Genomic DNA, 57671 nt, shown 5'->3' with positions numbered 1-57671 from the left:
CGAGCGCGTCTACACCGGCTCGCGGATCACCCGTGCGGGCAACCTGCGCTACGAACACGACGAGCGGGGGCGGGTGGTACTGCGGCAGCGGACCAGGCTCTCTCGCAAGCCGGACACCTGGCGCTACGAGTGGGATGCGGAGGACCGGCTGGCGGCCGTGGTCACCCCGGACGGCACCCGGTGGGCCTACCGCTACGACGCACTGGGCCGACGCGTCGCCAAACAGCGGCTGGTGGCGGGAGCCGGGTCCGAGGTCCTGGAGGAGACCGTCTTCACCTGGGACGGAGTCAGCCTGTGCGAGCAGCGCACGGTCGGCGCCACCGGCACCCCCGCGGCCATGACCCTCACCTGGGACCGGGACGGGCACCGGCCGCTCACTCAGACGGAGAGGCTCGAGAACGCCGCCCAGGAGGTGGTGGACGAGCGGTTCTTCGCCATCGTCACCGACCTGATCGGCACCCCGAGGGAACTGGTCGGCGAGGACGGGAAGATCGCCGGGCGTACGCGGACGACACTCTGGGGCGCGACCACCTGGAGCCGTGACGCGACGGCTCACACCCCGCTGCGTTTCCCGGGCCAGTACTTCGACGCGGAATCCGGCCTGCACTACAACTTCTTCCGGACGTACGATCCCGAAACGGCCCGCTACCTCACGCCGGACCCCCTGGGCCTCGCACCCGCACCCAACCCGGTCGCCTATGTCGGCAATCCGCTGTCCCGGTTCGACCTGCTCGGTCTGGCGCCGGACCCGGACTGCGAGGAAATCGAAGCCCAGATCCAGAAGGCGCGTGACAGCTGGACCAGCCCGGCGGGTCTGCGCCAGCACTTCGACGACCACGGTCGTGACCTCAACCTCTGGGACGAGGACGACTACGCGTTGGAAGCCGAACGGTTCACGAACGAGCCACGAGGCGCGAACGTCCGGGAGAAGGACAGCATCCTGCACAACAAGATCTACCGCTGGGACATGGACACCAACGAGTTCAGTGTCCGGGACCGGAAGACCGGGAAGATCATCTCCTACTTCGACAGCTCCATCCAGATCGACGGGAACGCGACGAAGGCGAACGCGAGGAAGTACTGGGACAAGCAACCGGGAGACGAGGTGTTCTGACGGCGGACCCCGCGCAGGATGCCGCCTGCGCGGGGCCGGGCGGATCAGCCGGATTCCTCTCCCGACGTGCGGGTCACCTGGCCGAGCGGGGTGAACGTGAACGACTCCGGCAGGAGGTCGCCGCCGATGCGGGCGGCCAGCACGGCCGGCTGGGGCCGACCGGACCCGTAGTCGTTCCAGAGGTGCAGGACGAGCATCGGGACCTCGGGGTCGCTGGTCGCATAGGCGAGGGCCTTGCCGGTGCGGGGGTTTGCGCCGCCGAACACGACGGAGGGTTCACCGAAGGCGGTGACGGCATCCGGCAGGTCCCGATCCGCAGCACACCAGTCGTGAAGAGCCCCCCGGACTGCGTCGTACTCGTCCTTGGACAGGATCCGGTCGAGGGTGAGCCAGCCCCGACGGTGAGCGAACTCGGCATACACGGACGCGGCGTGCACGTCGTGGCCGGTCTCCAGGCGCAGCAGCTTCTCGAACGCGCCTTGGATCCCGTCGGCGTACCAGGCGCCGCTCTCCGTGAGACGGGACTGCTCGGCCGTCCAGGCTCCGGGGTCGTCCGTCTCGACAACGAGCAGGTGGTCCATGAGGAACCAGACGGCGGTGTCGAGGTCCCCGTAGGCTCCAGGACGGCGCAGGACACTGTTGAGCTGGTCCACGAAGTGAGCACGCAGCGCGGACGAGTCGGCAAGGGCGTAAGTGTTCGGCATGGTGTGATTCTGCCGGTTGTCCGGAGGAGGGGGCGTTCCGGTAGGAAAACGCGGCGACCGTGCGGTCGCCGCGTCCGCATCGGCCCGGAGGCCAGCGAGATCGTGGACACGATCAGAAGGGCCTGAGACAGGGTTGATGGCCAGCCGGCGCGCAGCGCTTCGGGGCGTCCAGGAGCAGCGCCAGATCGGCGAGCGTCATACGGCCGGGCGCGGGCCGGGCACGCCAGATCCGGGTCCCAGGCTGCGGCGAGGTGGGGGTCGGTGTGCTCGTCGCGCTCGCCGGAACCGAAGAGGTGCTCGAGGAGCTCGACCGTCTCCGACCCGCCCGGCGCCTTCTTCGGCATCACGACCGCGAGCGCCTCTCCCACATCACCGCACACGTTGCATCCGCCCGCACCACCGCCGCCAGCGCTTCCTCCACCACCCGCACGACCGCCTGAGGGAGGCTGGCACCGGGCGAGCCGGCGGCGGCCAGGGCACGGAGCACGGTGAAGGTCTCCCTCAGATGCACCCGGGCCGCGATCAGCTCCCGCAGCACGTCGGCGTCGTCCCGGGAGACCGCCCGTGGACATGAAAGTGCTGGCAGACCTGGGACTTCGCAGGTCTGGGCCGGGAAGCCCACATGAGTCGTTTCACGGAGCGTCGAAGCTGATCGCCGCCGTTCTCACCAAGGGCTCCGCACCCGGACGCCGAGGGCCCGGACGCGGTCCTGGGCCTGCGGGGCGAGCTTCAGCAGCAGGTCCTCGCCGACGACTCCGGCGCGCCGCCAGATGGTACAGAGGGTCTCCAGACCCGCTTCAGCGACCTCCGGCTCTGCGTCGGCCGAGGCCTGCACCAGGGCTTCGACGACCGGCCTTCCCTGCAGTCCCGCGACCGCCCGTGCCCTCCGGGCCCGCTGCTCCGCAGGCACGGCCGGGTCGGCGAGCGAGCGCAGCACGTCCGCCGTGTCGCGGGCGTCCTGGCAGGGCAGGACCCACACCGGATACACGAGCTGCGCGACGAGCACGATCAGGTACTGCAGCGGCACGAGCAGGGCCACGGGCAGCAGCAGGACCAGGGGCAGCACGATCAGCCAGCCGCCCCGGATCCGCGAGGGCCCGCCCGCAGGCGGCTCGAACCGCCGACCGGCCAGCAGAACGAGGATGAACATGGTCACAACCGTCAGGAACGGCACCACGACCAGCCCCACTCCCAGCCCCGCGCCGAACGACGCCCAGAACGGATCGTCGCCCAGAACCGGCAGCACCAGCGCCGCGGCCACCCAGCCGAGAGCTGCGGTCATCACGTAGCGCCGTAGGCAGACCCACAGCCATCTCCCCGTACTCATGGCAGTTCCCCCACCTCACCAGCAGCTTCTCGCCCAGGCAGACATGATCCCCCATCACCCGCATGGCGCACCATCCCGCTGTCCCGCCAACCCGTGATCCAAATTTCAAGGCGTAAACGCAGGAGGCGAACAGCTGAAAGCGCTGGCGGACCTGGGACTGAACTGGGCGCGGTTACGAAAAGATCATCCTGACCTCGAACAAGACCTTCAGTGAATGGGGCCAGGTGTTCGGTGACGAGGTCCTCGCCACCGCCATCCTCGACCGCCTCCTGCACCACTGCGACGTCGTCTCCATCAATGGCCCCAGCTACCGACTCAAGAACCGACTCGCCGCCATCGAGCGCGATGCCAACGTGGCCTGATCAGCCGAAGTAGACGTCTCCCCATCGACATCCCGTCGGCTTCCTAGCCGGGCCGACGGGCGGGCAGCCCCGCCTTGGCACGCCAGTAGTCTGCGTTGCGTGGGTCGGCCAGCCATCCGATCAGGCGTTCAGCGCCTGCACGGAAGGCCTGGGGAAGCAAGGCCAGATCAGCGATGTCATGGCTGAAAACCTCGACGTCGTGGGTGGCGTGATCTGTTTCGCACCAGCAGGCAACGTTCACCGCCGCGTCGACCGCGAGCTGGCCCAGGTCTGTCCACACGGCCTGGAGCAGGAACTCCATCTGGTCGCTCCCGTCGGCATGCTCAATGACGTCCAGGCCGAGGATGATCGGCGTCCCTGGCTGAGGTTCAGGGAAGACCGCGTGTTCCAGAGCCCATTCCCATTCCGCCCCAGCTTCGTTGACCCGAGCCGCATCAACAGCACGGGCCCCGTCCTTCAGGGATTCCACGCCAGCAGGCGACAGGCCGGGAAACAGCGTGGTCAAGGGGATGTCGTCGAAGGCGCCTCGTTTCATGCGTCGATCATCAGGTCTCTCCGGCTCACAGGCCAGGAGTTTCTGCCCCGAGGCTCCCTCCGTCCTCACAAGACGGCGCTTGGATGGCCGCCAAGCTGAGCACGTTCATCCGTACCTTGCTGAGCACCTCAATGGCTCTGGCAAGATTTTCGTAGCTGGAGATCATCTCGGTGACACGGTCGGCCGGTCCGCGTAGCGGCGGCGGAGGTGGGCGATCAGAACGACGCGATGGCGGAGGAGAGGGACGCCGGCGCGACCGGCCATCAGGCGTTTCTGCAGCTTGACGTCGGTGATGCGGCCTTCGTTGACCCCTGAGTTGTAAGGGGTGGTGATCCCCTGGGTGACGGCATGCCGGTCTTCGCGAAGGGCTCCGGCGAGACCGACGAGAGGGGCCAGGCCGCTGTCTGCGAGGTCGTTCAGCCAGTCGGGAAGACACCTCATGCGGCTAACGGGTCAAGTTGACCTTGGTCAGTCAGCTGCGAAGGCGGCCATCAAGGTGTCCGCTCGGACTTCCAGTTCGGGCGTCAGGGGCCCCTTCACGGCCAGCCTGACCTCATCGCCGCCGACCGCGCGGGCAAGGCGAATCTCGACCTGTCGATGCTCGCCGACCAAGGGATACGAGTACCAGCCGTCGGTCCGCTCGTCGTCGGTCGCCTCGAGCGCCAGTGCCACCGTCTCCCAGTCGGTGGCATCGAAGCCGTAGCCCACGTACTGCGACAGCAACTCCAGGAACGACCGCAGGTTGCGTTCCCAGATCCATCCGCCGACTTCTGCCATGGCTCCCCCTCAGTGCTCAGGAGGACAGCCTGTCATGAGCCGAGCCCTCAGTGATCAGCCAGCTGCGGTGGGAGGAGGAAACGCGATGGATGCGTCGAAGGTCACCCGGTTCTGGAGGCAGTGGTGGAGCTGGCCGAGCATGCGGTTGAACAGGTGCCGCAGGGCTTGGGCATGCCAGTCTCCGGCCTCACGTCGGCGCCTGTAGTGGGCGTTGGCGCCGGGTGAGTGGCTGAGGGTGGCGAAGGCCCATAGGTAGCCGGCGTGGTTGAGCCGGTTGTTCTTCACGAACCTGCGGCCGACGTACTTGCGTTTGCCGGAGGCCCGCGTGATGGGGGCCGCGCCCGCGTATGCCTTCAGTCCGCCGGCGGTGGCGAACCGGGTGCGGTCGTCACCGATCTCGGCCAAGAGCCGGGCGCCGACGCCGGGACCGACGCCGGGGAAGCTCAGCATGATCGGCACGTCTGGGTGGGTGCGGAAGGTCCGCTCGACCGCCTTCGCGAGCTCGTCGACGGCCTTGCAGGCGGCATTGAGCTGCGCGAGTAGGGCCTTGGCCTGGATGCCCATGGCTTCCTCGACCGCAGCGGGCTGCCGGGCGGCGGGCTGCCGGAAGAGCGTGTGGAGCCGTTCGGCGTCCTCGGTGATACAGCGCTTGCGGCCAGCGTTGGTCAGCATCAGCCGGAGCTTCCACGCGGGCAGCTCAGCGGCCTGAGTGGGGGTGGGGGCCGCCCCGAGGACCTTCCGGGCATCCGGCCGGGTCAGTGCGCCGGCCTTGTCCCGCCAGGCTTCGATCGCGGCCGGGTAGTACTCGCGCAGCAGCGAGCGGAGCTGGTTGGCGAGCTGCTGCCGGTTCCAGATTGCGTCCTGGTGGGCGCGGGCGAGGACGCCGATGGCCTGGGCCAGGTCACTGTCCGCGGGCAGCGGCCGGTGCATGTGCATGTCGGTGCGGATGATGTTCGCCAGGACCAGGGCGTCGCCGGGGTCGGACTTCTTGCGGCTCACGCCGTGCCGGTCGCGGTAGCGGGAGGCGGCCATGGGGTTGACCGCGAACACCTGCCGAATGCCGGTCCGTAGGGTGGCGACCAGCAGGCCCCGGCTCGTCTCGATCGCAATCGGGATCGGCGTCTCGGCGCTGTCACCGTGCTCGGCCAACAGGTCGAGCAGGAGCTGGTAGCCGTCAAGGTCGTCGTCGATGCGGCACTTGGCCAGCTGCTTGCCGGTGTTGTCGATGATCGCGACGTCGTGGTGTCCCTCCGCCCAGTCGATCCCGCAGAACATGTCCATTCCCCGCCCCTTCGCCGGTGCTCTTCTTGAAGGCGAGCACACGGGCCGCACGGCGCACTAATTCCAGGACTCCAAGGTCCGCCACCTCATCAGCCGTGCGCGGCACCGCCGAACCGCACGGGCGCACGCCGTGTCCAGAGCTCAAGGCTCGTGAGGAGTAACGCGTCACCGTACGGCAGCTCATCCATCAAGGTTCCCGAACCTGACGGGCCTTCGGGGGCAGAACGTGCGAGGACCGGTCGGCACCCAGCGCCACCGGTCTTTCCACAGACCTGATCGGTCGGAGGTGTCGTAGGGGTCACCACGGCACCGACCGGACCACGCACGTCCTGCCCTGGGCTGGCCAACGCCGCCCCGGGCCCCTCAGAGATCCAGAACCTCTAATTACTAACGAATTAGAGGTGTCGCGTCGCTGTGGTCGAGCATGACGGCGAACCGGCGGACCAGATCGTGAGTCCGCCTGAGTTCAGGGCAGTGGTCGAGGAGCCGAGGCAGGCGGTCATTGATGTGGAGGCTGCGTCGGTGCGGGTGGGTGGTGATCCAGCGGGCGGCTTCACGTGGGGAGGGCGGCCGCTCGCGTGGTTCGTCCAGGGGCAGGCCCCGCCTGAGGGGTGCGACGGCCAATCTTCACGCGTTGGTAGTGGCCGAGGTAGCCCTTGGCCTGGAGTTCCTCGTGCAGGATCTTCGCACTGTGCTGTCCCTCGTCCCAGCGTTGTTGCAGGTAGTCGAGGTAGGGATCCAGAGTGGAGGGTTTGCGGGGCGGGCGGCGCATCACCTCCTGCCAGGTCCGGGCCCGGGCGTATTTGCCGACCGTGCGGCGGTCCAGGCCGAGCTCGCGAGCCACGGAGCTATGGCTCCGGCCGGTGCGGGTCAGGGCCTGAACGGCCTCGAACAGCCTGCGGGCATGGCGTGCGGCCCGACTGTCCGCCGCGGTGTTCCCGGCGGTCTCCTCGGCCAGTGCGGGATCGCTCTCGCCAGCCGGGGGCAGGGCCGCGGGCAGGCAGCCGCGGTGGGCGGAGGCGATGTCCTGGACGCGGCGGGAGAGGCCCTGCCAGAGATGGAAACGGTCGCTGACCTGCACCGCATCTGGGGCTCCGCCCGCGATGCCCTGCCGGTAGGTGAGGGATCCGTCACGGCAGGCGACCTCGACACCGGGATGTTCACGGAGCCACCGGCTGAGCTGGTCGGCATCGCGTCCTTCCCAGAGGGTGAGCGGGAGACGGGTGGTGGCGTCGACCAGGAGGGTTCCATAGGTGTCGCCGTAGAGAGCGAAATCGTCCACACCCAGCACCCGGGGCGCCACCAGCAGCGGAAGCGGAACCCGCATCAGCTGGGACAGGACAGTGCACCGCGAGAGCCTGATGTTCAAGATCCTCAGCATCCGAGCACCGCCCCGGCCTGCCAGCACCACGCCGACGTCCTCCACCAGGCGCTGCAGTTGCGGGGTCCGTCGTTGGTAGCGCGTGGTCAGCCCTGTTATCTGTTCGGCGAAGGTCACCTTCGGGCACGTCACGTTTTCGCAGTACAGACGGCGTACGGACAAGTCGATGCGCACAGGTCGGCCTGCGAGAGTTACGTCGGCGAGGCGCCGTGCATAGCGGCTGTGGCACCAATCGCTGAGCTGACCGCATCCCGTGCATTCCGCTGGATCAGCGGACCTCGTGCGGGCTTGGACCACCACGACAGCATCAGAAACACCGACCGAGACCACCAGCACGTTGGCCAACTGTGGTAAAAGACTGACAAGTTCGACAGAGCACAGCCACAGGCTGCCCGTGGGGACGCCCACGTAATTCCTCACGTAGGTCTCGGCCACCACCTCGGCGTGAGGGTAGAACATCGCGCTCGCCCCTGCCTCACGGCACGGATGGGCACACTGATAGAACCCCGTCATGACATACCGATTTACCGCCCGTGCCGCCAAGACCGAGATCGATCCTGACGGGTACTTCACCGAAGCCGCTCTTGCCGAGGGGGAGGATGGAAGCGGTTTCATTATCATGTTCATGGCAGGAGAAGAGGAGCCCGATGACCAGGAGGTCGCTCTCGGGATGGACACACACTGCCTGGTTACAGCCGCACAGGGCACCGCATACGGCTGTGTACGGGAAGCCGTCCTGACGGGCAACGTTCTCCGCATCGCACTCGACCCTGAAGCGCTGGCAGACCTGCGGCTAACCGACCCCGAGATCGAGGCCGTCATCGAAGCACCGGCCGAGGACATCAGGCAGTTCCGCGAAGTCCTCGCTCAGGTGCTCGGATACGGGCGTGCGGACGCATTGCCCACCTGTGTAGGTATCTGACGCACCACCTGTGCGGAATACGTGACCGTCGACAGCCCGCTACGCGGACCGGCCGACCGTGTCACCGAGATGATCTCCAGCTACGAAAATCTTGCCAGAGCCACCTCAATGAGTACGCGGACAGTGGTGCGCGGGCCACCGGTCGATGGTGCCTCGTGAGCGACCGCCCGCCGGGGGAATCACCAGTAGGCGCGGTCGTCCCAGGGCTCGAATCCCGCGAACTCGACAGGGTCGTCGTCCTCGTCCAGGGCGGCGAACCCGCCGGTGACGAGCGTGCCGCGCTGCCAGTCCAGGAGGGTGTCGATCAGGCCGCCGCCGAGCGGCGGTCCCTGGTGCGCGTGGCGGGGCCAGACGATCAGCGGCCACGTGTCGGGATCCTTGCCCTCGGTGAGCCAGCCGAGGTAGTCGCCGTCGATGGAGTTGGCGAAGGGGAGGAAGCCGCCGGGCTCGGGCCACACAGCCAGCGGGTACCAGGCCGCGTCGCCGTCCTTGAGCTGCCGGTAGGCGTCCACGGTGTCCTCGACGTGCGTGAGGAAACGCCGCTCGCCGGTCCGCAGCGGGGTGTGGAAACGCAGCCACCCGCTCCAGATTCCGGCGCCGTACTCGTCCATCAGCCGCACGTACTCCCCAGGCAGCCGGGTACCCAGCTCGGCGAACAGCCCCTCCCACGAGCCGTCACCGAGGTACGGCCGCTCGGGCGGCGGCGACAGCAAACGCAGCCCGTCCAGGCCGATGCCGGTCTCCAGCGCGATACGACGCTCGGCCCCGGTGAGCCGGGGCGAGACCGGCGCGGGCGGCGTCCACGCCCCGGCCTCGGGAAGGAAAGCGGTCCGCGCGAAGGTGCCCGGCAGCGGGCCCATCAGCGGGCCGGGAGGAGAAGGGAGCTCCCAGGTGTCACGGACGGTGTGCCGCAGATAGTCGGTGAGCGTCAGGTCGTAGCGGTGCCACCGCAGCAGGCCACTGCCCGGCACCGCGCCCGAGTGCTGCACCACCACGGTCCACCGGTCGGGGTCGGCGGAGGCCGAGGTGTCCCAGAACAGGACGTCGCTGCCCCGCGTGCAGCCCCAGGCCAACAGTCCGCCGGGCTCAGGGTGGAACACCGGCCGCTCAGCCTCGGGCAGCCCCCGGGCCCCGATCCGCGCCTCCCGGTGCGTCGCTCGCAGCCACTCGCCGTAGTCGAAGCGCTCGCGCTGCACGCACGGCACGTGGATCCATACGTACTCACCGAAGTCCAGCGGCCCGTACCGGTCGGCGAGCCGCTTGTAGTCAGCTGGCAGTCGCACCCCGAGCCAGTCCTCGACAGCCGCCCAGTCGACGGGTACAGAGACAGGCGAGCGCCCGGCAGAAGAAGTGGCAAACGTGCTTATGTCCGATGTCAACTGACGTCCTTCCAGCGTGCGCCATGTACTCGGCCGAGTCTGATGTCTCCGCGAACCAGAAGGAAATCAACGGAGCCCAAGCCCACCGCTGCAGAGGCCTGTGAGGCCGTCATCCACTACGCCGAGCACTACGCCTACCTCGGACGTACACCACTGAACACCGCCCGCACTCCCTGGCAGGTGTCCTCCGCGGTCCTCCGCCCCGCCTCGGAGCCTGGCGGCGAGACCTTCGTCAACGGGGCAGGACGCCTGTGTCGGTCCGCTTGGGCATGATCGGCTCAAACAGGCGCGGCAATGTGGTGGGTGGTGCGAAGTGGACGCGTGGCGGTTGGATCCGACGCTCGCGATGTGCGCGGCGCTGGTGGACGGGGCGGAACTGTCCTCGTTCGTGGGCGGGCCGTTCGACGTGCGAGCGGTCGTGGCGGGCATACGGCCCGAGGCCAAGGACGGATTCCTGCTCAACGAAGTCCCCTGGGAGCACTTCCCGCAGGGGCATCGGGTCAAGGAGGCCGTGCAGCTGCTGCACACCGGCGGCTCGCCCGCCGGCACCGGAGCGGGCGTTGTGGGCGGCATGTGCGCCGACGACATGCGGGCCGCGGCCGTGCTCGCCGTGCCGTTCCTGATCCGCATCGCCGCCGATACCCGCCATCCGCACCGTGCCGACGCGCTCGCCGAGACTTCGGCCCCGGCCCGCGCCCGCTACTTCGGCATCGCCTCCCGCGACGAACTGCTCCTCCACCGGCCCAACACCCCGTACGACGACCACTACGACGACTACGGTGTCGAGGTCACCGGCTACCCCGCAGGCTGGTCGGTCGCCGCCGCCCGGACCGCGATCACCGCAGACACCGCCCTCCTGCAACCCCTTCTCGACGACCCCGAACCCGCGATCCGCATCGACGCCGCCTACGCACTGGCCACCGCCACCGACCACGAGCACACAGTCCGTGCCGGCTTCCGCACCCGGCTCGCCGTCGAACCGGACCCGGTCGTCCGCGCGGCCCTGGTCCTCGCCACCGCCGAAGCCACCCGCGCCCACCCCCACCCGCAGACCAGCACATGGATCCGCGACCAGTGGCAGGATCCGACACAGGCGCCCGAAGTCCGGCTGGCCGCCGCGATCGGCTGGCTCTGCCTCACCGACCACCCCGCCCCCGACGACCTGCACGCCATCATCGACCACCTCGCCACGGACGAACGCGCCCACGCCATGGACGACCTGCCCTGGATAGCCGCCGTCGGCGGCTCCCGCGAGACGGGACTGCGGCGCTGCGTCCGAAAGCTGCTCCACCCCGAACAGCCCGACCCCCCAGATTGCGACGACCCCTGGTGCCCGCGCCACTGACCCCAGGAGCCCGCGGTGCAGCAAGGGGCCGGGCGTGACCGGCGTCGGCATACGGAGCGGCAGACCCCGAGGGCCAGCATCGTGGATGCTGCCGACCGGGGCGGTACCGGCAACGTGTGACGGCAGCCGGGCCTGCCCGCGGTCGACAGCGCCACGGGGGCCGGGAGCAGCCCGTCCGAAGGGCGGCTCCACAGCAGTCGCCATTGCACCCCTCGCCGGCGTGCGGCCGGGCGTTGCCACGCTGGGGCGAGGGGTGAGTCCCACCCGGACAGAGTGCTCTCCCCCGGGCCGATCGGGGCGATGGTCCGCAGAGGAGCAGGCTCACCGCACCTGTCCGTGCCCCGTGCCTCGGGTCTGTGGGCGCGGGGCTGACTATGCTGCCGGTCACCGGATGAGGAAGGCGGGCAGGCGCTGGTGCACCACTGCGTCACGGGGAAGACTCAGCCCGAACCGGGCTTCGATAAGCGCCAGCGTATGCCGGTCCCGGACGCGGTAGTCCTCGCCCTCTGATCGCGCGTACTGGCCGTCCGAATGCAGTACACCAGCAGCTACCAGCTCCGGCAGCAGAAGGTCCGAGTCGTCGCCCCATCGCCAGACTTCTTCGCCGATCCCGAAGCTACAGACCTCCACACCGTCTCGGGCATAGGAAAACGTCGACGGCGGATGGTCAGGGGAAGGCTCCAGGCCGACGACCTCCACTCCGTTGATGGAGATATCGGACAGCCGGCCGTGGCCGTTGCCCAGCCCGTACTCAATGGCGAACGACCAGCCGGCACACGCACCGACCCGCACGACGTTGTCATCGTCCGTACCGAGGTCCAGGACCCGGTCCCAGGCTTCCGCGGCCGTGATCGGCGACACGCCGGTTCCCGGCGCCCCGCCCATCCGCCAACCCAGTTCCTCCGGGTCAATGCCGCGCGCGAAGACCACTGCGTGCTGCCAGGGATCCTGATCCACCAGCCACTGGATACCATCCACCACGACACCCCCTGTTCCACGGGCACCGGCCGTTCGGCCAGTCGTGCCCACCGAAGCGATCACCCTATGCGGCAGAACCGACAGCGCCCCGAACAGCACGAGTGATGCGCCGGTAGGCGCAGAACACTGCGGCCGGCAGACGGTTCAGCCCGTCGGCGCGTCGATGTCCTCACACGCGCTGATGGCGGCCGTCTCGGGCGGAGTGGCGATCGCCTTCTGCCAGTGCTCCCGCTCCCCCACCAGGCCCCGCTCGGCCGGCTCGGCGTACCAGGCCCACGCCTCGGTGCCCGCGGCGCCGCTGGTCGAGCCGGACTGGACCGCGATCACGTACCGGCGGCCGGGCTCCAGGACCGCGTAGCGGTCCGGGTCCTCCGTGGCGTACCGGCCCGGGCTGCCGCCGTTCTTCACTCCCTGCGTCACGTGGACGGTGTCGGCGAACTCGCCTTTGAGGGCTTCCAGGGTCTTGACCCGGGTCGTGAGGTAGGCGCTGCCGCCGTCCTCCCGGTAGCGGGTGTTCTCGACCGCCTCCACGACGGCCACGGCCTGGGACCGTGCGGCGACGACGTCGTCACGGCCCAGGTCTGGGCCGCACACCGCGTGCGTGGTCCCGGGCTCCTGGGCGATGGTGAACCAGGCCGCGCCCGCCGCGGCGACAGCGGCCGCGAGGCAGCCGCCGACCCACACCTTCACGCTCATGTTCATCCCCACAGCTTCCTGAGGTTGGCCTTGTCGACATCGGTGGGGGCGTCGGGGTACCGGGCGACGTCCGGCCACATCACCGAGGAGACGGCATTCTTGCCGCTGCCCGACTTGTGGCACAGACCGAGCGCGTGCCCGAGCTCGTGCGCCGCGACCATCCGGCGGGTGGCACCGTCGTAGGTGTCCATGCGCGCCTTGTTGAAGCGGATCAGGTCCGTCGCCGCCGGTCCTGGGCGGCGGGACCACACCCCGGCCGCAGGGCTGCGGGGGTCGGAGAAGTCCTCGTAGTTGAGGTCGTTGACGGTCGTCGCCGTATCCGGCGCGATCCTGATTTTCGCGCCCGGGTAGGACCAGGCCCGGTTGGCGTGGGCGTACTCGGCCTTGTACTTCGTGCTGGCCGTCCACCGGATCTCACCGTCATCGACCGAGCTGTCCTCGCGCGTCTCGGTCGCATCGCTACCCGACCTCGCGATGCACGGCGCCGCCACCGCAGCACGTGCCGGGGCCGGCGCGAGGAGCAGCACCGCGGCGAAAACCGCAGGACCCGCCAAGAAGTTGCGCATCCCGTCAACGGTAGGACAGCCCCCGCCAGGGATGATCGTTTCGGCACCGTCACCGGCCACTCGAACATGCCTGCGTGGGGGCTGCGCGGGTGTCGGATCCGCCGGACGGGAATTCGCTACTGCGCCAAAGCACTACGACTTCTCCAGCAAGCGGTGTACGTCGCTACTGTTTCCCTGCCGTCGTGCGGGGTGGCACCGGACTGAATGAGGGGTGGGAACAGTGGAGAAGACCTGGTTCGAAGGGGTGTTCCGCAGGAGACCGCATCCGGTGCTGCGTCTGCTGGGCAACCTGGCGCTCTGTGCGGCCCAGCTGGTCTTCGTAGTCGCCGTGATCACGCAATTCCATAGTGGGTGGCGCTGGCTTCTTATCCCCGTGGGGCTCGGGGCGATGGTGGCCGATGGCCGGGGCGTGGCCTTGGCCGTGCAGGACCTTCGGCGGCGCGACGCCGCCCTGGCGCCGGAGTGACGAAGCCTCGCTGGCTGACCGCGTCGGCCACACCCGTAGCAAACCCGCACCATCGGCTTTGTCGTAAGCTCCTCGAGGGTTTGACCACTCATACGGACGGTGAACCACGACCGGGTTGCCCGTCCATGACCCGCCCAGCCGCGCCGTAGACCTGCCGCGCCTCGGCGCTGGCCCTACTCGGCGGGCTGGAGGAAGGCGGTCTGGACCCGGAGCAGGTGGGTTTCGGGGTGCGTGGCCTCGTACCTGTCGAGGACCTTCTGCCAGTGGCCGCGTCCGAAGTGCCTGCGGGCTTGATCGTCCTCGTCCATGCCGCAGGCCATGGCCAGCTTCGCGCCCTCGCGCAGGGCCTCCGTTTTGGTGGGGTAGACCCACACGTCGAGGCGCCCGTTCCCGCTGTAGCCGCGGTGCGCCAACGTCCACACCGCGGGCTCGCGTGTGGTCTCCACCCGCCCGTCAGGGTGGTGCAGGCGGCTCGCGACCTGCCGCTTGATGTAGCCGGAGTACTCGTCCACCCGGGCACCGTACCGACCGCCCGCCCCCTGACAGGGCGCAACCAGGAAAACCACCCGCCGGAGAAGCAGGGTGCGTAAGGCTCGGGCCGACGGCCGACTGCCCGAGGCCGGTCCGGGCGGCCTGTGGCGTTGGGCGGCAGGTGGGGTTGGGGCGGCCCGGTGGTACTGCTTGCCCCCAGAGCGCTCTGGGCACCGGGCCTCACCCGGCACGCCATATCGGCACGGGCTACCCGGACCCTAGCCTGATCCGCAGCGCCGGGGATGGCAGGATGCCCCGCCCGGTCACATAGACTCCGGGTACCACGGCTGGGGGCTGTAGCGCAGAGGTTGACGCGACCTTCTCGACAAGAGGGGATGACGCCGGTTCGAATCCGGCCTGACCCCCGGCCGTGCGTATGAGCTCACCGCAGCCCCCTTCCTGGCCGGCCCGACTCCCTTGCCGGGGTTGGAGCGGCAGTGCTTGTGCGGGGGATGGGTGGATAAATCGTGAGCGCTTCTTCGATGTCGGCCAGGCCCACGCAGTGGGCCTCAAGGTCCTGGAGGCACAGCCGGAAGGACTACTTGGGGGTGGGGGAGCGCAGCGAACCTACCCCCTCATCAGGTTCGCTTGCGAAGCTCGCCGAGGGGACTGTCGATCTTTTGCCCTGGCCACCCGATACCGCCCAGTGCACAGCCAACAGCTCTCGCTGCCCGCGCCGCTGCCGCCCCCGCCAAGCGCACCCCGGCCACGCCCCTCAGGGACAGGGAGCCCGCCCAAGCTCCACTGCATACGAACGGCCACTCAACATGAACCCTGCGCAGCACAAATGACACGGCCTGATCGCCAACCAACTAACTGACAAAGCTGCAGGCCAGGCCTCTGGTCCAACACACGCGCACCATCACTGCAGCTACTGGCACACTGCAATCCCTTACCCGCCACCACGCCCCAAACTGATCAGCGCAGGCCAGACCACCAGCCACTGATCAGAAAGACCGCCCATGGACATCGCAGCCCTCGCCGAGGCCGGGGTCGACTGGGCACGGCCGTAACCGCCCGCCCTGCTCCCGGGCCGCCGGAGCGGTCGCGCGGGCCGACACCAGAGCGCTTGCCCTACACGGACGCCACGACAACTACCCGCAACACAGACCTGCGCCCGACGGACGACACGTCCTTGCCCGGTTCAGGCCGGCTCATAGCCCCCGCAACGCCTGCCCATGCAGAACCCATGACGCCCAGCAGGTGCCCCGGGGTACCCGGCCCCGGTCGGGCCGGCGGGGGCCTGCTCCGGACGGCCCTACCGGCGCCCGGTACTGAGCGTGGCACCGCAGTGCAGAAACGATCCGGGAACAGCGTCAGACCTTCCGCCCCTGAAGCTTCAACGGAAGGACATCCCATGCGGGCCGCACGCATCCTCACCGCCCTCGCACTCCCCGCCGTCCTGACCGCAGGCCTCCTCCTGAACGCCCTCGCCGCCCACGCAGCAGACGAGCCGGGGATCGACATCGTCAAACCTGGCCGCCCCGCGGGGCCGGTGGGCGAAGTCTGTTGCCGGCGGGCGGGAACGGCGGGCTCGGCCAGGGCTTGTGCGCCGGTGGCCCGGGGGGCGCCGCCGGTCGGGCAGACCCGAAACCGGAAGGCGGCGGTAGTCCCGGCCAGGGAGGCCGGCGACGCCATTGAAGACGACCCGTTCGACACGGCCGCACCCCAGGCCCTCGGACTGGCCCCTCCCCCGCGTCCCACACGACGGGAAAACCCCTACCAGACACCGACCACGAGTCGAAAGTGCCAGAGGTGTGCCACACACCAGACCCCACACACCAGAGACCACCACCACACCGGGTCGACCACCACCCCCCACACCCTCCCCCAGCCAGGCCAGCCATGCCAGCCTCCCGCTCCGGGGGTACAGCACCGGCCCGCCTGCTGGGCAGCCGTCACTCCCTGCAGCCGTACGCCGCGGCCACCTCCGCCAGGCCTTCCAGGCCGCCGTCCGCGCAGCTTCCCTCGCCCACGCGGGCGAGGAGGAGCACCCGGGCGGGCACGCCTGCGGCCGCGTATGCGGCGAGCCGGTGGTGGCCGTCCAGGATCGCGCCGACCAGCCACCGCTCCTGGTGCAGGGCCTCCACGTACCGGTCGTCGATCCAGCCGAGGACCACCGCGGCGGGCCGCTCCCCCGCCGCTACAGCGGCCGCGTGCCGGGCGACGGTCGCCGGGTCGAGCGCTTCCGGCGGCTGCGAGGGCAGGAAGGCGCCGTATGTGAACGGCACCCGGCCTCCCGGTACGGGCGCGGTGAGCTGGAAGTGCGCGACGCCGGGCCAGTAGTCCTCGGGACGGTCGTACTGGGGGCGGTCGCCGTCGTCGCCGTCCTCCTCCGCCCGGGCTGCCGCACGGCGGTACCACCACGACCGGGTCGGCTCGGCCACCTGCTCCAGGGGGAGGTCGAGGAGGAGGGCGCGGTAATGGCCGGTCTCCAACTCGCCGAGCATGGGGCTCCATTCGGCGAGCAGTGTGGTGTCGAGCCGATCCAGGTCGGCCAGTCGCCCGCGCATGCGGGCCGCGATCCGGCCTGCCTCGTCGTCCGGCCAGTCCAGCAACGTCAGGCCCAGCTCGCACGTGTCGCACACCGAGCCGACCCGGTACAGCGGTTTCCGGTCGAACGTCAGGCACCGGTCCCAGCGCGGCCAGGAGGAACCGGGCGACGGCGGGTCGAAGGCGAACCGGATCCGGCTGGCGCCCTCGTCGATGGAGAAGCGGGCCCGCGCGCCGGACTCGACGGCAAGGTCCCGTACCGCTGCTGGCGGGCGCTCGGTGCGGCCGTCGGCCCAGGCGGCGCGCACGGCCGCCGCGTACGCCGCGCCGCTTGCCCGCTCCGGCAGAAGCGGGTCGCGGCCGGTGAGCCGTACGAGTGCGTGGTGGACGTCGTACACGCGTTCCTCTCTGCTTTCGGCGAGCCATCGAAGCAGGTGCGGTACTGCGGCGGGATCGTCCATCAGCTCCAGGGCGACGGCGAACGCGGTGTGGTCGAGTCCGGTCACTTCGGACAGCCGCCCGGCGATCGGCTCCGTCCACGCGCGGGCACCGAGGCGGCCCAGCGCGAGCGCGGCACGACCACGGGGGGCGGCGGGGTCCTCCAGGAGGGCGCCGAGGTGCGGCGCGAAGGAGGGGTCGCCGGAGAGCCCCATGGCGTCGATGAGTTCGGGGGCGGGCGAGCCGCCGGTGCCGGCATGGCCCCCGCTGGATGCGGGGGCGTCCTGTGCGTAGGTGCGCAGGAGCTCGGCGGGCAGTCTCAGCCCGCGCGCCACAGCGGTCCTCAGAAGGTCCTGGCGGTCGTCGGCGGTGAGCCCGGGCGCGGCCAGCAACCTCAGCAGCACCGCGTCGCCCGGCTCGCCGAGGCTCCGCAGGAGCCAGGTGAGGTAGGGGCGAAAGGCCGTCTTGTCCGCGTCCGATCGGTACAGCTCCTCGACCGCCCCGGCGAGAGGGCCGGGCCGGTCGGTGTTCAGCGAATGCAGCGCGTACAGCGCGGTCCACGGGTCGTCGGCGCGCAGAGCGGCACGGAGACGTGCCCGGACGGTGTCGTGATCCCCCATGCGGGAAGTATCGGCCACGAACAGGCAGCAGCGGACGCGGCGTCGGCCTCGCGGCGCCTGGGCGCGGACAGCTCGAACGCCGTGCAGGGGGCGCCCCGTGCGATGGCCGTCCACGGCGCGCTGGTCTCTTCTACGGCGGCTACGGCGAAAAAGGGGACCGGCTCGTCCACGGAGCACCCACCAAGACTCCGTCGAGCCGACAGAGACGGGTCCCCAACGAACGACACCCCTCGCCAGGCATGGCCGGCTCTGTCCCCTTGCCCCTGCCTGAAGGTTCAGCCGAGTCCTTCTCCGAAGCCCCGCCTCAGAAGAAGCTGGTGGAGCCGGACGCGGCCGTCTGGTTCGTCGGTCGGTCCGTCTTTTCGGCTGACCGGCGTGAGGCTCTCGCCGCGGTGCGGCGTTTCGTCGACCACCGGCTCACCGGGTCGCGCCCACGAGGACGTCATCATGGCTGCCGACCAGTGCTGAGCCCCAGCCTCCTGTGCTCCTCCCTCAACCTGGGCCTGTTGGAACCGGCCTGATGCGTGAAGCGCTCCGAGACAGCCTGAGGCTTGTCCCGTAAATGATCTTTGAGTCGCCTTGGGTGGGGTCGGTTGCTGTATGGCGGCTGGCCGTCCTCGCCGAGCTGGGCGTCGACTGGTCATGAGCCGAGCGGTACACCCTATTCCGCACGCGGCCGCCGCGGCGGAGGGTGATGCCGCTCCGTTACGGTTCTGCGGGTTGTTCGGGTTCCGCTGGGTTGTTGAGTGCGTCGGCGAGGGCGTCAGCCTCTTCCTGGGTCATTTCGACGACGAGCCGACCGCCGCCTTCGAGCGGTACGCGCATGACGATGCTCTGCCCTTCCTTGGTCGCCTCGAGCGGGCCATCACCTGTCCGCGGTCGGATCCTGGCGTTAGGAAGTTCACCGTGGTTGAGGGACAGTGCCCACATCTGGCTGCCCTCGGTCTTGACTGCGCCCATCCCCAAAGCGGGTGTTGCTGTGGCGGTGGGTGTCAGGACGAACGTGGCGCCTAGAAGGAAAGATGAGGTGACTAGCGAGACGACGGCATTACCGGAGAACCACACCGGCCGGCTGCCGCGGTCCGCGCGGTCCCCGGGCAGCGCCACCGCGTAGCCGACCAGGGCGCCGTCGTCACCCTGGCGCTCCCGCACCCGCAGGCCCGCGTCGCGGAGCCGGTCGAGGAAGTCGGCGTCGCCCCTGCGCGAGCGCGGCCGCGGTGCGGACGGTGCGCTGCAGGGATTCGCGGGCGGTCTCGGCCAGGCCGCGGCGGACGGCCTACTCGGCCTCGCCGGTGGCGGGGCGGCGGCGCGCGGTCCGGTCGAGCGGGGACATCGGCGTCAGGCCCCAGCGGGCTTCGAAGGCGCGGGCGGTGGTGTGCATGTTGGGGATGTCCCCGCGCACGCGGGGGTGCCGGCCGTCCTGGCGGGCGAGGGTCGCCGCGATGTGGATGTGGTCGCTGGCGTGCCGTACCGCGACCCACCGGCAGGCCTGCTCATCACCGGCCGGGGCGATGCCCGCGGCGTGCACCATCGCGGCGGCGACCTCCGCCCATTCGGCGTCCGACAACGTGCGGTCGCCGGCGTGGTTGCGGACCGAGACGTGCCAGACATGCTCGGCCGGACGCGGGCCCCGCAGCGCTTCGACGGGGGCGTCCAGAAGCAGGTCCAGACCGGGCAGCGACATCCGGTCCGGGTGGCGGGCAGGGCACGGCAGGTCCGGGTCCCAGGCGGCAATCAGATGGGGGTCGGTGTGCTCATCGCGCTCCCCGGGACCGAAGAGATACTCCAGCAGCTCGACCGTCTCCGACCCGCCCGGCGCCTTCTTCGGCATCACGACCGCGAGCGCCTCTCCCGCATCACCGCCACCGTCGCCGCATCCACCCGGACCCCGCCTCCAGGGCCCGCTCCACCACATCGGCAGCCGTGACCGGACCGCCGGCGGCGGGCGGGCCGGCCGCGGCCAGCGCGCGGAGCGCGGTGACGGTCTCCCGCAGATGAACCCGGGCCGCGATCAGCTCCCGCAACACATCACCGGCATCCCGGGAAACCGGCACCAGCACGTGCTGCGCGACCGCCATCACCTGACGACCCGCCCACGACGCGGGCGAGGAAGACCACGACACGGCAACGGTCCTCCCCGGCCGCGACGTCCTTGGCCGCGGGGACAGACGCACCGCTTTGATGGTCCACAGCGGTGTGGGGGGCGGAAACGGTCAGACGTCTTCCGCCCGTGCACGCAGCTCCGCCAGGCCCACGGGCCCCTCGGTGTCGCCCAGCGCTCGTCCCGTCAGCTCCGTGAGGGCCTGGCACGGTGACAGCCCCCGATCGGAGGCGGAGCGCAGGCGGTCCAGCCACGCGAGCGCCGTCCGGTACCTCTCGTCGTCGTCGAGATCGAGGGGCTCGAAGCTCGCCGCGGGCTCGGTCTCAGAGGCCCAGAGATATCCGAGCACCCCGCGGTCGTCGGTCACCGGCACGTACCGGACCTCGCCCGGCACCGAGCGTCGGTATCCGAGGTGCCCGAAGCCGGGCGCATGGGTGAAGACGTCGTACCGCCGGGCAACTTCGTAGCGGGACCAGGAGTCGGACGGAGTTCCGTCCGGGTCGACATGGGGAACGACGCCCGTCTCCGTCGGCGTGCCGAAGTAGGTGGGGTCCTCGGGGTCCATGTCGGATCCCAGCACATCGGTGAGCTCCGCGAGCACGGACGCCAGACGGGGCGCGTTCGCCTCGTGGACGGCGGACTGGGAACGGCCTCGGAGGTCGTACGGCATCCATGCATCGGAGTACGTGACCAGATCCACTGTGGCGAAGCTGGGGTCCACGAAGACGGTCAGATCGAAGATGCCTTCCGTCCGGATCTCCTCCGCACCGGTGGACAGCGAGCCGGCCACGGTGCACCGGGCATCCACCGATCCGATGCGACCGGGGCGCATGGCAGACCTGATCGCGCCGGCCAGTTCCTCGGCGGATCCGGCAGCGGTGAGTTCGCTCTGGAACAGCATGCCGGCCGGTGTGCCGGCCTCGGAGATGGAGAGACGGAAGGTCGGCTCGCCGAGCGCGAGCCGGTACGAGGCCAGCACGGACCGAGCCGCCATCAGGTCTCCGAGGCACCGGACCAGCGGGTCCACATCCTCGATGAAGTCGCCCCACGTCCATCGGGCGACCGGCGTACTGGCGATCACGGTGCCACCTCCGGCATGAACTTACCGTCCCGGGGGACGAATATGACTCCGTCCGGCGTGCGAATGACGAACTGCACACCCTTGGTGTCGTACTTCTCCTGAAGACGGGCGAGTTGCGTCTCCATCTCGCCCCTCGGAATCTTGGAGTCGATCACGAAGGTCTGCACGTCCGCGTTCGAGTCCAGGAGCTGATGGATGCTCTTGAAGATGCGCTGGACCGAGTTCCCCGCGATGGGCGACGACTCCGGTCCTGTCATGTCCTTGAACTGCCAGCCGTGAACCCGGCCGTCCGCGTCCCTGGCCATCACATCGAGATCGGTCTTTTCGCCTGTGAAGACACCGGGCCTGATCTCGTTCCCGCCCTGCTTGACCTCGAAGGAGACATCGGTGACACCACTGTCATGCAGTCGGTTACCCAGACGCATCGCCTCGAGGCTGCCCGGGATCTCGGAAGGCCGGACGAGGTTGGACACCACGGTCTTGAAGCCATCGGCGTCCGTGAAGCGGCCCGAGGCGATGGTGTCGGCCATCTCCTTGCCGAAGGGGGACTCCGACAAGGTCTTCAGGACCGGTTCGATGTCCGGATGCTTGACCTTGACGGCGCGTATCTGGTCCCGAACCTGCTGTTCCAGTTCGCTGCCCCGCTGGAGCGGGCCGGTTCCGTTCTCGGGCCGCTCCCAAGCGGCAGGACCGTTCGGTCCATCAGGACCAGCGAGCCCACCGGTGCCCGGACCGTCGCCGTGGCCGCCGCCCGAAAGGGTGTCACCATGGCCACCGCCTGTGGGCGGGGGCTCGTGGTTGCCGTCGCCGTGGCCGCCGCCCGGGCCGTCCGTGTGGCCCGCCGTGGACGGGGGCTCCGGGTGGCCTCCCGTACCCGGGGAGTGGTTGTCCGCGCTGTTGCGCGGCATGCCGTCCGGGTTGCGGCCGCCCGGGGTGTGGTCGCCCGCGCGGCCCGTGGGGGTGTTGTCGAGGCCGTGGGCGCCGTTGTCCACCGTGCGGACCGGGTCGGAGATGTCGCTGCCGACGCGGACGACGTCGTCGCTGCGGCCGCCGACTCCCGCCAGGACCGGGGTCTCCCGGCGGACCGGGACCTCCGTCCTGGGGGTCTTCGCGCCGGTGTCGATCTTCGGGGACAGCTCGGGCGTGGCTTCGCCGACCTTCTGGTAGAGGCTGCCATCTTCCTTGTAGAGGTTGCCCGCCTCGTCGGCGTACTTCGCGGGGCCGTCGAAGGGCCACTTGACCGTGCCCGGGGGCAGGGAGGCAGTGCCCTCGGGGAGCTTGATGATGTCGTCGGAGACCTTCATGGCCCCCTCGGGTGTCGGGGTGCCCTTGGGAAGCTGAATCGTTCCGTCAGGCAGTTCCACGGCGCCGTCGGGCAGGCTGAACGCCCCTTCGTCGATCTTGGGGACTTCGACCTTCCCCATGTCTTTCAGACCGGCCATCACGTCACCGATCTTCGAGACACCGGCTCCGGCGCCCTTGAACACGTACGTCATCGGATCGATCGCTCGACCTGCCTTGCCCGCCAGCGACAGCGTCTTCGCCGCAAGGCCCGCCTTACCCGCACCCGCTGCTGCGCCACCGGTGCCGCCGGTGAACACCGTCGTCACCACGTTGAACGTGACCGCTCCCGCCGCGCGGGAAGGGTTGGAACCCCACTGGTCCCACGCCAGGAGCGCCTTGCCGGTTTCCTTCATCGCCGTCCGTGAATCACGGATCCACGGCGGCAGGTCCTTGTCGTCTGCGAGCCAGAACACGGCCGCCGCCGGCGTCGCGGTGATAACCACCCCCGTCGCGAGCTTCCCCAGCCCCGTCCACGCCTGGCCCGCCGCATCCCAGCCGTCGAACCCGACCAGCGTCCCCAGGCCCTTGATCGTGCCCCACACGCCGTCCACGAAGACGCCCTTGCCGAAGTCGTAGAGGTGCTCCCACACCTGCCACGCCGGAACGGACTCCTCCACCGCGTCACCCCACGGCAAGGACTTCGACTGTTTGAGAGCCTCGGCGTCGTAGCCGTACATGCCCTCACCGTTGGAGCCGTCGTTCACCTTCAGCGGCGCGCCGCACACCAATGCCACGATCTTGTCGTGCGCATGCCGCTCCGCCGTCTGGAACTGCGCCCACACCTCTGCGATCTCGTTCCGGCGGGCGAGGTTCTCGTCGATGAGATCCTCGTCCTCTATCCAGTCCTCGTCGCGGGAGACCTTCGACTGGAACGACGCCGCCTCCGCCTTCAGTTCCTCCAGCTTCTTCACCAGAGGCCGGATCTCCTGCGCGTAGGCGCCCAGGGCCCCCGCAATGGTGCACATGTCGCTGCTGAACGACAGCGTGATGTCCACGACCGGCTTTGTCACCGCGAACAGCTGCTCGGCCTCGGGAGCCTGGTAGTACGCCGACATCCCGCCGAACGTCGTATGGACCGACGAGCCGGCGTTCGCCAATGCGCCCCCGTCCGCCGACAACGCCTTCACCTTCTCGTCCAACACCGACAGCTGACCCGTAAATACGGGCACATTGGCGGCGTCGACCGGCGCGTTGCTCACTTCGCGCCTCCCGCAGCGTCCTTCAGCTGATCCAGGCGCACGCTCTTCGCAGCGTCCTGGGCCTGCTTGGCGGCCTCCAGGTCACCTTGGATGTACTCGTTCGTCGCCTTGCCCGCGCCCAGGATCGCGGCCTGGATGCGCTCCGCGACGGACTTGAGGTCCGTCTGCCCCGGCAAGTGGTGGAGTCCACGCTCACCATGGACCAATCGATGCGACCCTGGGCATCCGCGTCGGCCAGGACGGCCGCGTAGACCTTGTCCCACGGGCCATCCGCCGACCAGCGCCTGTGCCTCTCATGCACGGTCTTCCACTTGCCGAACCGCGCAGGCAGATCCCGCCACGGCACCCCAGTTCGGTTCCGGTACAGGATCCCGTTAATGATCCTGCGGTGGCTGGCCCAACGCCCACCGCGCTGCCCTGACATAGGCAGATGCGGCTTCAGCCGGGCCCATTCCTCGTTCGTGAGATCTCCCCGCCCCATGAGCATGCCAACGTGCCGGAGCGCTAGAAGTCACTTGATCCGCCGGACAGGCCCTAACCAAGCTCGCGGACGCCCGCCATGCCCTCTCCCTCAGCCCCTGGACCTCAGTCGGCTGCCTCACAACCTTCCGCGACGCTTGGGGCCTCTGACCGCGGTCGCCCCTCCAGCCAGATACCTGTTCGCGGGAGGGTGCGTCCACGGTTCGGTGTCTCGCCTGGCCCCTCCGCAGGTCAGACCCTCACAGCGCGTGAACTACGACGCTGTGCGATTGGATAAACGCCCGGCTGCGCGAGCCTGCCGCACGCGGGGAATGCCTGCCTCGTCTGGTGGGAGTACCACCCCATGTGTGTCCAACACGGCCTCACCGGTCTGCAGCGGGCTGCGGTAGACACGTACGTGGAGATCATGGAGGCCTGGATGAGCGGCTACCACGCCTGGCAGACCCAGACCCACCGCTACACCAGCGCCCCGGTCGTGCTGCCCGCCACAGGCCCGGCTATTTCGACGAGGTCCTGGGGGCGTAGCCCCAGCCGGCCCAGGTCGGCGGCCTAAGGGTTGTCCCATAAATGATCTTCGAGTCGCCTGAGCGAGGTCGGTCGCTGTGCGGAGCGCTCGCCTATCCGGCGAGGGCGAGGTTGTGCAGTCGGGCGATGCCAAGCATGGCGTGGTGGACGCCGTCGCCTTTGAGGCGGCAGTCGCGGAGGATCTTCCAGGTCTTCATGCGGGCGAAGACGTGCTCGACGCGGGCTCGGATCTGCTTGTGGGACTTGTTGTGTTCCTCTTTCCAGTCCGGGAGTTCGGTCTGGCCGCGCTCGCGGCGGTGAGGGATGACGAGTCCGGTGCCCGGGTAGCCGCCGTCGGCGATCGTGAGTGTTTTGCCGACGGCGGCTTTGGCGCCGGACTCCTCCCATGCCTTGCAATCGTTGCGATTCCCGGCGAGCGGCCGGCCGACCACGACGACCAGGCGGGTGTCGGCGTCGATGACGACCTGGTGGTTGGTGGAGTACCGGTAGTTCTTCGACCGCTCGGCGATGGTGTGATCCCGGGTGGGGACCAGGGTGCCGTCCACGATGAGCACGGTGCCCTTGGCGAACCGCTTGCGAGGCTGGAGAGCGAGCATCGGCCCGAGATGGTCGATGATGCGGTCCGCTGCCGACTTGGATACCCCGAACAGCGGGGCGAGCTGGCGCATGGTCAGGTTCGTGCGCCAGTAGGCCGCGACCAGCAGGGCCCGGTCCTCCAGCGGCAGGCTCCACGGCCGGCCTCTGCGGACCGCGTCCGCACCCTCGCGCCGCAGAACCGTCACCAGCTTCCCGAAGGCACGCGGGCTCAGCCCCGTGAACGGGGCTATCCAGGACGGCTCCGACGCCGTGATCACACCAGCCACGGCGAGATCGTCTCACCTTGATCACGCTGCCGGGCCGCCAGCCTCTGGCCCCGGGACATATCCCGGTCGCCCGGACGGATTCGGCATGAGAGCCTCACCCCCGTGGCTACTGAAACCGAGGTAGGAGAGCTGTTGCACCAGCGCGGCTGGCGGATGGCATTCATGGTCGCTGAGAGGGTGAACGCGTGGGCCGCCCTGGTGAGCGCCATCGAGCGCGGCTACGGCGACGACATCTACGAGTACACCAACGACCTCTACTGCCGAAACTGGCTACACGAGGCGTGGCTCCTGCTGGACGAACACATCGTCCAGCTCTGGACCCCGCAGGTTAAGGCTCTGGATGACCGGTACAAGGCCGCGACCATCGACGACGACGGGCAAGCACTCGACCAGTTTCACAGGCTGCCCGGGCCCGACCTGTGGTGGTGGCGGCGACACCCTCGCATCCTCACAGGAGACCTCGGGCGTTCACTTCGCTCGGCCGGTGCCATCGGCACCGCCCCGGACACAGTCTGACCCTCAGCCTCGTGGGATTACGGGACAACTCTTACGACCTTGTGCATGGTTAGCGGTGAGACGTCGAGGGTCTTGGTGGGACCGGTGCTCACCTCTCCCGTTCCGGGTCCAGGCCCACGGTCTGCTGGTGAGAGAGCAGGCCGGCGACGGCTTGGACGGTGTCGCTCATGTGCTCGCGGCGGCCGAGGTGGCGGGCCAGTGCCCGCCAGTTCTTCAGGTGAGCGATGCCGTGCTCGACCCGCATCCGCCGGGATGAATGCGCCTTACGCTGCCGTTCGTGCATTTCCTCGTACCAGTCCGGGGCGTCCTTCTTGAACTTGCGGTGTGGTGGCGTCACCACGCGCCCACCGGTCTGGGCGCCGAGGCCTTGATAGCCGGCGTCCGCGAGGATCTCCACCGCAGGGCCGTCCGCCAGGAGCTTGACCAGCCCTAACTGGCGGGCATGGGTGATGTCCGCGCAACTGCCTGGTCTGACCGGGCTGCAGAACAGCACCCGCCCGTTCTGGTCGGTGAGGACCATGGTCTTGACGGCGTTCTGCTTGTTCTTCCCAGAGATGAACTTGTCCCGGTCCTTGCGTCCGACAGCGGGCCGGCGGACCCGGATCTCGGTGCCGTCGATGATGCCGGTCTGCCCACTGGCGACGAGGTGGTCGATGACTTCCGCCAGTGTCCGCAGCCGGACGCCGGGACTGATCGTGCACCCCCGCTCGGCGAGCAGGGGCCGTACCTCGCCGATGGCCCGGGTGATGGTGGAACGGTCCACGCCGAACCAGCAGGCCAGCACGTCATGGGTGACCCCATGACGGAGATGGACGAGCGTGGCCAGGAGCCGGTCGATGAACACCAGCCGGTGCTTCGCGCCGGCTCCCACCGCCCGCTTCCGCGGCCGGGAGACCAGCTTTGTCTGGTGACGCTCATGCCATAGCGGGCCCAGCTCCGCGACGAGTTCAGCGATTACGTCGGCCGACAGGCCCGTGATCCGACGACTGCTGACGATTGCTGCACGAGTCACGGTCCCCACCACCCAACCATGATCAACCATCCATGGCTCGACGTCTCATCGCTTACCGTGCACGAGGTCGTTAGGCCTTCTCTTTTTCTCCAGACGAATTTGCGTGACGCGCCCCGCCTTCGCACCCCGTGGCAGCCGCCGTCCCGTACGCGAGACCGGAGTGCCGACAGATCAGCGGCGCCTTCTCGGACCGCTGGCCAGCATGGATGATCGCCCCCTTCGCGTGCCTTATCTCAAGGGAACGCCCTGCACAGGAAGCGTCGCGTGCTCTCCAAGTGGGCGGCAGGATGCCGACATGTCCCTTGGGGCCAGAGCAGGCTCTCTGTCACCCCAGCCAGGACCACTAGCCTCCGGCGCAGGTGACACAGCAGGTCCGGCCCTCGTCAGCGCATCGGGAGTGCGCTGACGGGGAACTCTCGCGCCGAGAACCGCGGACCGCAGTCCTGGGTTCCCTCGCCCCTGCAGAGGAAGAGCGTTCCGTTAGGACTCATGCTCGGCACCGAGCGCAGACTGAAAGCCGTCGTGCCCGGACCGCACTGGGTGGCGGCCCTCGCGGCCGGCGCACTGCCGATGTTGAGCTTCGCCCAGAGGGAATAGCACTCGTTACCAGTGTTCTTCAGCTCGCCCTTGATCACGAGCGCGGTAAGCACAGAGAGCGGAAGTTCACGTTCCGCATGACGATTCCCCGTGACCAATGCGCTTCCGTAGGCCTTGGACCAGCTGCCTTCCGTCGCTGATGCCGGGCTCATGGAGAACGAAGAGACAGCTAACGCTATGGCGGCGACGGCCACCCTGGAGACAGATGAGCGCATTGCGCATCCTTTCGATGTCTGAAACTGACACTACTTCTCATGCGGGTCAGAAGGTGAGCGCTGGCAAGCATCAGCCCTCATCCCGCGAGGGTGCGCTGTGGGCACGGCGAACCGCGGGGCCGATCCCGGCGGCACTGCCGATCCCGATACCGAGGCCCAAGCCCATGCCGACGTTGTCGAAGACGAAAAGCCCGAGCAGGAGCCCGACGGCAACGCCGAGCGACATACCCACGGCCAACCCGATGGCTATGGAACGGGTTCCGGATTTACCATCATGTGTCATACACGCATTATGCCATGTGCAACCCCGTCTTCTGATGGCTCGCCATAAGTACTCAAGACAAGCCAGATTGCTCGGCTGCCAGGATTCCGAGTAGCGCCTCTTCCCGCGGGAGCACTCCCAGCCGGTTGCACATCATGTGGGCCTGGTGGAAAACCAGGTGCCCCGCGCTATAGGGAACACGGCTGGCCTCGGCCCTGCCGAGGTATGTGGATAGAACCTCCTCCCAGCCCCGTACCCGGACCCGCACCTCAGGATCGAGTGCCATCTCGGCAGATCTGCCGCGGATTCCCGGCTCGTCGGCCTCTGCGGAGTTCCGCAGACGCGTGCGGAGCTCTTCGGCCTCTCGTCCGCCGTCATGGGTCCACCAGGCGAGGTGGCGCTCCCAGAACCACGCGGTGTCGGTGCCTTTGCCGTGGTCCCGCAGGGCAGCTGCCGAGGCGTGCAGCAACAGTGTTGCGAGGGCTGCGCGGTCGGGGTGGCGCGGCAGGTTTCCGGCCCACAGGGCGAGGTCGCTGGAGTGCTGGAAGACCTCTTCCGCGAGTTCGGTCCCCAGGGGCCCTCCGTACTTCCCCTCCTCGGGTTCGTAGAGAGCCGTTTCGACTCCGGCGTGGCTCCCGCTGAACGGGCGCAACTCGAACGGGACCAGGGCTCCACGGTTCGGGACGGGCTCGCGGCCGAGTGCTTCGAGTTCGCGAGTGATCTGCGGGAGCATGCGATGGAGCCGGTCCACCGTGTCGCGCTCACCGTGGATCCGGAGCCTGAGATGCGGTCCTTTCCAGTCGGTGTACTGGATGAAGAACCATTGGTCCGCTCCGAGTTCCCGCGCGAGATCGACAAGTGGCGGCAGGCACCGGACGACGGCCTGGTCCAAGTGGTCGAGTCCGCCGGGGTAGAGGCGTGCGTACCACCAGTCCGCCTGCAGGAGAGGGTCCTTCACGAGCTCGCCTCCGCGCTGTGGGTCCCGGGCTCATCGTCGGGCTGGGCATGGCGCGAGGGGCGGTGCCAGCGCAACAGGGAAACGTGTTCTGCCGCCCTGTGGCTCCCGCTGTCGTCCCGCAACCAGTACGCGGAGCGGTCCGGGCACGTTTCGGCGAGCCGGACGGCCGTCGCGTCCTTCGCCCTTCCGATGTGGTTTGCCGCCGCCCAGATCGCGTGCGGGCTCAGGAAGGAGAGCCAGAAGGGCTTTCCCCGGGAGGAGGCCACTTCCGCCACCGTGAAGGGGCATTCGACGGACACGAACACCTCGTCCGGGAGACCCAGGCCGATACGCCACCGGTGCACCCGCCGGAAGTAGGCCGACGGCTGCTCACCCTTGGCCGGCTGGGGCAGGGCTTCCGGGGCGATCCGCCAGGTACGGCGTCCGAGGACCAGGCGGTCATGGACCCTGCGCGGGATCACTTCCATGTCCTCGCCGGTGACGGGTGGAGAGCCGTCCACCGGGTTCGGCGTACAGCACAAGCGGGAGCCGTTGATCCACGGGTCGGCGAGGCACAGCAGCAGCCGTGCGACGCCGGGGATGAGGTGCTGCGGCACGACACCAAGGTAGACGGGCGCGAGGGTACGACCGGTGCAGTCGGCGAACTCCAAGGTGTCCGTGACCGGGCAGTGGCTCATGGTCGCGGGTGCCTCCGCATGCACGGCTCCACCGGCGTGGGAGGGTTCCCCCGGCCAGCGGAACGCGGGCAGCACACCGTCGGCCGCACGGTGCATCCCGTTCACGTCACCGGACAGGGTGAGCTGGTGCGGTGCGGCGTGCGGGAACAGGTCGGCGATCCAGCCCTGCAGATGCCGGGTGAGCCCGGCGCGGTCGGCCGCCGGGCTGTCCAGCTGGTGGCGGAAGCGCGCGAGCAGCCCGCCCACTCCCGAGTTGTACTGGTTCACCACGATCCGGTAGTCACCCCGCCGGACGGCGTCGGCGGATCGCGCCGCGACCTGGTACAGCACGGCTGCCGTCGGCGGCGCGCTGGACGCGGACACGGGCAGCCACGCGCGGTCGGTGGGGCGTCCCGACTCGCCGTGGTCCTTCTGCAGCGCTCGGTAGAGGTTCCCCTCGAACCCGGGGGATGCTGCGACGGCCCAGAGGAACTCGAATAGGTCGGGGCAGTGCCCGCCGGCGCCGTACCGGGCCACGAATTCGTCCCGGAGCCAGTCATAGACGTGCGAGCGGAAGACGTAGGGGCGCAGGAGGCGACCCAGGCCGGCGAGGTCCTCCCGGACGGCTTCGGCCGACAGGTCCGCCGGGACGTCGGACAGGGCGTCCTCGTACACGGCGTATGGGACGGTGGGCCGCGGGTCGTCCGCGGCGTCGGAGCCGATGCGCGCGGCGAGCCGGTTGACCGACCGGGCACGTTCGCTCCCGGACAGCAGGTGCAGTCCGGCTGCCTCCTCCCCGAGGTCCTCCAACAGCACACGGGTGCGCCGCGCGACCGGGTCGGAAAGGCACTCCAGGCTCCGTGCGAGGGCACGGACGGGGTGGGGGTCCGTCGCCGTCCAGGGGAGCACGAGCTGCAGCAGCCCGGTGTCGAGCAGTCTGAGGAAGCCTCCGAACGGGTCACTGCCCCCGATGCGTACGAGCGCCTGGGTGATCGTCATGCGGGGCCAGGAGGCCAGTGCTCCGATCAGCTCGACGTAGCGGGAGGCGTCGGCGATCGAATCCGTCCGCCAGGCTGACTCGCCCGAGCCGGGATAGGCGGGGGTCAACAGGTACGCGCGTCCCCCCGGTCGGCGCAACGACCTGTTGGGCTCCACCTGGAAAGCGGCGGCGAAGCGCTCGTCGCGAGCCAGGGTGTCCAGCCAGGCGCGGACATGCTGCTGATCCACGTAGCTGTGGCCGGTTCCGTCCGCTTCCCCGCCCTCCAGGGCCAGTGCCGTCAGCCGGGAGAACGGACTGGTCTTCACGGCAGCCCTGGAGACGTACCCGAGCACCGAACGGGCCGCTTTGCCGTGCGGTTCGAGCGGTTTGGCCGTCACGTGATCGAGCAGGTGGGGGCTTGCCTGGGCGAGTCCCTGGGCGAAGACCGGCTCGGAGAGGACGTCCCGCAGGCGTTCGGTGGCCCGCGTGGTCTCCTCTTCGTACAGGGCGTCGGTCCGGGTGCGAAGTGAGGAGAGGTCCCGCATGACGTCGAGCCACTCAGTCAGCGCGCGGGCCGCCGGGCCGCCCAGCGTTTCGCGCAGCCCTGCCATGACGTCCTCCGGCAGCTGCACCGGACGGCCGTTGTGCACGCAGCGGCGCAGCTTGAGGAGCGCACGGCGGAGGTGCGGGGCGTCGTCGAGTGTCGGGACGGCGGCGTACAGGGCATCGGAGAGGAAGCCAGCCCCATCGGCGAGCTGCTTCTCGTACGCCGCCTCCTGACGCAGGGAGTCCGAGGTGCAGGGCAGGGCGAGATCCAGCGACTCCACGGGCAGCCGGTTGATGCGGTGCACCGCCCACGCGGACACCACGGGGCTCAGCCCGCCAAGAGCGCGGCCCTCGGGCTGCGCAGGCCGCGCGGCCGCCACTGGCGTGGCGTCCGGCAGCGTCGGGGGCTGGGGTGCGGTCGGGAGGACAGTCATCCGAGGAGCCCTTCGATAAGGTGCCACCACCACGTCAGGACGACCCCGACCATGAACACTCCGTAGCAAGCACACAGGACGCCGAAGGCGCAGTAGCCGACACGCTTGAGCTTGCCGCTCACGAGCAGATGACTCGGCAGCGGAGCCCTTGTGACCATGTGGACGAGAAAGGCGAAGGACCGGCCGCGGAGGTTGACGGAGCCCATGGCGGACTCCAGTGCGTGGTATCCGTCCGAAGGAAGCAGCGGATTCAGGTTCACGATCATGAGCAGCACTTGCAGTTGCAGGAGCGCGCCGGCGACATCGTGTACGGCTCCGCTGGTGTGCAGCAGGACCAGAGCGGTGGCTCCCGCCCAGATGGCGTCACTCATGGGTCCGGCGAGCGCGATGAGGGCGCGCGGTGCGCGTCCCCGCACGCGGTAGGCGTCCGTACGGTCCACGTACGCCACGGGCATCACGTAGAGCATGAGGGTGATGCCTGCCTCCCGGACCGGCACCCGCAAGGACTGGCACACGAGGGCGTGCGCCAGCTCGTGTACGGCGATCTGGAGCATCAGCAGGAGCGCCGCGATCCCGGACCAGACCGTGTAGTCCGGCAGGCTCCGGGTCGCAAGGGCGTACCCCGCCGTGGACAGACCCGCGACCGTCAGCACGATCCACATGCCGACCACCGCAGGTACGGGCAGCTTCTGCAGCACCTTGGCCACGGGTTCGAGCAGTATGTGGACGGAGCGGGTCAGCGGCTTGCGCGGCATCCTCTGCCGCAGCGAGTACTTGAGGACCCGTTCCCGGCGCGTCTCGTCCTGTGGTTCGAGGGTGAGGACCCCGGCCTGGCGGAGCTCCGTCAGGAACCGGACGACAGCGGTCTCGGCGCGAGCAGGGTCGGCGGACGGTGAGGCCACCCGGCGCACCACGTCACGGGCGGTGGTCTGGCCGTCGAGGAGCGTCAGGATGACGGTGCCCGCCTTGGACACCGCCACGTACTTGCCTGTGTCGGAGTCGAAGAGGAGGGGACGGCCGTCGAGGCCGTCCGTGAGTTCGATGGTGTCTCTCACGGCCAGCAGCTCGGTCTCGAGCCATGCAGTGTCCGCGCTGCTCGTTTCGGCCTCGGCGCCAATGGCCAGCAAGAGGAATCCCCATGCAGGCGCGCAGGAAGGCCGGATGGTTCAGGGGACGGTGTTGTCACCACCCGTGGATGAAGGCGGCGGCCTCGGCGGCGTTGTCGGCAACTCCGACGGGCAGCCACTCGCCGGACTCCTCCTCGAGCTCGAAGAGGACGCGGGGGGCGTCGGGGGCGAGGTGCGCGGCTCGGCCGCGGGCCGCCGGGTCCAGGGGTTCGGCTCGGCGGCGGCCAGTGATCTGCCGGTCGGACTCGCGTCGGCGGTCGCGGCGCTCCGCCCACGCGGCGAGCGGTTCCCTGTCGGCGTCCACGTCGCCTCTCCTATCGCCAGCGGGCCCCAGGCAGCAGATTCCCGGGGTCGTCCAGCCATGGTGTCTCACCGTCCGGGCCCACGGTAATGCCGAAGCGGTCAAGGGCGGGGCTGCCTTGGGCTACCCACCATCCGCAGGCCGCCTCTACGGCGTCCCACAGGCGCCGCGGGCCGTGCTGGTAGACGATGCCCGGCCCGTACTCGTCCGGCCAGCGCACGGCTGCCCATGAGCGGTCGGTGAGGGAGTACCACCAGGCAGCCGGGGCGCCGTCGGGTTCGGTGTGGGTGGTGTGCGCGACGTGAGGCACAGCGAGGCTGATGGCGTGGTGCGCCTCGGCGAGTTGGTCGGGCTGCAAGGCCGTGCCGGTCGAGCCCGGCCACTCCTTCACGTACTGCTCGGCGTCCGGCCACACCGTGCGGTGTGACCGCGCCTTCATGAACTCCACCGCGGTGACGAACGGGCCGGACGCGGTGCCGTCGGCGTGGACCGTGAGGCGGGCGGCGGCGTCGCGGCTGCTGTAGTGCGTTCCGTACGGGGCGACGATGACGCCGCCAGGCCTGACCTGTTCCACCCAGGCGCGCGGGATGCTGCGCACTCCGAACGTGCACAGCAGCCGGTCGTACGGGCCGCGGTCGGGGTGGCCGGCGAGGGCGTCGCCGGTGACCGCCTCGGCGTACAGGCCGAGGGTGCACAGCCGCTCCCTCGCGGCCGCCGACACGGCCGGGTCCACGTCGATGGTGGTGACGTTGGCGGCGCCGCAGCGGTGGGCCAGGAGTGCGGCGGTCTCGCCTGTGCCGGTGCCCGCGTCCAGGACGCGCATCCCGGCGTCGGCGTCCAGGGCGGCGAGGAGGCGGAACACCACCGAGGGCTGGGAGCTGGACGAGGTCGGGACCGTGCCAGGTTGGTCGCCGCGATGGGCGCCGTCGTCCCACTGGGTGACGACGGACAGGTCACTGTCGGCGTATCCGTACCAGGCGGCCGGATCCGTGCGCCGGTCCACGGTCACCGCGCGGGCGGCAAGACCGTCGCCGGACTGCTGGCGGTCGGCCGGGACGAACGGCCACATCACCGGAGGCAGGAACGCCGCGCGGTCGACGGCGGCGAAAGCGGGCGCCCAGTCGGAGGAGAGCGCGCCGGATTCCATGAGGCAGCGCCCCAGCTCGGTACGGCTGGGGCGCTCCTGGTGTGCGATGACGGTCATGGGTTACCGGTGCTTCCCGCCACCGGAGGGCGTGCTGGTGTCGGGGTTGGACGGCGGCGGCGGGGGCGGGGTGGAGATCGGCGCAGACCCTCCGCCGTGGCTCCCTCCACCACCACCTCCACTGCCACTGCTTCCACCGCTCCCGCTCCCGCTGTTCCCGCTGTTGTTGGCCATGGCGGTACTCCTCTCGGTCGTGCGTACCGGCCGGGCCGGGTGGTCGGCCGGGGTCGTACGCCCCACGGTCGGGGGTGCCGAAGCGTCGGGGGAAGGGCGCGTCGGCAGCAGCCCTGCCGCGGGGCCGTCTCAGGGGTTGGCGATCCGCTCGGCACGGCGGCGGATCACGGTGAGGGTGTCCGGGGCGTCGGTCTCCCACTGGTGGAAGGTGCCGCCGTAGATGGGCCGCAGCACCCACACCGGCATGGGGCCCGGGCCCTTCTCGCGGACGTCTGTGACGATGGCTCCGTGTCCGGCGGCGTCTTTGACCTGGTCGCCGACCCACGCCCGGGGCCCACTCACTGGGCGCCCGCGGCCACGTCCGGGGCGAGCAGGCGCAGGGGTTTCAGCTCGCGGGGGTCGGCCGTCCACTCCCGCCCCGAGCCGTCCATGGGGCGCATGTGCGCGGTCCGGCCGACCGGCTTGCCGGTGACCTTAGAGGTGCGGATGAACACGGTTCCGACGGTGCCGGTGCGCTCCGTTCCGGGGTGGATGACCTCCCGCCCCAACAGGTGGTGGTCGTCGTCCTCCCGGACCCACACGTTCGTGTCGTTCCTGATCACGTCCGTGCCTCCTGCCTGTCGGCGTAGGGGTGGGAGTGCGTCCCGTTGCTAGGCCAGGACGCACCCCCTGGGGGATGTGCTGTGGGTAGTCAACCGGTGACAGGCAAGGCGGGGCGTGGGCTGTGCCGGACTTTCAGGCGGACTTTTCTGCCCCGAGGCGCTGAAAGTCCGGGCCGGGTGGCCCTACGGTGCGAGGAGAGGTCACACCACGGAACGCGAGGGGGCACCATGTCCGAACCGGCGGAGGAGCCAAGGGCGTTCGCGGACCTGGTCGATGGGTTCGGGTGGCGCAGCCCGAAGCAGTTCATCCGCGTGTACGCGGCCGTCGCGGCCCGCATCGGTGAACGCGAGGACGTCACCGACCGGCAGATCCGCCGGTGGCGAGCGCCATCACCGCCGTGCCCGCAGCCGGGCCGTCAACGGGTCTTAGAAGCGATGCTTGGCGTGCCCCTGGAACAGGCCGGGTTCCGGGTTCCGGAGCACCGCCGCAACGCTGTCACGGCCTCCGTGGCGGTACTGGACCCGATCCCCGAACTCCGTGAGAGGCCCGAGATGCAGGATCGCCGCACCATCCTGGCCGCCGCGGGCGGCATCGCCCTCGGCGCAACCGGGATCACAGCGGCGCCCGCCACCGCCTACGACGCCCCCCGCATCGGCACTGACACCGTGACCGACCTGCGCCGTGGCCTCGCCTCCCTGTACGGCCTCGACGACCGGTTTGGCGGCGCCACGGTCGGCCCGCTCGCCGCCGCCCACCTCTCCCGCGTGCGACGCCTGATCGACACCGGGTCCTACCCCGAGACGATCGGCCGTCAGCTCCGGCTCATCTCCGGTGAGACAGCCGAACACGTCGGCTGGCTCGCCTTTGACGCAGGCGATCACGCGCGCGCCCGCTCGTTTTGGACGCAGGCCAGCGAGACGGCGGCCGAACTGCGTGACGACTCCCTCGGCGTCCTGGTCCTCGCGTCCATGGCGCTGCTGGAGCTGCGGGAGAAACAGCCCCGGCACGCGCTAGACCACGCCCGGCGGGCGGCGGAGCTCGCCGCGCCGTGGGCGCCGCCGTCGCTGTTGTCCATCCTGGCCACCCGGGAGGCGCGGGCGCTGGCCATGCTGGGCGACTCGGCGTCGGCCCGCTCCACGCTGGCGAACGCGGCCCGCCTGTACGAGAAGGACCGCGGGTCACGGCCGGCACCGGACTGGACGCTGTTCCACGGTCCCGCCGAACTCGCCTCGGCACAGGCCGAGCTGTTCACGGCAGCCGGGCATCACCGGGCCGCCGTGTCGTGGCTGCGCCGTTCCCTGGAACGACAGGAGACCACCTACGCCCGCAACGAGGCCTTGCAGCGGGCCAGCCTCGCCGGAGCGCTCGCCCGGTCCGGGGAGGCAGAGGAGGCGGCGCGCCACCTCGAGCAGGGCGAGGCCCTGCTCACCGAAGTGTCCTCGGGACGGGCGCGGGAATCGCTGGCCGTGGCCCGCCACGAGCTGGATCGTGTCCGCCCCACCCGATGAGGAGTCCCGTGGAATACACCACCGTCACCGACACCGTCTCGGCTGGACGCGAGCTGGACGACCTCGCCCCCGTCTATGAAGCCGTGTTCGCCGAGCCCCCGTACAACGAGGGACCGCGTGACGTCGCCGAGTTCCTGGAGCGCTACCAACGCGAGCACAAGACCCCCGGCTTCCGCCTGGTCCTGGCCCGCGACGGCGACGAGCTCGCCGGCTTCGCCTACGGCCTCCCCCTTGCGTCCACCACCGGATGGTGGTCCGGATTCCTGGACACCGACCTGCCGGAGGAGTTCACCCGCGAGGACGGGCACCGCACCTTCGTCGTGATGGAACTCGCCGTGCTCGCCGACCGTCGCGGCCGCGGTATCGGCCGGGCCCTGCACGCCGCCCTGCTGGACGGGGTCACCACCGAGCGGGTCACCCTCGCCGTCCGCCCTGAGGCGCCGGCCGCCGCATGGTACGAGCGCCTCGGATACCGGCTCGTCGGCCTTACCCAGCCTTGGGATGGGGCACCCGTGTACCGATCCATGATCAAGCCGCTGCGGCCCTAAGACGGTGTCTTGATTGGCGGCCGTTCGTTCCAGGTGGCATGGGGATAGTCGAACGGCTGGTGCCGGATTCGCTGTGGGAGCTGTTTCAAGCAGCGATGCCAGAGCCTCCTGTACGTCCGCAGGGTGGTGGGCGGCGTCGGGCTGATGACCGGGCCGTACTGGCTGCGATCTTGTTCGTGGCTACCTCCGGCTGCGCCTGGCGGCAGCTCCCTCCGGTCTTCGGTGCCTCCTGGCAGACCGTGCATCGTCGCTTCACCGACTGGACGACCGCACGAGTCTGGGCCAAGCTCCACCGCGTGATCCTGGACGAGCTCGGCGCTAACGGCGACCTCGACTGGTCCAGGTGCGCGATCGACTCGGTCAGTGTTCGTGCCCTCAAAGGGGGACTTTGACGGGACCGAATCCGACCAATCGCGGCAAGAAGGGATCGAAAATCCACCTGCTGACCGATCGCAACGGACTGCCCATGTCACTCGGGATCTCCGGTGCGAACACCCACGACAGTCAGGGCCTTGAGCCTCTGGTACGCGGAATACCGCCCATCCGCTCACGCCGCGGACCACGCCGTCGAAGGCCTGGAAAACTGCATGGCGACAAGGGCTACGACTATGACCACCTGCGCAAATGGCTGCGCGCCCGCAGCAACATCACGCCCCGCATCGCCCGCCGAGGCGTTGAGTCCTCCGAGCGCCTCGGCCGGCACCGCTGGGTCGTAGAGCGGACCATGGCGTGGCTGAACGGGTTCCGGCGCTTGCACCGCCGGTACGAACAGCGCGCCGAACATTTCCTCGGCTTCGCCGCAATCGCCTGCGCCCTCATCTGTTTCCGGCGCCTCGCCTCCTGATGTGGGCTCGCAGCAAGTTCAACGCCAAGTGGTGGCCGTACTGACTCGCCTGCTCCAGAGGCGTACGGCCGCCGGGAGCTGCCAGCTCGGGGTCAGCGCCAAAAGCCAGCAGTACCGCTGTGGTGTGAACCGTCAGAGGCTCGCCCGTCTGCCAGGATCCATCGCCCTCGGTATCGATCGCGTGCGTCAGCAACGTCATGTTGCTGAAGACCTCATCGGGATCGGCCCCTTCGCCCAGCAGCCGAGCCAAGGTCTCAGCATCCTCTTGCTCCACTGCCTGATGGGCAGGGGTCCAGTAGTCACTCATCTATCTACAGCGCCCTTCACCAATCGAGACGCCTTCTAAAGCCACACCCAGGCCCCTGGGTCTCCCGATCATACGAAGGACCGGAATCAACCCGCCAACAAGGTAAGGAGCGCTTCAGTTAGCCGGTCGAGTGCCAGGCTCGTGCGAACCTGGCACGATTCACGTCATCGCCTTGGGGCGGTCAACGTCCACGAGGCGAGAAGGAACTTTGATCTCTGACTACCAGCGGCGTCTGCGAGAGCAGTTTCTGTCCGTCCCTGTCGTTGCGCCGCCTGTCCCGTGGCACCCGGTCCCGAACGGGCTCATCCCTATCGGTGGCCTGCTCGGCATCGGCTTCGCTCTCGCTCCCGACGATGGCCGCGACCTAGTCATGGTTGTCTCCGTCGACGGCCACGGGCTCTTCGACACCGTCACCGGCGAGAAGATCGCCCGGGACCGTGACCCTGACCCCGACGGCAGCACCCCGGACGCAGTGCCAGATCTCTCCTGCCCAGGGCTCGGCCCCATCGCCTCGGCCCGAGTACGCATCGCGGGACTCTTCGGAGGCGGTCTGCACACCACCACCGAGGACGGCTGGACCCTGGAGGTCGTCAGCCCCGAGTGGCCGCACGACCGCGTCCTGCTGTCCACAGACGGCGGCATCCCCCACAACGGACCGCACGGCGAAAGCTGGTGGCACATCTTCGACTCCAACTACTCCGAACTGCGAGCCGCCGGCTTCTCGCCGTCCGGACGCACCCTCGCCGTCGCCACCAGCAGCGACCTAACCCTCTGGACCCGCCAGGCGCCTGACACCGAACGCTCGGCCGGCCAACTCGGCCGCTCACCGGCCAACTGAAGCGCTCCTTACCTTGTTGGCGGGTTGATTCCGGTCCTTCGTACGATCGGGAGACCCAGGGGCCTGGGTGTGGCTAGGAGCGCTCATGCCGTGGTTGTGGTTTTGACTGATTGGCCGCCCAGCGCCCCGCGACGACACGGCCACTCATTGGGATGAGCGAACAGAGATCGCTTCGTAAGGACACGTCGGCGTGGTCGTCTGCAGGGACCAGTCAACCGATCGACGAGGGAGGCTCGGGTGCCCGAGCTCTGGGCGGGGACGGATGCCGGCAAGGCCGCGCACCACTGCACGGTGATCGACACGGACGGAACGAAGGTGCTCTCGCGCCGGGTGCCCAACAACGAGCCCGAACTCCTGGAGCTGATAGGCGACGTCCTCGCACTGGCCGAGGACAGCCCGGTGACCTGGGCCATCGACCTGAACGCCGGCGGCGGCGCTCTGCTGATCGCTCTCCTGACCGGCCATGGTCAGCGGCTCCTCTACATTCCTGGCCGAACCGTCCACCACGCTTCCCGTGGCTACCGCGGAGACGGCAAGACGGACGCGAAGGACGCCTACGTCATAGCCGATCAGGCGCGGATGCGCCGGGACCTGCAGCCTCTGCAGGAGTGGAACGAGATCGCGGTGGACTTGAAGATCCTCACTGCCCGCCGCTATGACCTCGCCGCCGATCGCACTCGCGCCATCAACCGGATGCGGGCACAGCTGCTGGAGTATTTCCCCGCCCTGGAACGGGCCTTCGACTACGCCGCCTCCAAAGGGGCACTCATCCTGCTGACCGGCTACCAGACCCCGGCCGGCCTGCGCCGGATTGGCTCGAGCCGACTCGCGACCTGGTTGAAGAACCGCAAAGTCCGAGGCGCCCAGGCCATCGCCGAGGCGGCAGTCGCCGCGGCGCAGGCCCAGCACACCGCGTGGCCGGGGAGAGCACCGCCGCGGCCGTGGTCAACACCCTGGCCAGGGCGGTGTTGGCTCTGGACGATGAGATCGCTGACATCGACGCGCAGATCGCGGCCCGCTTCCGGGACCATCGCGACGCGGAAGTGATCCTCAGCATGCCCGGCACGGGTCCGTTGCTGGGGGCGGAGTTCATCGCCTGCACCGGCGGGGACATGGACGCCTTCGGCAGCGCGGGCCGACTCGCCGGCGTCGCCGGCCTCGCACCGGTCCCACGGGACTCCGGTCGCATCAGCGGCAACATGCGCCGCCCACACCGCTACCACCGCCGACTCCTGCGCGTCTTCTACCTCTCCGCCCAGATCGCCGCCCGCTTCTGCCCCACCTCGAAGACCTTCTACGACCGCAAGAGAACCGAGGGCAAGAGCCACAAACAGGCGATCCTCGCCCTCGCCCGCCGTCGCCTCGATGTCCTGTGGGCCCTCATCCGCGACCAACGCCAGTACACAGCCCAGCCACCGCCTCTGGAAGCCGCTGCCGCATGACGATTACGGCTTCGGACTGCCTCTGGATCTCCGAGGCTGATCCCGTCTCTTCAGCCTGTACCGGTCAACCCTGACGATCGTCGGGGTACCGGGCTGCCATTCGGCCAGGGCCCCCGGCCTGCGGTGTTCCTACCGTCGGCGGCATGGAATCGATCAAGCGGTACGGGTGGGATCGGCGGCTGCCGGTGGCGGTCGCGTCGGCCGGGGCGGGGGCAGCGGCTGTGGTTTGGCTGGCACCCGACGACACACTGGGCACGAACGAACCGGTGCACGTCACGGCGGGTCTCTCAGCGAGGGCCTACCGGGCGCTGACTGGGAGCGTGGCGGACGGGCCATCGTGGGCTGAGACCGTCCTGGAAGCGGCGAGTGAGGGCACTTTGCTGTTCCTGGGCCTGCTGTTGGCCTGGGTCGGTTGGAGTGTCCTACGCCGCAGGGATGCGGCGGGGCTGGCCGGGGTGGCCGTGGCCGCCGCCGGGACTGTCGTCGCCTACGGGGTCAGCGAGGCGGTCAAACTCCTCGTCGATGAGGAACGTCCGTGCCGGGCCCTGCCGGGGGTGGCGGCCCTCGCGCCGTGTCCCGAGCCGGGCGACTGGGCGTTCCCCAGCAACCACGCCACCCTGGCCGTCGCGCTGGCCGTCGGCGTGGTCTTGATACGGCCTCGGCTCGCGGCCCTGGCCTTGCCGGTGGCCGGGGCGGCAGCCCTGTTGCGGGTGCTGGTCGGGGTGCACTATCCGCACGACGTCCTGGCGGGCGCGGCGCTCGGCGCGACGGCCGTGGTGGCCGTGCGGCTCCTCGTACTACCGATTGCCCTGCGGGTGGTGTCAGCTGTCCTCGTACGGCAGCCGGTCGGACGACACCGGGACCACGCCGGCCTCGTGCGCGACCACGGCCGCCGCGGCCCGGTTGTCGACTCCGAGGCGCGCGAGGATCGAGCTGACGTGGGCCTTCACCGTCCCCTCCGCCAGGCGCAGGCGGCGCGCGATCTGCCCGTTGGAGAACCCGCTGCCGAGGAAGGCGAGCACCTCCCGCTCCCGCGTGGTCAGGGCCTCGACGCGGGCGCGGGCCGCGGAACGGCGGTTGGCCTGGGCTCCCGCACCGCCAGCGGCGAGATGCGCGACGACCCGGGCCGCGACCTTCGGTGACAGGTAGGCGGCGCCGTCGGCAACCGCCCGGATACCGGCGATCAGTTCCTCCGGCTCGCCGGACTTGATCAGGAAGCCGGCGGCACCTTCGCTCAGGGCGCGCAGGATGTACTCGTCCTCGCCAAAGGTCGTCAGCATCACAACCCCCGTTTCGGGGACGGTCCTTCGTATCTCGGCGGCGGCTTCTATACCGCCGGTCCCCGGCATCCGGATGTCGAGGACGGCCACCTGCGGGCGGTGGCGCTGGACTAGCTCCACCGCCTGGTGGCCATCGGCTGCCTCGGCGACGACGGTGATGCCGGGGTCGGTGGCAAGGACTGCGCGGACGCCTGCGCGGATCATGGGCTCGTCGTCGGCGATCAGGATCCGGATCATCGGACAGCCTTCCCGGTGTAGTTGTCGGTGGAGACCAGGCGTCCGGCCCGGAAGCAGAGACGGTAGATGTCCCCCGAGCGGTCGTCGAACGGGTCGCCGGTCTGTACGTAGAACTCGCAGGCCGCATCTTGTGGTGCGGGCGTGGGTGCTGCCGGGCGGCGGGTCGTCTGGCGCTCGGGCAGGTACGGCGCCACGTCCGCGCGTGGCTGGCCGACGTGCAGGAGGGCGTAGTCCTGGGGGGCGAGGACCGACTGCCGTGCCGTCACGGTGTCCCACGCCCGTACCCCGCCGATGAGCAACGCGGAGGTGCACAGCGGCACCAGGACGGCCGCGGCGGCGGTACGGCCCAGCCGGCGTCGGGCACTGCGGTGCTCAGGAGGCAGTACGTCACCTGGATCGCCGGGCTTGGCGCGGCGTGGCGGGGGCACGGCCCCGGGACGGTGCGGGAGCCTGGCCCTGACGGCGAAGCCGCCGCCCTCGGGGCCCGATGTGAAGGTGCCACCGGCCAGTCGGACGCGTTCATCCAGGCCGATGAGCCCGAAGCGGTGGCCCTCGCCGGGTGCCGGGGCCCGGGACCCTGGTGCGGGACGGGCGGCGCGGTCATGGTGGGCCGCAGACACGGTGGGCACCGGCTCGTTCGCCACACTGACCTCGGTCCGTCCTTCCGCGTGCCGGACGACGACGGTCGCCCGGTGCCCGGGCGCGTGCTTGGCAACGTTCGTCAGCGCCTCCTGGACGACGCGCAGCACGGCCCGCTCGACGACCAGCAGCGCCTCACCGGCCGCCGCTTCGCCTTCTACACGCAGCCGGACGTCAAGTCCCGCCGCGGCCGCCCGGTCCACCAGGCCCTCGAGTTCGGTCAGCCCGGCGCCGGGCTCGGACCCCGGAGCCAGATCCGACGGCTCGCGCAGGACACCGATCACCTCGCCGAGCCGGTCGACGGCGGCTCCCGCCCTGGCGCGGATGACCCGGGCGGTGGCCCGGTGGTCCTCAGACAGACCAGGGGCCAGCTTCAGTGCCCCCGCGGACAGGGCGACGAGGCTCAGGTCGTGGCCGAGGAGGTCATGCATGTCCTGCGCGATCCGGGTCCGCTCGCGCAACCGGGCCTGTTCGGCGACCAGATGCTGCTCCCGCTCCAGCCGCGCGGCCCGCTCCCATCCGGCCCGGACCAGTTCGCGGTACTGGCGCAGGAACCGGCCCGCGAACCACGGCAGCATCGCCGCCACGAGCAGCAACCCCACGAACTGGCTTGCCCAGCCCAACCATGCCGGCACCAGGAGCACAGCCACCACAGCGGCCGCGAGCACTCCGACCAAGGCTGCCCCCGTGCTCCGGTTCCGCCCCGGCTGCCAGCCCGCGAGGAAGGCGCAGGCCGCCGCCGGTATGCCCCACCACAGGGTGGCGACACCAGTGCCAACGGCCGCCACCGCCCCGATGAAGAGGCCTGCGGACAGTACCGGTGCTGGCACCCGGGCCTTGATGATCACTGTTCTCACGAACGCGACCCTACGGAACTCCGCCGCCCCGCGGCACTGCCGAAAGTCCACTACCGCGAGCCCGGGGTCTACTGGTCCTTGCCGACCAGGCCGGATCAAGGACTTCTTGACAACCGTGATTGGGAATCAGGCACATCGACAACCACCCACAACACCGTCGGTGACAACAAGCCTGCCTATGTGACAACTACCGCGCTTCGGCTCACAAATACGGTTTATAGCAGCTTCGGAATTCGGCCGTGTCAGAACCGGAATTCTATGGACACAACGTGTGTGAAATCCGCGCGCAGGCTATAACTGGCCGCTGTCGTCGACCAGGGCGACGTCGTGCGTGCGTTCCGCCCAGTCGATGCCGCAGTAGATCAAGATCGCTCCCCTCCCAGGGGTCGGATGTTTGTGCTGGTCGCGAGCTCAAGCGGGACCACGCAGCGACCTAATCCCAGGACTCGACGCGGGGCCGGTCCGCCACCTCAGTAGCTGTTCGTGGCACCAGCTCACGCCGCGGGCCTCGGTCTATGCGGGAGCTCGGAGCGGCTCGGGCGTAACGAGAGGTCACCGTGGCGCGGGCTCGCACCACAAACACAAACGAGTGATCAAGGGACTGGTATTGACGCTCGAAGGCGCCATACGCTGCCGATCTCTGCAGAGGCTCCGAGACCAAGGTTCTTCTCAGGCATCCGACGGCGGCGGCAGCGGCCCCTATCCGTCGTGGTGCGCTGCGGAGACACCGGACACCGCGCGATCTACGACGAGGCATTCAAGCCAGGCGTGCCATAGGCGTCCGTCCGGTGCCCGCGCAACGCACCAAGACAGCAGCGGTGGCAGCCGGGGAGACGCCGAACGTCACCGATCTTCGGCGAGGCTTGACAGGTGTGATCGTCCGTCGTCCACTCGACCGCCACCACCAAGAGCGCCGGAGTCGTCCACCGATCTACGGGAAGGCCTCGCAAGCCCGGGTGGAGCCAGATGTGACGGCCCTGGTGCTCGAACAGCCCGCCCGGTTCTCCTCCGGCCGGACCGCTCTTAACCACGGATTAGGCGTGCCACTCGGTCGACGACGGCATGCTCGAACCGCTACCCCCGTCGAAGCAGACCGGCCCCGGCTCACAGTCGTCAGCCAGCAGCACCCCCACCGCCCCTGGTGCGCAGCCCCCATCGCATTGAGCACCCTGTCCACCACGATCAACCCCTCCCAGCGAGCTGGATCGGACCGGCCCAGCGGCCACTCCAGGCGGCCGCGCCCGGGGTGCCGGCGTATCGGGATCTACCGAAACCGGTACGGGCCTGATGCAGGGTTCGCCCTGCACCGTGTCACTGGCTCAGGCAGTTTCGGGGGCGCCTCTGAGTTGTTGATCAACGCACGACAGTAGCTGACGCGTATTCGGGAACTTGAGTACACGTACTCATGTGGTAGCGGCCCGCTGGCCACAGGATGTGATCATGAACCAGCGTGCTTGGAAACCGGCGGACCATCGCCGCGGCGTGGAGCGTGCGGCCATGGCCATCCTGGCAGTGGCCGGCGCGTTCCTCGCTGCGGGTGGAATCGCCTACGCCTCCGTGATCATGGTCTACGCCTTCGCCTGAGGCAGTACAGACAAACCCTCGCCGGGGAGTTCGACGTGCGGCCTGCGGATCCTGGCTGGTGCGGAAGTGGCGGGACAGTGTGATGAGGTGGGGCCGCGCAAGATCACAGCGCATGGAGACAAAGGGGCGGAAGTGCAGGGCAAGATACGTCGACTCGGGTCGTGGCGGAGGGCGGCGGCCATGATCGTCGCAGTCGGGACGGTCTGGGCAGGCACGGTGATGCCCGCGAGCGCCGATACCGACCTGCCGGAGTACCTCACGAAGATGCGGGCTCCGGAAATGTGGAAGGTTGCGGACGGCACCGGCATCACGGTGGCCGTCATCGACAGCGGCGTTAAGGATCTTCCGGAGCTGGAGGGAAGGGTCCTTCCCGGCGTCTCGTTCATGGAGCCGCCGGTCAGCCGCCCGGAGGAGAAGTACCCGGTTCATGACGATTTCGAGGGGCACGGGACCAGCATGATCGCGGCGATCGTCGGCGACGGCTCGGGGGGCGGCCCGCACGGTCTCGCTCCCGGTGCCAAGGTGATGCCCATCCGCACCAGTATCGGCTCGCCCATGGCTTTCGGCGCGATCGGTGAAGCCGGCAAGGGAGTTCGGTACGCGGCCGACAACGGCGCCAAGATCATCAACCTGTCCATCGGCGGGTGGTGGTCGCTGGACAGGATCGGACCGGCTATCGAGTACGCCCAGAGCAAGGGCGTACTGGTCTTCGTCGGCATGGGAAATGACGGCAGCAAGATGAGCAACCCCATCGCCGCCCTGCCGGGCGCCTTCGGCGTGGGAGCCGTCGACATCAACGGCGAGCCCCTGGAGTCGTCCTCCAACGGATCGGCAACGGACTTCGCCGCCTTCGGTGGCAAAGTCCCGATCCGCTGCAAGAAGAACACCGCCTGGTGCATGCAGGACGGAGGGACCTCATACGCAACCAGTCTGGCCTCCGCCTCCGCCGCGCTCGTCTGGTCGGCACACCCCGACTGGACCGCGAACCAGGTGGCCCGTGTCCTGCTCCAGACCGCTGGCGGTCCCGTCGACGGCGCCAAGCGCAATGACTGGGTCGGCTACGGCATCGCCCGCCCCAGCAAGGTCCTCATCGACCGCCAGGGAGACCCTGGGGCACCCGACACCGACCCCCTGGCCAGCCCCACTCCGCAGCCCTCCACCCCAAGCGCCGACCCGGCAGCTGCGGTGCCACCCCAAGCGGAATCCACGGCCGCCGAATCCGACCGCTCCTGGAAGTGGCCGGCGCTCGGCGCCGCCGTCGCCGTGATACTCGGCCTCGGCATCACGGGGATTCTCAAGCGCCGTCGCCGCTGACCTCCGGGCCCGCCGGCCCCAGATGGCGATGTACGCACTGCTCGATGAGCAAGAACCGCGAACTTAGAGGTCATCTCATTTGGCGAGTCTTCGGTAGCAGATGAGGGTGCAGGCGATGCTGGTGAAGGCAAGGAAGTGTTCGGCTTTCCGTTCGTAGCGGCGGTGGAGGCGGCGGCAGCCGGCGAGCCAGGCCATGGTGCGTTCGATGGCCCAGCGATGGCGGCCCAGTCGCTGCGAGGACTTGATGCCTCTACGTGCTATGCGGTGCTTGATGCCGCGTCCGCGTAACCATCTCCGCAGGTGGGCGTAGTCGTAGCCCTTGTCCGCGTGGAGCTTGCCGGGTTTGCGTCGTCGGCGTCCGCGGCGTGAGCGGATGGGCGGTATGCCGCGGACGAGGGGTTCAAGGGCCTGACTGTCGTGCAGGTTCGCCCCCGAGATCCCGACGGACAGGGGCAGACCGGACCGCTCCGTGATCAAGTGGATCTTCGACCCGAACTTGCCCCTGTCGACAGGATTCGGACCTGTCAGGTCCCCCTTTTCAGGGCCCGCGTGTTCACCGAGTCGATCGCGCAGCGCGACCAGTCCAGCTCGCCGCGGGCGCCGAGCTCGTCGAGGACCAGGCGGTGCAGCTTGGCCCACACTCGCGCCTTGCTCCACTCGGAGAACCGCCGGTGGGCTGTCGCTCTCGACGGCCCGAACGACGCTGTGGGAAGTTGCTGCCAGGTGCAACCCGGGGTGGCAACGAAGACGATCGCGGCCAGTACCTCCCGGTCGCCATGCCGACGCCGGCCACCGCCCTGAGGCCGCGAAGGCGCCTCCGGCACCACCCGCTGGAAGAGCACCCACAACTCATCCGGCACCAGCCGCTCAACAATCCCCACCACAACCGAAGCCTACCCAACCACCCAAATGAGATGGCCTCTAAGCACTACTTCTCTCGCACTGGTCGTGGAAGCACACGAGGAGAAGTAGGCAGTAGATGGACCCCGGGCACACGGTGTGCCCGGGGTCCATCGCTGTCCCGAGTCTGCGGCACCTGGATTTCCAGGCCTTCGCCCTGCGACCAGGGGGTTGAGCCTCGCCCCAATCCGCGCGAACCGGGCGTGGCGGGTACCTGCCCACCGCCCAGGCTTGGAGGGGGTACGAATGCTTCGCACCCCCTCCAACTGGTCGCCGCCAGCCGTCTAGTCGCTGAACGGCATCCGATCCTCGAACTCTTCATCGTGGAATGTTGGAGGCTCCCAGTTCCGAGATGCCGCCAACTCTGCGAGGAGAGGTGGAATCTCCGCGTCATAGCGCTCGACGTAGTGCGGATAGCTACTGGGCCAGATCCAGACGCCATCCGTCATCAGCTTGAACTCGTCAACGAACTCCCGATCGGGTGACAGTTCGTCACGCATACCCATGCCCCCCACGAGGATCATGTAAGAGGATCTTAGGTATCCGAGAATGCTACCCTTGTCCGGGTGCGGCTTGAGGATCGACTCGTAGAGCGTCGGCTGCCCGGAGTGACCGAACTCGATGTCCGAATAGAAACCGACCGGAATCAGCCGGGCTTTACTACTCATTTCTTGTTTCCTCCAGGGGTGAACAGCCGCCATTCCTGCCTCGATCCGTTTGCCGAGAATCGAGGAACAACACGCCCACTGTCGTAAATGTAGACATACCCATTGGGTGCCAGAACGTCCACGCCGAGCTTGTTGGAGAGGTTTTGCGCTGCGGTGGCACCATCCACCCCAGTATTGCAGGATAGCAGTCGGATCGGACCTCCACCCCAAGCTTCATCGTTCTTCACGATGTTCGCCAGGACTCGGTGGCCGAAGTTTTCACCTTTATCCCAGGAATCCACGTTACGGCCGAAATCGTGGGGCGTTCCGTGCACCACGACGTCATGAAAATCGTCAACCGAATCGGTCTTCTTCCTCGCAACCTGCTGGAAGACCTCACCCTCGCCCATCAGATAGGTACCGCCGCCGACACCCATGACGGTGACGCCACTGCCTGCCGCTTCCCCCGCTATGAGATCCGCAGCACCTTCTGCGCAAGCTATCGCTGCTGCGATACAGGCCTGGCCTGCAAGGGCGAGAACCGGGGCTGCCGTGACCGCCAGCCCGACGACTGCCGCGATACCGATGGCAACCTTTTGCCACATTGCCAGCGGCCCGCGCTCGATTTTGTCCGGGTCTACATATCCTTCTCCCGCTCCCCAGGTCATGACGCCCTTCGAGTTCCTTATCGGCTTTTCGCCCTCCTTTGTGGTAGGCGCCGGCTTGGGACCCTTGATCAACGCCTGGGTGATCTTGCCTGAGCTTTTTCCTCCGTAGCTGGTGGTCGTTATGAGGGCGCCACTCGAGCCGTCAGCGAACTGAAGCGTGTCGACGCGCGATTGGTTGTATGTCCAGCCACCCGGCCCACCGGTCCAAAACGCGTTATTCGCCTTGAGGTACGCCTCATCTGCCTGTCCACCCTCCTGCGTGATGATGGGCTTGAGGCCGGTTGGGTCCGACATGGTGACAGGGGTGTTGTTCGCGTAGGCGTAGCCGTTCAGGGACTCGTGGTCTTCGGCATCGAAGACCGGGTCGACCGTGAGGAACCGGCCCACCACCGGGTCGTACTCGCGTGCGCCAACGTGAGTGAGACCGGTCGTCGAGTCTGTGGGCTTTCCGAGGAAACCCTTGTCGTCAGGCCACGAAGACGGGCTGGGGCCGCGGCTCTCGCCGAACGGCTTGGTGAAGCGGCGGGTGACCGCCTGCGTCGTCGCGTCGACGGTCAGCGAAGCAGTGCCGTGATGATCATCGACGAGCCAGCTCAGGCCGACATTGGTTCGCACTGCCCTACCGTTGCCTGCCGCGTAGTAGCGCTGGCCGGAAAAGGTCTTCTTGACCGGGTCGTAGTGGAGTTCCTGACCATAGAGGTACAAAACGTTTTCTGTTCCACTGCGGCGTATGAGCAGATCACCGTCGGCGTTGTAGAGGTACTGGGTCGTCTTTGCGCCTTCGGTGAGGCTCTCGAGCTTCCCTTCGGTATTCCACTTCAGGGTCTGGTCGGCGCCGGCCGGAGACTTGCGGGCCGTGGTGTTGCCCGCCTCGTCGTAGGCGAAAGCTTCCGTCTTCGTTCCGGTCACGGCCGTGCGGAGCGTGTGCGGCTGGCCGCCGCCGGTGGCGGTGACGGCGGGATAGGTGTAGGTGGTCTTGGTGTCTCCCGCAGGCGCGTGCACCGTTTGGGTGTCGCGAAGCCCGCCTACCTTGTAGGTCCAGCTGTTCCAATAGGGCGCCGGTCCACCAAGGGCTGCTGCCGAGCGGGTGGTGGAGCAGTCATTCGACGTAGGTGTCCAGGCCTCCGTCAGGCGACGGTAGCCGTCGTAGGCGAAGCACTGGCTGTCCGCTGTACCGGCCTTGTTCTTGACCGAGAGGACGTTCCCGCTGGCGTCATAGGCGTAGTCGATGTCGCTGGTGTGGCCAGCGTTCGTCTCGTCAAGGGTGTGGATGTTGGTCAGGCGGCGGGTGCCGTCCTCGTAGCGATTGAGGACCTGCATCTTCTTGGCGGTGCTGGAGATGCCCAGCGTGGTCTGCTCGGCCTCTCCGAAGGGGGAGTAGCCGACGGACCGAACGTAGTCCGCCATGCCTTCCACGCCTGTCACCAGGCCCAGGCTGTTGTAGGTGTAGGCGACCGTCTCGGCGGGCAAACCGCCGACCGCAGGTAGGCTGAGGTTGCCGACTGTTCCGTCAATGTTGTAGGCCGTGGACGTGGTGAACGTCTGCGGGGCTCCCGCGACCACGAGTGGATCAGTGGCCGCCAGGACCGTTCTCACACCGGTGGCCCGGCCGATCGAGTCGTATCCGGTAACGGAATTGGCGTAGATCTGTCCAGTGGTTCCGCCGACGTACCGGATGGAGGCAGTGAGCTTGCCCTTGGCCAGAGTGTCGTAAGTGTACTTGGTGAGCTGGTGGGCGTTGTCCTTTACGCCGTCCCAGGTACCCGTTTTGCGACCGAGTTCGTCGTACTCCATGAGGATCGTCCTGGTGACGCCCCCCTGGGTGGTGGCAGCAGTCAGGACCTGATCGTTGTCATTGTAGGTAGAGGTGACGGTTCCGGAGTCGGGGTCCGTCTTGGAGATCAGTCTCCCTCTGAGGTCATAGTTGTAGGTCCACTTCGCGCCGTCGGGCCCCGTCATGGCCTGGATCTGACCGCCGCGCGCATACGTGTACTTGGTGCTGGTGAAATTGGTGCCGGTCGGCGCAGGACCGGCGTACTCCCGCCGCTCTGTGACGAGGCCGAGAGAGTTGGTGTAGGTGCGTACGCCGCTCCCCCCGGGGGCGGCAGTCACTGCGGTCTCGTCACCCGAGTAGCTCGTACTGGTTCTCCACTTCTCCTGTCCGTAGACGGAAAAGACCTCTGCGGTGGGACGGCCCGCTCCGTCGAACAGCGTCTCCGTGGCAGCGGGAACGGACCCGGAGAGCGTGGATGCGAGATCACTGCCCGGCGCGGTGTTGTCGTGGACCTGGCCATTGGTCTTGTAGGCCATGCCTCTGTCGTCGTAAAGCTTCTCCGTAATCACGCGACCGCCGGCGGGCGACGGAGCTTGCGTCTGGCGGGGCCGCATGGCCGAGTCGAAGAGCTCGTAGGAAGTGTTGTACGTGGCGCCGTCAGCCTTGAGGGTGTCGGTGCGCACCCACGTTGCCTTGTCCTGCTGCACACCGTAGGCGTAGACGATGCTGGCTGCATCGCCGAGGGTGCGGACGCGGTTCGGTTGCCACACGGCGACGAGGCGGCCGAGCGCGTCGAAGCTCCATTCCGTGACCTTGCCGTTCGCGTCGGTCAGCTTGGTTGCGGAGCCCCACGCGGGGTCGATCTCGGTCGTCGCGGAGTAGTTCTTGGGGTCGGTGACCTTCTTCTGGGTCAGGGGACCGTAGCCGGTGTCGGACGGCGTGTAGGCCGTCGTGGTCTGGCGGCCGAGGGCGTCCTTCGTCGTGACGGGCCGTCCGAGCTGGTCGTAGGTGGACGTCGAGACGTTCTGGTAGACGGGCTGGCCTGCCGTGTATCCGCTGAGCCGGTAGGCCGAGGTCGCGTCGCCCTTGGTCGGAGCGGCTCCCACGGCCTGACCGTCGTAGCCGGTGGTCAGGTCCGAGATGGCGTCCTCGGGGAACTTGAGAGCACCAAGGGCGCCGCAGCCAACGGCGTAGGTCTCGATCCGTGAGGCGAAGTTGACCAGCCAGGCCGCAGTGTTGCGGACGTAGGTTTTGACGGAGCAGGTTTCATCGCCCGACTTGGCGATGTCTCCGCTCTCGTCGACCTTGGTCGGCATTCCGTACGTCGTGTCGTACGTGGTCGTGGTGGACTTCTTAAGGGTGCCGCCGGAGATAGCAGTACGAGAGGTTGTGGTGCCGGCCTTGACGAGCCATGCCTCGGTCGTTCCCCACGCGTACTTGTGGGATGCCGTGCGGTGGGACCACGGGTCGTTGACCGCCGCGCTGATCTCGGTCTGACCGTCGTATGTGATCACTTCGCGGACGAAACCGGCGTACTGGCGTGAGTCGTCGATGGCCGTGCCGGTGGAGTCGGTGACCTTCTCCACTCGTGGGGTGCCGTCGAGTTCCTTGTCCCCGTCGAGGCCGCGCATGTAGAGGGTGAAGTTCTTGCCCTTGGGGCCGGTCTCATCACCCGTAGTCGTCGTCACCTTGGAGTAGCCGCGCCATTGTGACCAGGTGCGGTACTTCTCCTTGGTCATGCCGTCGTCGTCCGCGTACGCCCAGCCGGCTCCGCCGGCGTAGTCGTAGTAGGTCTCCTGGGTGTCGCCACCTCCGGTGGGGTCTTCCTGGAAGACCGAGGTGACGACGTACTTGTGGAACCAGTCGAGTTCGGGGGTGCCGCCGGCTTGCGACCAGTAGACGGGGAAGCAGCGCAGGGTGTTCTTGTCGGGTGATGCGGGCATCTTGGTGCCGCTGATGCACTCCGGATCGGAGTAGTTGACCGTGATGACCGAGCCGCTCTCGGACTTCACCTGCCTGACGCGCCACTTGTAGTAGCGGAGGGTGTTGTCACCGCCTTCCACGTGGTTCGGCATCTGGGCGCCGTAGAAGACGACAGGTGGCATGGCGGCATCCGTCCCTCCTGCTTTGCCCGTGGACCGGATCGACTTCAGCCAGAGGCTGGGCGCCGAGGCGTCTCCGGAGGCCGGGAAGGAGTGGTCGAGGTGCCAGTTGTCCACCTGTCGGTTGGTGGTGCCGGTGCCGGTCCAGACGTACGTGTTGACGTCGGTGAGCCGGTAGCGGGTGAAGAAGGAGGGCCCGATCAGACCAGTGCAGGCTTTCCCGGTGTCGCAGATCATGTCGAACGGGACGTCCGGCCAGTCCTTCTTGGTGTCTACGGTCAGCGAGGTGCAGCCGCCGGCCACGACGCACCGCTGGGCGTAGATGAAGGTGACCTTCTGCGCGGCGGGCTTGGTGAAGAGCTGGTCGGCGCGCTGGCCGTAGTCGATGCGCTTGAGGTATCCGCCGCGAGTGTAGGGCGTGCCGGGTGAGGCGACGCCGGACTTCGCGTAGTTGTTCTGTTCCTTGCCGTACCAGTAGGTCATGGCGTTGTTGTGGGTGTCGACGACGTAGTCGAGGTTCCACTTCCATGCCTGGTTGCAGAAGGAGGCCTCAAAGCTGGCGCCGTGGCACGGTTCGCCTACATCGTCACCGGAGACGGGGACGGTCCACGTCGAATCGGTGACTTCGTCGTCGGCCGCGGTGCCGTGATCGCTCCAGCCAGCGAGCTTGTGCTGGCCGAAGTAGTACTGGAGGCCGTCGGTCGTGGTGATCCGCCAGTACTCGCCGTTGTTGTCGCCGTTGGGGGCGCCCGTGAGGTGCTCGACCCTGGTGGCGTCGTCGTTCTTGAGGCGCCACGTGCCGCCGGTCGCCTCGGACTGCGCAGCCGTCGTGCAGGCGGCATCGGTGCTGCAGTCGTTGACGAGTTCGGCGGCCCTGCCGTTCAGGACGAGGGCGGCATTGGCGTACTTCCAGCACAGGTCGCCCTTGCCGGTCTGCCCGTCTTCCCTGCACGAGCCGTACTTGCGCTCGATGTACGACTCGGTGATGGAGAATCCCTCACCAACGACGGAGGTCTGGTTGTTCTCGGCCGAAGTGCGACCGTCGACGCTGCCTGAGTTGTAGCCGATGGAGAGCTGGGGAGCCGGTCCCGCCGTGGCGGGCGGTACCCGCATCGGATAGTTCCAGTTGAAGTCGCCGGTGGATCCACCGGCTTCCCACGTCGCGGAAGGCCCCAGGGGGGTCGCGCCGTAGTCGCCCGCCGAGGACGACGATCCGGCCTCCGCGGCCAAGAGCATGGGGCCGGCGGCCAGGCTCTTGGCCTGTACCTCCGCCGTCAGTGTCTTCGCCGTGGTGTTGTTGTCGCCCGCGATTGGCCTTCGTGTACGGCACTCCATGCGCTCGGGGTGCGTGAGAGCACAGGCAGGAAGCTGCACCAGGTGCAGTCGGGTGCCGTAGTCGCCGCCATACATGGAACCGAAGGTGGAGTAGTCCAGCGAGAACTGCATGGTCTCGCCCGCCGGTGCTTGCGCAGCGGTCAGGCCCAGCAGAACACCTGCCACGCCGGCACGCTCTGCGGCCTTTCGGTCGTGGACCTGCACACGGACACTGTTCGTGTCGGAGGTGATCGCACGAGGGTCCTTGCGCTCCACGGCGCCGATGCCGGATACGGCCTTTGCGGGCTGTCTGCCGTCGCGCAGGGCGACGATGAGGTCCCCTGTGGCTCTCTGGGCCACCTTCCCTGGGGCGGCGCTGAGCGTGACCTCACCGGCGCTGGGCCAGTGCGCGGCGGCGACGGCCTGCTTCGCGCGTTCGGCGGCGAGGTCGGCTTGGTCGGTGGGCGCCTTGGTGTTCCGCTTCTTGAAGGGCACCACTTTGTCGATCTTCGGTTTCGTGGGTTCGGGGAACGTGTTCCCGTTGCCGGCGGCTGTGGCGCCGAGGCTGGGGCCCAGCAGTGGTGGCAGGAGCGCGAGTGAGAGGGTCACTGCGCCGCGAGCGAGCCAGCGGCCGAGGGTGCTGTGCACCCTTGTTCCGCGTGCGACAGGTTTCACGATGGATCTTCCTGTGGTGAGTGGGCAGGACAAAGCCGCCCCGTGGTTTTCCGGGGCGTATGTAGGGAAGGTGTGGGTGTGGCCCGGCCAAAACGGCCGGGCCACAAACAGATGGGCTGAGGTCTACTGCTCGCCCGCGTAGAGATCGCCGATGGCCGAAGCCGACATGGCGCCCGTCCAGACGCGGACGTCCGCGATGTGGCCGGGGAAGTACCGGGTCAGCACGCTGTCAGACATGCCGCGCCCCACCTCGAAGTTGCCTATCGCCTGCCACGGAGCCGTGTGAGAGATGCCCGTAGATCCGCCGGACTGAGCGGTGTTCACGTAGAGGAGCATCCCTCCACGGGTGACGGCGTCGCCGTCACCCGTGGCCCTCGCCTGCTGCGCGTCGTACACGACGGTCAGACGAACCCACCGGTCCTTATCGGCAACGTCGGACTGGGTAACGGTCGCGTACGATGGAGCGTTCACGTCACTGGTGGGACGAGCAAACTTCCACTTGCCAGCGCTGGAACCAGCGGCCTGCTCGTAGCGGAGCGACCAGGAGGAATTCGCCGTTCCGGACTGGCCCATCACACGGACGTTGTAGCTCTTCGTCGTGTCCTTGAACTTCTCGCCGTCCAGCCGAACCCAGGCCGTGGCGGTGAAGGATCCGGTCTCGTCGACCAACGGGCCGGTGACACTGGCATATGAGCTGGTGCCGTTCAGTGCCATCACTTGCCGCGTGGGGAGCCCGATGTCCGCATTCCCGACGGTGTCGGGGTCGATTCCCAGGGTGGCGCCGTTGAGCGTCATCGTCCGGCCGTAGCCGGAACTGTCCGCAATCGCCGCTCCCCCGGCCGTGGCCGTGGTTGCGTTCCAGTCCCCCACCTTGGTCGCGATCGGATCTCCCACCCTGCCGTCGCTCGCGTCCTCGTCCTCGAGGCTCGCATCCTGGGCGATCTCGGATTCCGTCAGTCCCCGGGACCAGGTCTTGACCTCATCGATCGCACCGGGGAAGTAATCGACGTACGTGCCCCTCCAAAGGGCCCTGCCCACTTGGAGGGCACCATTGGCCTTCCAGACGGCCGGTACGGCGGTTGCTTCCTGCATCCGGCCGTTGACGTAGAGACGCATCTGCTGGCTGGCAGCGTCGTAGACGGCCGTCAGATGCGTCCAGACACCCGGGGTCGCAGGCTGCTTCCCCGCGGCCCTGTAGTACGTGACGGACTCGGTGGTGTCCGCCTTCGGGATGCGGAACGACCAGACGTTGGCCGTGGCCTCGTAGGAGAGGTAGAAACCGCTGCCCGCCGTGCCGTCGACCCCGAGGAGGGTCTTGACCCCGGTTGTCCCGGTATTCAGGCGGACCCATGCCGAGACCGAGTAGGACTTCGTGTTGTCGAACGGTGACACGGCGGAAGAGGCATAGCCGGTAGTGCCATTCGTGACCAGCGCGCCCGACCCGGCTCGGGACTGCGACGTGAAGGACGCCGAGCCTGCGAGAGTCAGGGGACGCTTCGTCTGCCCGGAGTTGGTGTCGGCGCCGGAGCCGTCGAAGGACCAGACACCAGCCGGAGCTTCAGCGCCCTTGACCTTGAAGCTGTAGTACCCCGTAAGGGAACTATGGCCGGCGGCGTCGTAGCCCCACACCTGGATCGTGTTCTCGCCGGGCTGATCCGGAGAGATACTCACCGTCGTCGCCGTACCCACGGGGACGGCGATCGGGCTGCTCTGGGCACCGCTGTTGAGACGCCACGTGTACGAGACGACGTCGGACTGGATACCGGCCAGCGTCGCGTTGGTGTCGACCGGGGTGAAGGTGAACTTCCCTGGTACGCCGACTCCGCCCGTGGCAGGGTCTGTGGCGGCCGGCTTGTAGATGCCGTCCGCGCTGGCCACCGTGGGCGCCGGTGGACTGTCGGTGTCGATGCGGAAGTAGCACCAGGTGGACCAGTCCGAATAGAGGATCCCGGTCTCTCCCCGGTCTGTCGCGTAGTAGGCCTTGGTGATGAACCGTGCCGCATAGTCGGTCTGGGGAGCCAGGGCCGGGGCGGTGAAGTCCCGTAGGGCATCATCCGCCACCCAGGCGTTGTCGGGCGACGAGGTGCCCCAGACCACCTGGGATCCGTCGGCCTTCCATACCTCGACCGCGGCTTGGAGCTGCGCCTGCGACCCGTCGGGGGACTGGACGCCGGCGAGGAACCGCGGCGTCGTGGTGCTGGTGACGAAGGGTGCGGTCGAGGAGTTACACGCCCGCCCCGTGGTGCCGCTTTGGATGCCGACGGGGTCCGGCACGCCGGGCTTGGAGATGTAGGTGACGGACAGCTTCGCGTCACTGCGGAACCGGGCCCACGAAGCAGCGTCGGACTCGTCCTCCGCGCGGAGCTCAAGGGTGAGGTTCGGGCGCTGCGTGTCCACGGACCACTGGACGGTGGGCGTCAGATTCTCGTCCGACTCGTCCGGGTTGTCGTTGAACCGGAGCCAGTCCGCAGGCTGGGACGGGCTGCACAGTGTGCCCCTGCCCATGGCGGACCAACGGTCGCCCATCAGGTCGGCATAGTTGGGCTTCGAGCCCCACGACGTCGAGCTCGAGATGTCCTGGTCGACCCGGACCAGCCAGTAGTTGTGCTGCGAGCAGGTGAAAGTCCAGGTCTGGTAGGCCTCGAAGGTCGCGTCCAGGATCTTCTTGCCGTACAGCGAGGTCATCGGATACTCGAAGTACATGCGCTGCGTGTACGCGGAGTTCGAGCAGAGGTAGCCGCCATAGTTGGAACAGCGGCCAACACCCTTGTCTCCGGTGAACTCCCAGAAACGGTCGCCATCGGAGGACAGCGCCGTCCAGTCGGCCGCAGTGAGACCGCTCACCGGGGGGTCGATGTACACGGGGAACGCGGTTTCCGGGCTGCGCAGCAGGCCGAGGTCGGGCTTCAGCTCGAGGTTGCCGCCGTTGATTGCGGCCGATACGTCAGCGGTCTTGTCGCCTTGGTCCGGCGCTCTGGAGGGGTCCTGGGGGGCCTCGCCGTCGTTGGGTTGCGGCATTTCGGAGGCCGAGCGGGTGGCGAGGACGCTGAAGGCCGAGGCCTTCTTTTCCTTTTGTTCGCCGGTGGAGTCCCACATCTTGC

General features: G+C 68.6%; 49 protein-coding genes and 4 pseudogenes (2 of these 53 only partly in view). 15 read left to right on the top strand and 38 right to left on the bottom strand.

What is annotated here, in order from left to right; all coding sequences use genetic code 11:
* A protein-coding gene (locus tag IH80_RS0114655) for a putative T7SS-secreted protein (protein WP_051809317.1) crosses the window boundary here: on the top strand, positions 1–1114 show its 3' end. It extends 3539 nt beyond the left edge of the window; the window shows 1114 of its 4653 coding nt (coding positions 3540–4653); the start codon falls outside the window, past its left edge; its stop codon occupies positions 1112–1114.
* 44 nt (positions 1115–1158) lie between these two features.
* Here the strand turns inward: IH80_RS0114655 and IH80_RS0114650 are convergent, their stop codons facing one another.
* From IH80_RS0114650 to IH80_RS0114640, 3 genes are all read right to left on the bottom strand, one after another.
* Complete coding sequence (locus IH80_RS0114650) at positions 1159–1818, bottom strand: hypothetical protein (RefSeq protein WP_030960703.1); 660 nt, start codon at positions 1816–1818, stop codon at positions 1159–1161.
* 343 nt (positions 1819–2161) lie between these two features.
* Positions 2162–2356, bottom strand: a complete 195-nt coding sequence (locus IH80_RS43780) for a hypothetical protein (RefSeq protein WP_051809315.1) — start codon at positions 2354–2356, stop codon at positions 2162–2164.
* Between the two features lie 126 nt (positions 2357–2482).
* Positions 2483–3145 carry a hypothetical protein gene (locus IH80_RS0114640; RefSeq protein ID WP_158943465.1) on the bottom strand — a complete coding sequence of 221 codons (663 nt, stop codon included), beginning with the start codon at positions 3143–3145 and terminating at the stop codon, positions 2483–2485.
* Positions 3146–3312: 167 nt separating this feature from the next.
* Between IH80_RS0114640 and IH80_RS42290 the strand changes: the two are divergent.
* Positions 3313–3507 (top strand): annotated as a pseudogene (locus tag IH80_RS42290) (ATP-binding protein); the annotation flags it as partial.
* Positions 3508–3550: 43 nt separating this feature from the next.
* Here IH80_RS42290 and IH80_RS0114630 read toward each other — a convergent pair.
* The 5 genes from IH80_RS0114630 to IH80_RS39320 form a co-directional block, all read right to left on the bottom strand.
* Positions 3551–4042, bottom strand: coding sequence for a hypothetical protein (locus IH80_RS0114630; RefSeq protein ID WP_051809313.1), 492 nt, complete (start codon positions 4040–4042; stop codon positions 3551–3553).
* A gap of 162 nt (positions 4043–4204) precedes the next feature.
* A complete protein-coding gene (locus IH80_RS43775) occupies positions 4205–4483 on the bottom strand; it encodes a hypothetical protein (RefSeq protein WP_234432238.1) in 279 nt (92 codons plus the stop codon).
* Between the two features lie 27 nt (positions 4484–4510).
* A complete protein-coding gene (locus IH80_RS0114620) occupies positions 4511–4819 on the bottom strand; it encodes a hypothetical protein (RefSeq protein ID WP_030960698.1) in 309 nt (102 codons plus the stop codon).
* A gap of 54 nt (positions 4820–4873) precedes the next feature.
* Entirely contained in the window at positions 4874–6100 is a 1227-nt protein-coding gene (locus tag IH80_RS0114615; protein ID WP_030960697.1) for an IS110 family transposase, read from the bottom strand.
* A gap of 553 nt (positions 6101–6653) precedes the next feature.
* Positions 6654–7940, bottom strand: coding sequence for an ISL3 family transposase (locus tag IH80_RS39320; RefSeq protein WP_234432237.1), 1287 nt, complete (start codon positions 7938–7940; stop codon positions 6654–6656).
* Positions 7941–7992: 52 nt separating this feature from the next.
* Between IH80_RS39320 and IH80_RS0114605 the strand changes: the two genes are divergently transcribed.
* Positions 7993–8403 carry an Imm10 family immunity protein gene (locus IH80_RS0114605; protein ID WP_030960695.1) on the top strand — a complete coding sequence of 137 codons (411 nt, stop codon included), beginning with the start codon at positions 7993–7995 and terminating at the stop codon, positions 8401–8403.
* A gap of 179 nt (positions 8404–8582) precedes the next feature.
* Here IH80_RS0114605 and IH80_RS0114600 read toward each other — a convergent pair whose 3' ends face one another.
* Positions 8583–9686 (bottom strand): SMI1/KNR4 family protein, encoded by a 1104-nt coding sequence (locus IH80_RS0114600; protein ID WP_234432236.1) that lies wholly within the window; start codon positions 9684–9686, stop codon positions 8583–8585.
* Positions 9687–10110: 424 nt separating this feature from the next.
* On the opposite strand from IH80_RS0114600, the gene IH80_RS40835 reads away from it, so the two are divergent.
* Positions 10111–11127 carry a hypothetical protein gene (locus IH80_RS40835; RefSeq protein WP_234432235.1) on the top strand — a complete coding sequence of 339 codons (1017 nt, stop codon included), beginning with the start codon at positions 10111–10113 and terminating at the stop codon, positions 11125–11127.
* Positions 11128–11511: 384 nt separating this feature from the next.
* Here the strand turns inward: IH80_RS40835 and IH80_RS0114590 are convergent, their stop codons facing one another.
* From IH80_RS0114590 to IH80_RS0114580, 3 genes are all read right to left on the bottom strand, one after another.
* Entirely contained in the window at positions 11512–12108 is a 597-nt protein-coding gene (locus IH80_RS0114590; protein ID WP_030960691.1) for a hypothetical protein, read from the bottom strand.
* A 141-nt stretch (positions 12109–12249) separates the two neighbouring features.
* Positions 12250–12807: a hypothetical protein gene (locus tag IH80_RS0114585; protein WP_030960689.1), complete on the bottom strand. Its 558-nt coding sequence runs from the start codon at positions 12805–12807 to the stop codon at positions 12250–12252.
* On the bottom strand, positions 12804–13367 hold the full coding sequence (locus IH80_RS0114580; RefSeq protein ID WP_051809309.1) for a matrixin family metalloprotease: 564 nt from the start codon (positions 13365–13367) through the stop codon (positions 12804–12806). The genes IH80_RS0114585 and IH80_RS0114580 overlap by 4 nt, the downstream gene beginning before the upstream one ends.
* Positions 13368–13587: 220 nt before the next feature.
* Here IH80_RS0114580 and IH80_RS0114575 point away from each other — a divergent pair, with 220 nt between their 5' ends.
* Positions 13588–13833 (top strand): hypothetical protein, encoded by a 246-nt coding sequence (locus IH80_RS0114575; RefSeq protein WP_030960686.1) that lies wholly within the window; start codon positions 13588–13590, stop codon positions 13831–13833.
* A 173-nt stretch (positions 13834–14006) separates the two neighbouring features.
* Here IH80_RS0114575 and IH80_RS0114570 read toward each other — a convergent pair whose 3' ends face one another.
* From IH80_RS0114570 to IH80_RS42280, 9 genes and pseudogenes are all read right to left on the bottom strand, one after another.
* Positions 14007–14345, bottom strand: a complete 339-nt coding sequence (locus IH80_RS0114570) for a hypothetical protein (protein ID WP_030960685.1) — start codon at positions 14343–14345, stop codon at positions 14007–14009.
* A 1917-nt stretch (positions 14346–16262) separates the two neighbouring features.
* On the bottom strand, positions 16263–17915 hold the full coding sequence (locus IH80_RS0114565; protein ID WP_030960683.1) for a HEAT repeat domain-containing protein: 1653 nt from the start codon (positions 17913–17915) through the stop codon (positions 16263–16265).
* A gap of 705 nt (positions 17916–18620) precedes the next feature.
* Entirely contained in the window at positions 18621–18845 is a 225-nt protein-coding gene (locus IH80_RS0114560; protein WP_051809321.1) for a DUF3117 domain-containing protein, read from the bottom strand.
* A 346-nt stretch (positions 18846–19191) separates the two neighbouring features.
* Positions 19192–19749 (bottom strand): hypothetical protein, encoded by a 558-nt coding sequence (locus IH80_RS39310; RefSeq protein ID WP_158943463.1) that lies wholly within the window; start codon positions 19747–19749, stop codon positions 19192–19194.
* Between the two features lie 22 nt (positions 19750–19771).
* Positions 19772–19993, bottom strand: a complete 222-nt coding sequence (locus IH80_RS39305) for a hypothetical protein (RefSeq protein WP_051809305.1) — start codon at positions 19991–19993, stop codon at positions 19772–19774.
* Positions 19994–20128: 135 nt separating this feature from the next.
* Positions 20129–21097, bottom strand: coding sequence for a hypothetical protein (locus tag IH80_RS43770; RefSeq protein ID WP_051809304.1), 969 nt, complete (start codon positions 21095–21097; stop codon positions 20129–20131).
* Positions 21094–23640, bottom strand: coding sequence for a hypothetical protein (locus tag IH80_RS0114540; RefSeq protein ID WP_158943461.1), 2547 nt, complete (start codon positions 23638–23640; stop codon positions 21094–21096). The genes IH80_RS43770 and IH80_RS0114540 overlap by 4 nt, the downstream gene beginning before the upstream one ends.
* Entirely contained in the window at positions 23637–23816 is a 180-nt protein-coding gene (locus IH80_RS45995; protein ID WP_051809300.1) for a DUF6507 family protein, read from the bottom strand. Before IH80_RS45995 ends, IH80_RS0114540 begins: the two co-directional genes overlap by 4 nt.
* Positions 23765–24121, bottom strand: a pseudogene (locus IH80_RS42280) (IS5 family transposase); the annotation flags it as partial. The pseudogene IH80_RS42280 and the gene IH80_RS45995, both read right to left, overlap by 52 nt.
* Positions 24122–24463: 342 nt before the next feature.
* On the opposite strand from IH80_RS42280, the gene IH80_RS0114530 reads away from it, so the two are divergent.
* The gene (locus IH80_RS0114530; RefSeq protein WP_030960676.1) at positions 24464–24673 is read left to right on the top strand and encodes a hypothetical protein; all 210 of its coding nucleotides are present in this window, start codon (positions 24464–24466) and stop codon (positions 24671–24673) included.
* Positions 24674–24737: 64 nt separating this feature from the next.
* Here IH80_RS0114530 and IH80_RS0114525 read toward each other — a convergent pair whose 3' ends face one another.
* Complete coding sequence (locus IH80_RS0114525) at positions 24738–25508, bottom strand: IS5/IS1182 family transposase (protein WP_030960675.1); 771 nt, start codon at positions 25506–25508, stop codon at positions 24738–24740.
* A gap of 102 nt (positions 25509–25610) precedes the next feature.
* Here IH80_RS0114525 and IH80_RS0114520 point away from each other — a divergent pair, with 102 nt between their 5' ends.
* Complete coding sequence (locus tag IH80_RS0114520; RefSeq protein WP_030960674.1) at positions 25611–26024, top strand: hypothetical protein; 414 nt, start codon at positions 25611–25613, stop codon at positions 26022–26024.
* Positions 26025–26112: 88 nt separating this feature from the next.
* Here the strand turns inward: IH80_RS0114520 and IH80_RS0114515 are convergent, their stop codons facing one another.
* The 9 genes from IH80_RS0114515 to IH80_RS0114470 all read right to left on the bottom strand — a co-directional run bounded on the left by IH80_RS0114515 (position 26113) and on the right by IH80_RS0114470 (position 35091).
* On the bottom strand, positions 26113–27036 hold the full coding sequence (locus IH80_RS0114515) for a transposase (protein ID WP_234432234.1): 924 nt from the start codon (positions 27034–27036) through the stop codon (positions 26113–26115).
* An 882-nt stretch (positions 27037–27918) separates the two neighbouring features.
* The gene (locus IH80_RS41475; RefSeq protein WP_037879936.1) at positions 27919–28131 is read right to left on the bottom strand and encodes a hypothetical protein; all 213 of its coding nucleotides are present in this window, start codon (positions 28129–28131) and stop codon (positions 27919–27921) included.
* Between the two features lie 52 nt (positions 28132–28183).
* Complete coding sequence (locus IH80_RS0114500; RefSeq protein ID WP_030960670.1) at positions 28184–29068, bottom strand: thiopeptide-type bacteriocin biosynthesis protein; 885 nt, start codon at positions 29066–29068, stop codon at positions 28184–28186.
* Positions 29065–31683 carry a lantibiotic dehydratase gene (locus tag IH80_RS0114495; protein ID WP_078906522.1) on the bottom strand — a complete coding sequence of 873 codons (2619 nt, stop codon included), beginning with the start codon at positions 31681–31683 and terminating at the stop codon, positions 29065–29067. Before IH80_RS0114495 ends, IH80_RS0114500 begins: the two co-directional genes overlap by 4 nt.
* Positions 31680–32810: a PqqD family peptide modification chaperone gene (locus IH80_RS0114490; RefSeq protein WP_051809298.1), complete on the bottom strand. Its 1131-nt coding sequence runs from the start codon at positions 32808–32810 to the stop codon at positions 31680–31682. The genes IH80_RS0114495 and IH80_RS0114490 overlap by 4 nt, the downstream gene beginning before the upstream one ends.
* Before the next feature lie 55 nt (positions 32811–32865).
* Entirely contained in the window at positions 32866–33114 is a 249-nt protein-coding gene (locus IH80_RS0114485) for a DUF6087 family protein (RefSeq protein WP_051809296.1), read from the bottom strand.
* Positions 33115–33124: 10 nt separating this feature from the next.
* Entirely contained in the window at positions 33125–34315 is a 1191-nt protein-coding gene (locus IH80_RS0114480; RefSeq protein ID WP_030960664.1) for a methyltransferase domain-containing protein, read from the bottom strand.
* 303 nt (positions 34316–34618) lie between these two features.
* A complete protein-coding gene (locus tag IH80_RS0114475) occupies positions 34619–34831 on the bottom strand; it encodes a hypothetical protein (RefSeq protein WP_030960662.1) in 213 nt (70 codons plus the stop codon).
* Positions 34828–35091 (bottom strand): hypothetical protein, encoded by a 264-nt coding sequence (locus IH80_RS0114470; RefSeq protein WP_030960660.1) that lies wholly within the window; start codon positions 35089–35091, stop codon positions 34828–34830. The genes IH80_RS0114475 and IH80_RS0114470 overlap by 4 nt, the downstream gene beginning before the upstream one ends.
* A gap of 228 nt (positions 35092–35319) precedes the next feature.
* Between IH80_RS0114470 and IH80_RS39285 the strand changes: the two genes are divergently transcribed.
* From IH80_RS39285 to IH80_RS43765, 3 genes are all read left to right on the top strand, one after another.
* Positions 35320–36600 carry a tetratricopeptide repeat protein gene (locus tag IH80_RS39285; protein WP_051809294.1) on the top strand — a complete coding sequence of 427 codons (1281 nt, stop codon included), beginning with the start codon at positions 35320–35322 and terminating at the stop codon, positions 36598–36600.
* Positions 36601–36608: 8 nt separating this feature from the next.
* Entirely contained in the window at positions 36609–37148 is a 540-nt protein-coding gene (locus IH80_RS0114460; protein ID WP_030960657.1) for a GNAT family N-acetyltransferase, read from the top strand.
* A gap of 44 nt (positions 37149–37192) precedes the next feature.
* A protein-coding gene (locus tag IH80_RS43765; protein ID WP_420708779.1) for an IS5 family transposase occupies positions 37193–37992 on the top strand; the annotation gives its coding sequence in 2 pieces (ribosomal slippage) (positions 37193–37526 and positions 37526–37992; 801 coding nt in all).
* Here the strand turns inward: IH80_RS43765 and IH80_RS0114455 are convergent.
* The gene (locus IH80_RS0114455; protein ID WP_030960656.1) at positions 37964–38299 is read right to left on the bottom strand and encodes an ankyrin repeat domain-containing protein; all 336 of its coding nucleotides are present in this window, start codon (positions 38297–38299) and stop codon (positions 37964–37966) included. The two genes, IH80_RS43765 and IH80_RS0114455, sit on opposite strands and share 29 nt — an antisense overlap.
* 208 nt (positions 38300–38507) lie before the next feature.
* Between IH80_RS0114455 and IH80_RS0114450 the strand changes: the two genes are divergently transcribed.
* The 3 genes and pseudogenes from IH80_RS0114450 to IH80_RS45990 all read left to right on the top strand — a co-directional run.
* Positions 38508–39137, top strand: a complete 630-nt coding sequence (locus tag IH80_RS0114450) for a hypothetical protein (RefSeq protein ID WP_030960655.1) — start codon at positions 38508–38510, stop codon at positions 39135–39137.
* 237 nt (positions 39138–39374) lie between these two features.
* Positions 39375–40579, top strand: a pseudogene (locus tag IH80_RS39280) (IS110 family transposase).
* A gap of 143 nt (positions 40580–40722) precedes the next feature.
* A pseudogene (locus IH80_RS45990) lies at positions 40723–41358 on the top strand (phosphatase PAP2 family protein); the annotation flags it as partial.
* A gap of 42 nt (positions 41359–41400) precedes the next feature.
* On the opposite strand, the gene IH80_RS45985 reads toward IH80_RS45990, so the two are convergent.
* Together IH80_RS45985 and IH80_RS0114430 are read right to left on the bottom strand one after the other, a co-directional pair.
* Positions 41401–42096 carry a response regulator transcription factor gene (locus tag IH80_RS45985; protein ID WP_030960651.1) on the bottom strand — a complete coding sequence of 232 codons (696 nt, stop codon included), beginning with the start codon at positions 42094–42096 and terminating at the stop codon, positions 41401–41403.
* On the bottom strand, positions 42093–43592 hold the full coding sequence (locus IH80_RS0114430) for a sensor histidine kinase (protein ID WP_030960650.1): 1500 nt from the start codon (positions 43590–43592) through the stop codon (positions 42093–42095). The genes IH80_RS45985 and IH80_RS0114430 overlap by 4 nt, the downstream gene beginning before the upstream one ends.
* 1440 nt (positions 43593–45032) lie before the next feature.
* On the opposite strand from IH80_RS0114430, the gene IH80_RS44730 reads away from it, so the two are divergent.
* Both IH80_RS44730 and IH80_RS0114420 read left to right on the top strand, forming a co-directional pair.
* Complete coding sequence (locus IH80_RS44730) at positions 45033–45176, top strand: hypothetical protein (protein WP_158943457.1); 144 nt, start codon at positions 45033–45035, stop codon at positions 45174–45176.
* Between the two features lie 87 nt (positions 45177–45263).
* Positions 45264–46490 (top strand): S8 family serine peptidase, encoded by a 1227-nt coding sequence (locus IH80_RS0114420; RefSeq protein ID WP_158943455.1) that lies wholly within the window; start codon positions 45264–45266, stop codon positions 46488–46490.
* A gap of 75 nt (positions 46491–46565) precedes the next feature.
* On the opposite strand, the gene IH80_RS42260 is transcribed toward IH80_RS0114420, so the two are convergent.
* From IH80_RS42260 to IH80_RS39270, 4 genes are all read right to left on the bottom strand, one after another.
* Positions 46566–47365 (bottom strand): IS5 family transposase gene (locus tag IH80_RS42260; RefSeq protein WP_199819259.1). Its coding sequence is split into 2 segments (ribosomal slippage): positions 46566–47026 and positions 47026–47365, totalling 801 coding nucleotides; the frame shifts between segments, so codons are not numbered across the junction.
* Between the two features lie 309 nt (positions 47366–47674).
* The gene (locus IH80_RS39275) at positions 47675–48058 is read right to left on the bottom strand and encodes a hypothetical protein (RefSeq protein ID WP_037879933.1); all 384 of its coding nucleotides are present in this window, start codon (positions 48056–48058) and stop codon (positions 47675–47677) included.
* Entirely contained in the window at positions 48055–54543 is a 6489-nt protein-coding gene (locus IH80_RS0114400; protein WP_051809289.1) for an RHS repeat domain-containing protein, read from the bottom strand. The genes IH80_RS39275 and IH80_RS0114400 overlap by 4 nt, the downstream gene beginning before the upstream one ends.
* A gap of 150 nt (positions 54544–54693) precedes the next feature.
* A protein-coding gene (locus IH80_RS39270; RefSeq protein ID WP_234432233.1) for a LamG-like jellyroll fold domain-containing protein crosses the window boundary here: on the bottom strand, positions 54694–57671 show its 3' portion. It continues 607 nt past the right edge of the window; 2978 of the gene's 3585 nt are visible here — the last part of the coding sequence; its start codon lies beyond the right edge, outside the window; it ends in the stop codon at positions 54694–54696.

Source organism: Streptomyces sp. NRRL S-378 (assembly GCF_000720645.1).
Classification (GTDB): domain Bacteria; phylum Actinomycetota; class Actinomycetes; order Streptomycetales; family Streptomycetaceae; genus Streptomyces.
The sequence above is the reverse complement of the archived record's forward strand: the minus strand, read 5'-3'. Positions and strand labels throughout refer to the sequence as shown.

Excerpts from the sequence above, each read along its gene's own strand:
- IH80_RS0114650 (WP_030960703.1), bottom strand. The coding sequence starts at position 1,818 with ATGCCGAACACTTACGCCCTTGCCGACTCGTCCGCGCTGCGTGCTCAC.
- IH80_RS0114640 (WP_158943465.1), bottom strand. The coding sequence starts at position 3,145 with ATGAGTACGGGGAGATGGCTGTGGGTCTGCCTACGGCGCTACGTGATG.
- IH80_RS0114630 (WP_051809313.1), bottom strand. The coding sequence starts at position 4,042 with ATGAAACGAGGCGCCTTCGACGACATCCCCTTGACCACGCTGTTTCCC.
- IH80_RS43775 (WP_234432238.1), bottom strand. The coding sequence starts at position 4,483 with ATGAGGTGTCTTCCCGACTGGCTGAACGACCTCGCAGACAGCGGCCTG.
- IH80_RS0114620 (WP_030960698.1), bottom strand. The coding sequence starts at position 4,819 with ATGGCAGAAGTCGGCGGATGGATCTGGGAACGCAACCTGCGGTCGTTC.
- IH80_RS0114615 (WP_030960697.1), bottom strand. The coding sequence starts at position 6,100 with ATGGACATGTTCTGCGGGATCGACTGGGCGGAGGGACACCACGACGTC.
- IH80_RS39320 (WP_234432237.1), bottom strand. The coding sequence starts at position 7,940 with ATGTTCTACCCTCACGCCGAGGTGGTGGCCGAGACCTACGTGAGGAAT.
- IH80_RS0114605 (WP_030960695.1), top strand. The coding sequence starts at position 7,993 with ATGACATACCGATTTACCGCCCGTGCCGCCAAGACCGAGATCGATCCT.
- IH80_RS0114585 (WP_030960689.1), bottom strand. The coding sequence starts at position 12,807 with ATGAACATGAGCGTGAAGGTGTGGGTCGGCGGCTGCCTCGCGGCCGCT.
- IH80_RS0114580 (WP_051809309.1), bottom strand. The coding sequence starts at position 13,367 with ATGCGCAACTTCTTGGCGGGTCCTGCGGTTTTCGCCGCGGTGCTGCTC.
- IH80_RS0114565 (WP_030960683.1), bottom strand. The coding sequence starts at position 17,915 with ATGGGGGATCACGACACCGTCCGGGCACGTCTCCGTGCCGCTCTGCGC.
- IH80_RS0114560 (WP_051809321.1), bottom strand. The coding sequence starts at position 18,845 with ATGTGGGCACTGTCCCTCAACCACGGTGAACTTCCTAACGCCAGGATC.
- IH80_RS39305 (WP_051809305.1), bottom strand. The coding sequence starts at position 19,993 with ATGGCGGTCGCGCAGCACGTGCTGGTGCCGGTTTCCCGGGATGCCGGT.
- IH80_RS0114530 (WP_030960676.1), top strand. The coding sequence starts at position 24,464 with ATGTGTGTCCAACACGGCCTCACCGGTCTGCAGCGGGCTGCGGTAGAC.
- IH80_RS41475 (WP_037879936.1), bottom strand. The coding sequence starts at position 28,131 with ATGACACATGATGGTAAATCCGGAACCCGTTCCATAGCCATCGGGTTG.
- IH80_RS0114495 (WP_078906522.1), bottom strand. The coding sequence starts at position 31,683 with ATGACTGTCCTCCCGACCGCACCCCAGCCCCCGACGCTGCCGGACGCC.
- IH80_RS0114480 (WP_030960664.1), bottom strand. The coding sequence starts at position 34,315 with ATGACCGTCATCGCACACCAGGAGCGCCCCAGCCGTACCGAGCTGGGG.
- IH80_RS39285 (WP_051809294.1), top strand. The coding sequence starts at position 35,320 with ATGTCCGAACCGGCGGAGGAGCCAAGGGCGTTCGCGGACCTGGTCGAT.
- IH80_RS0114455 (WP_030960656.1), bottom strand. The coding sequence starts at position 38,299 with ATGAGTGACTACTGGACCCCTGCCCATCAGGCAGTGGAGCAAGAGGAT.
- IH80_RS45985 (WP_030960651.1), bottom strand. The coding sequence starts at position 42,096 with ATGATCCGGATCCTGATCGCCGACGACGAGCCCATGATCCGCGCAGGC.
- IH80_RS44730 (WP_158943457.1), top strand. The coding sequence starts at position 45,033 with ATGAACCAGCGTGCTTGGAAACCGGCGGACCATCGCCGCGGCGTGGAG.
- IH80_RS39275 (WP_037879933.1), bottom strand. The coding sequence starts at position 48,058 with ATGAGTAGTAAAGCCCGGCTGATTCCGGTCGGTTTCTATTCGGACATC.